The sequence below is a fragment of the Nocardia sp. NPDC049737 genome (assembly GCF_040674755.1).
GTDB lineage: Bacteria > Actinomycetota > Actinomycetes > Mycobacteriales > Mycobacteriaceae > Nocardia.
Window position 1 is genome coordinate 15,859 of record NZ_JBFANH010000028.1, and the last position, 57,671, is coordinate 73,529.

General features: G+C 65.0%; 45 protein-coding genes and 1 pseudogene (1 of these 46 running past the window's edge). 30 read left to right on the plus strand and 16 right to left on the minus strand.

The window, feature by feature from the left end; all coding sequences use genetic code 11:
• Positions 1-200: 200 nt before the first annotated feature.
• From AB0J47_RS31540 to AB0J47_RS31555, 4 genes are read right to left on the minus strand one after another with little or no spacing between them, the layout of a single operon-like run.
• On the minus strand, positions 201-1,250 hold the full coding sequence (locus AB0J47_RS31540; RefSeq protein ID WP_364354321.1) for an ABC transporter substrate-binding protein: 1,050 nt from the start codon (positions 1,248-1,250) through the stop codon (positions 201-203).
• Complete coding sequence (locus AB0J47_RS31545) at positions 1,251-2,006, minus strand: ATP-binding cassette domain-containing protein (RefSeq protein WP_364354324.1); 756 nt, start codon at positions 2,004-2,006, stop codon at positions 1,251-1,253.
• Positions 2,003-2,848: an ABC transporter permease gene (locus tag AB0J47_RS31550; RefSeq protein ID WP_364354327.1), complete on the minus strand. Its 846-nt coding sequence runs from the start codon at positions 2,846-2,848 to the stop codon at positions 2,003-2,005. Before AB0J47_RS31550 ends, AB0J47_RS31545 begins: the two co-directional genes overlap by 4 nt.
• Position 2,849: 1 nt before the next feature.
• Entirely contained in the window at positions 2,850-3,893 is a 1,044-nt protein-coding gene (locus AB0J47_RS31555) for an NrtA/SsuA/CpmA family ABC transporter substrate-binding protein (protein WP_364354329.1), read from the minus strand.
• A 284-nt stretch (positions 3,894-4,177) separates the two neighbouring features.
• On the opposite strand from AB0J47_RS31555, the gene AB0J47_RS31560 reads away from it, so the two are divergent.
• Both AB0J47_RS31560 and AB0J47_RS31565 read left to right on the plus strand, forming a co-directional pair.
• Positions 4,178-4,936 (plus strand): IclR family transcriptional regulator, encoded by a 759-nt coding sequence (locus tag AB0J47_RS31560; protein ID WP_364354331.1) that lies wholly within the window; start codon positions 4,178-4,180, stop codon positions 4,934-4,936.
• A 313-nt stretch (positions 4,937-5,249) separates the two neighbouring features.
• Positions 5,250-6,200, plus strand: coding sequence for a TIGR03564 family F420-dependent LLM class oxidoreductase (locus AB0J47_RS31565; protein ID WP_364354334.1), 951 nt, complete (start codon positions 5,250-5,252; stop codon positions 6,198-6,200).
• 100 nt (positions 6,201-6,300) lie between these two features.
• On the opposite strand, the gene AB0J47_RS31570 is transcribed toward AB0J47_RS31565, so the two are convergent.
• The gene (locus AB0J47_RS31570; protein ID WP_364354337.1) at positions 6,301-6,483 is read right to left on the minus strand and encodes a hypothetical protein; all 183 of its coding nucleotides are present in this window, start codon (positions 6,481-6,483) and stop codon (positions 6,301-6,303) included.
• A 397-nt stretch (positions 6,484-6,880) separates the two neighbouring features.
• Positions 6,881-7,819: a class I SAM-dependent methyltransferase gene (locus AB0J47_RS31575; RefSeq protein ID WP_364354340.1), complete on the minus strand. Its 939-nt coding sequence runs from the start codon at positions 7,817-7,819 to the stop codon at positions 6,881-6,883.
• A 153-nt stretch (positions 7,820-7,972) separates the two neighbouring features.
• Here AB0J47_RS31575 and AB0J47_RS31580 point away from each other — a divergent pair, with 153 nt between their 5' ends.
• Positions 7,973-9,736 (plus strand): helix-turn-helix domain-containing protein, encoded by a 1,764-nt coding sequence (locus AB0J47_RS31580; RefSeq protein ID WP_364354343.1) that lies wholly within the window; start codon positions 7,973-7,975, stop codon positions 9,734-9,736.
• A gap of 282 nt (positions 9,737-10,018) precedes the next feature.
• A complete protein-coding gene (locus AB0J47_RS31585) occupies positions 10,019-10,687 on the plus strand; it encodes an alpha/beta hydrolase family protein (RefSeq protein ID WP_364354346.1) in 669 nt (222 codons plus the stop codon).
• Positions 10,688-10,793: 106 nt separating this feature from the next.
• On the opposite strand, the gene AB0J47_RS31590 is transcribed toward AB0J47_RS31585, so the two are convergent.
• A complete protein-coding gene (locus tag AB0J47_RS31590) occupies positions 10,794-11,387 on the minus strand; it encodes a TetR-like C-terminal domain-containing protein (RefSeq protein WP_364354349.1) in 594 nt (197 codons plus the stop codon).
• Between the two features lie 713 nt (positions 11,388-12,100).
• On the opposite strand from AB0J47_RS31590, the gene AB0J47_RS31595 reads away from it, so the two are divergent.
• From AB0J47_RS31595 to AB0J47_RS31660, 14 genes are all read left to right on the plus strand, one after another.
• Positions 12,101-12,364, plus strand: a complete 264-nt coding sequence (locus AB0J47_RS31595; RefSeq protein WP_040699456.1) for a phosphopantetheine-binding protein — start codon at positions 12,101-12,103, stop codon at positions 12,362-12,364.
• 38 nt (positions 12,365-12,402) lie between these two features.
• A complete protein-coding gene (locus AB0J47_RS31600) occupies positions 12,403-13,539 on the plus strand; it encodes a 3-oxoacyl-ACP synthase (RefSeq protein WP_364354352.1) in 1,137 nt (378 codons plus the stop codon).
• Complete coding sequence (locus tag AB0J47_RS31605; RefSeq protein WP_364354355.1) at positions 13,536-14,549, plus strand: hypothetical protein; 1,014 nt, start codon at positions 13,536-13,538, stop codon at positions 14,547-14,549. The genes AB0J47_RS31600 and AB0J47_RS31605 overlap by 4 nt, the downstream gene beginning before the upstream one ends.
• Positions 14,546-16,234 (plus strand): FAD-dependent monooxygenase, encoded by a 1,689-nt coding sequence (locus tag AB0J47_RS31610; RefSeq protein WP_364354358.1) that lies wholly within the window; start codon positions 14,546-14,548, stop codon positions 16,232-16,234. Before AB0J47_RS31605 ends, AB0J47_RS31610 begins: the two co-directional genes overlap by 4 nt.
• Positions 16,231-16,725 carry an SCP2 sterol-binding domain-containing protein gene (locus AB0J47_RS31615; RefSeq protein ID WP_364354361.1) on the plus strand — a complete coding sequence of 165 codons (495 nt, stop codon included), beginning with the start codon at positions 16,231-16,233 and terminating at the stop codon, positions 16,723-16,725. The genes AB0J47_RS31610 and AB0J47_RS31615 overlap by 4 nt, the downstream gene beginning before the upstream one ends.
• Positions 16,722-17,999, plus strand: a complete 1,278-nt coding sequence (locus AB0J47_RS31620) for a beta-ketoacyl-ACP synthase II (protein WP_364354364.1) — start codon at positions 16,722-16,724, stop codon at positions 17,997-17,999. The genes AB0J47_RS31615 and AB0J47_RS31620 overlap by 4 nt, the downstream gene beginning before the upstream one ends.
• A gap of 3 nt (positions 18,000-18,002) precedes the next feature.
• The gene (locus AB0J47_RS31625; RefSeq protein WP_364354367.1) at positions 18,003-18,455 is read left to right on the plus strand and encodes a DUF3237 domain-containing protein; all 453 of its coding nucleotides are present in this window, start codon (positions 18,003-18,005) and stop codon (positions 18,453-18,455) included.
• A gap of 66 nt (positions 18,456-18,521) precedes the next feature.
• Positions 18,522-19,334, plus strand: a complete 813-nt coding sequence (locus tag AB0J47_RS31630; protein ID WP_364354370.1) for an ABC transporter ATP-binding protein — start codon at positions 18,522-18,524, stop codon at positions 19,332-19,334.
• An 8-nt stretch (positions 19,335-19,342) separates the two neighbouring features.
• On the plus strand, positions 19,343-20,068 hold the full coding sequence (locus AB0J47_RS31635; RefSeq protein WP_364354373.1) for an ABC transporter permease: 726 nt from the start codon (positions 19,343-19,345) through the stop codon (positions 20,066-20,068).
• A gap of 27 nt (positions 20,069-20,095) precedes the next feature.
• Positions 20,096-21,112, plus strand: coding sequence for a DUF1702 family protein (locus tag AB0J47_RS31640; RefSeq protein ID WP_364354376.1), 1,017 nt, complete (start codon positions 20,096-20,098; stop codon positions 21,110-21,112).
• Entirely contained in the window at positions 21,113-22,741 is a 1,629-nt protein-coding gene (locus AB0J47_RS31645; RefSeq protein ID WP_364354379.1) for a fatty acyl-AMP ligase, read from the plus strand. It begins immediately after the preceding gene.
• Between the two features lie 23 nt (positions 22,742-22,764).
• Complete coding sequence (locus AB0J47_RS31650) at positions 22,765-23,439, plus strand: LppX_LprAFG lipoprotein (protein WP_364354382.1); 675 nt, start codon at positions 22,765-22,767, stop codon at positions 23,437-23,439.
• Positions 23,440-23,514: 75 nt separating this feature from the next.
• The gene (locus AB0J47_RS31655; protein ID WP_364354385.1) at positions 23,515-23,955 is read left to right on the plus strand and encodes an SCP2 sterol-binding domain-containing protein; all 441 of its coding nucleotides are present in this window, start codon (positions 23,515-23,517) and stop codon (positions 23,953-23,955) included.
• A gap of 253 nt (positions 23,956-24,208) precedes the next feature.
• Entirely contained in the window at positions 24,209-27,229 is a 3,021-nt protein-coding gene (locus tag AB0J47_RS31660; protein ID WP_364354388.1) for an AAA family ATPase, read from the plus strand.
• Between the two features lie 47 nt (positions 27,230-27,276).
• On the opposite strand, the gene AB0J47_RS31665 is transcribed toward AB0J47_RS31660, so the two are convergent.
• Positions 27,277-28,509: an alpha/beta hydrolase fold domain-containing protein gene (locus AB0J47_RS31665; RefSeq protein WP_364354391.1), complete on the minus strand. Its 1,233-nt coding sequence runs from the start codon at positions 28,507-28,509 to the stop codon at positions 27,277-27,279.
• Positions 28,510-28,617: 108 nt separating this feature from the next.
• Between AB0J47_RS31665 and AB0J47_RS31670 the strand changes: the two genes are divergently transcribed.
• From AB0J47_RS31670 to AB0J47_RS31680, 3 genes are all read left to right on the plus strand, one after another.
• Positions 28,618-29,049: an alpha/beta hydrolase fold domain-containing protein gene (locus AB0J47_RS31670; RefSeq protein WP_364354394.1), complete on the plus strand. Its 432-nt coding sequence runs from the start codon at positions 28,618-28,620 to the stop codon at positions 29,047-29,049.
• Between the two features lie 18 nt (positions 29,050-29,067).
• Positions 29,068-30,291, plus strand: a complete 1,224-nt coding sequence (locus AB0J47_RS31675) for an FAD-dependent monooxygenase (protein WP_364354397.1) — start codon at positions 29,068-29,070, stop codon at positions 30,289-30,291.
• Between the two features lie 254 nt (positions 30,292-30,545).
• Complete coding sequence (locus tag AB0J47_RS31680; RefSeq protein WP_364354400.1) at positions 30,546-31,511, plus strand: alpha/beta hydrolase; 966 nt, start codon at positions 30,546-30,548, stop codon at positions 31,509-31,511.
• Between the two features lie 182 nt (positions 31,512-31,693).
• Here AB0J47_RS31680 and AB0J47_RS31685 read toward each other — a convergent pair whose 3' ends face one another.
• The gene (locus tag AB0J47_RS31685; RefSeq protein WP_364354403.1) at positions 31,694-32,584 is read right to left on the minus strand and encodes an alpha/beta hydrolase; all 891 of its coding nucleotides are present in this window, start codon (positions 32,582-32,584) and stop codon (positions 31,694-31,696) included.
• Positions 32,585-32,696: 112 nt separating this feature from the next.
• Here AB0J47_RS31685 and AB0J47_RS31690 point away from each other — a divergent pair, with 112 nt between their 5' ends.
• Both AB0J47_RS31690 and AB0J47_RS31695 read left to right on the plus strand, forming a co-directional pair.
• Entirely contained in the window at positions 32,697-33,794 is a 1,098-nt protein-coding gene (locus AB0J47_RS31690) for a glycosyltransferase family 4 protein (RefSeq protein ID WP_364354406.1), read from the plus strand.
• Positions 33,794-34,663: a hypothetical protein gene (locus AB0J47_RS31695; RefSeq protein WP_364354409.1), complete on the plus strand. Its 870-nt coding sequence runs from the start codon at positions 33,794-33,796 to the stop codon at positions 34,661-34,663. Before AB0J47_RS31690 ends, AB0J47_RS31695 begins: the two co-directional genes overlap by 1 nt.
• Here AB0J47_RS31695 and AB0J47_RS31700 read toward each other — a convergent pair.
• Genes AB0J47_RS31700 through AB0J47_RS31715 form a run of 4 tightly spaced genes read right to left on the minus strand, consistent with a single transcriptional unit; the run spans position 34,647 to position 38,005 of the window.
• A complete protein-coding gene (locus AB0J47_RS31700; RefSeq protein WP_364354412.1) occupies positions 34,647-36,146 on the minus strand; it encodes a CocE/NonD family hydrolase in 1,500 nt (499 codons plus the stop codon). The genes AB0J47_RS31695 and AB0J47_RS31700 overlap by 17 nt on opposite strands.
• On the minus strand, positions 36,139-36,888 hold the full coding sequence (locus tag AB0J47_RS31705) for a PIG-L family deacetylase (RefSeq protein WP_364354415.1): 750 nt from the start codon (positions 36,886-36,888) through the stop codon (positions 36,139-36,141). The genes AB0J47_RS31700 and AB0J47_RS31705 overlap by 8 nt, the downstream gene beginning before the upstream one ends.
• The gene (locus AB0J47_RS31710) at positions 36,885-37,625 is read right to left on the minus strand and encodes a lysophospholipid acyltransferase family protein (RefSeq protein ID WP_364354418.1); all 741 of its coding nucleotides are present in this window, start codon (positions 37,623-37,625) and stop codon (positions 36,885-36,887) included. Before AB0J47_RS31710 ends, AB0J47_RS31705 begins: the two co-directional genes overlap by 4 nt.
• A gap of 11 nt (positions 37,626-37,636) precedes the next feature.
• A complete protein-coding gene (locus AB0J47_RS31715; RefSeq protein WP_364354421.1) occupies positions 37,637-38,005 on the minus strand; it encodes a hypothetical protein in 369 nt (122 codons plus the stop codon).
• A 621-nt stretch (positions 38,006-38,626) separates the two neighbouring features.
• On the opposite strand from AB0J47_RS31715, the gene AB0J47_RS31720 reads away from it, so the two are divergent.
• The gene (locus AB0J47_RS31720; RefSeq protein WP_364354424.1) at positions 38,627-39,085 is read left to right on the plus strand and encodes a site-specific integrase; all 459 of its coding nucleotides are present in this window, start codon (positions 38,627-38,629) and stop codon (positions 39,083-39,085) included.
• Positions 39,086-39,231: 146 nt separating this feature from the next.
• On the opposite strand, the gene AB0J47_RS31725 is transcribed toward AB0J47_RS31720, so the two are convergent.
• Positions 39,232-40,356 carry an FAD-dependent monooxygenase gene (locus AB0J47_RS31725; RefSeq protein WP_364354427.1) on the minus strand — a complete coding sequence of 375 codons (1,125 nt, stop codon included), beginning with the start codon at positions 40,354-40,356 and terminating at the stop codon, positions 39,232-39,234.
• 95 nt (positions 40,357-40,451) lie between these two features.
• On the opposite strand from AB0J47_RS31725, the gene AB0J47_RS31730 reads away from it, so the two are divergent.
• From AB0J47_RS31730 to AB0J47_RS31745, 4 genes and pseudogenes are all read left to right on the plus strand, one after another.
• A complete protein-coding gene (locus AB0J47_RS31730; protein ID WP_364354430.1) occupies positions 40,452-41,177 on the plus strand; it encodes a TetR/AcrR family transcriptional regulator in 726 nt (241 codons plus the stop codon).
• A gap of 180 nt (positions 41,178-41,357) precedes the next feature.
• Positions 41,358-41,483, plus strand: a pseudogene (locus AB0J47_RS31735) (recombinase family protein); the annotation flags it as partial.
• 321 nt (positions 41,484-41,804) lie between these two features.
• On the plus strand, positions 41,805-41,951 hold the full coding sequence (locus AB0J47_RS31740) for a hypothetical protein (protein WP_364354433.1): 147 nt from the start codon (positions 41,805-41,807) through the stop codon (positions 41,949-41,951).
• 426 nt (positions 41,952-42,377) lie between these two features.
• On the plus strand, positions 42,378-42,632 hold the full coding sequence (locus AB0J47_RS31745; RefSeq protein ID WP_364354435.1) for an IPT/TIG domain-containing protein: 255 nt from the start codon (positions 42,378-42,380) through the stop codon (positions 42,630-42,632).
• 741 nt (positions 42,633-43,373) lie between these two features.
• Here the strand turns inward: AB0J47_RS31745 and AB0J47_RS31750 are convergent.
• Positions 43,374-44,213 (minus strand): dienelactone hydrolase family protein, encoded by an 840-nt coding sequence (locus AB0J47_RS31750; RefSeq protein WP_364354438.1) that lies wholly within the window; start codon positions 44,211-44,213, stop codon positions 43,374-43,376.
• 74 nt (positions 44,214-44,287) lie between these two features.
• On the opposite strand from AB0J47_RS31750, the gene AB0J47_RS31755 reads away from it, so the two are divergent.
• Both AB0J47_RS31755 and AB0J47_RS31760 read left to right on the plus strand, forming a co-directional pair.
• Complete coding sequence (locus AB0J47_RS31755) at positions 44,288-45,274, plus strand: helix-turn-helix domain-containing protein (protein ID WP_364354441.1); 987 nt, start codon at positions 44,288-44,290, stop codon at positions 45,272-45,274.
• Between the two features lie 493 nt (positions 45,275-45,767).
• The gene (locus AB0J47_RS31760) at positions 45,768-47,417 is read left to right on the plus strand and encodes an FAD-dependent oxidoreductase (protein ID WP_364354444.1); all 1,650 of its coding nucleotides are present in this window, start codon (positions 45,768-45,770) and stop codon (positions 47,415-47,417) included.
• 766 nt (positions 47,418-48,183) lie between these two features.
• Here AB0J47_RS31760 and AB0J47_RS31765 read toward each other — a convergent pair.
• Positions 48,184-57,671, minus strand: the final stretch of a protein-coding gene (locus AB0J47_RS31765; RefSeq protein WP_364354447.1) for a non-ribosomal peptide synthase/polyketide synthase. The gene runs 15,013 nt beyond the window's last position; the window shows 9,488 of its 24,501 coding nt (coding positions 15,014-24,501); the start codon falls outside the window, past its right edge; the stop codon is at positions 48,184-48,186.

Sequence of the window (57,671 nt, forward strand, 5' to 3'; positions counted from 1 at the left end):
AGCCCTCCGTGGTTACGCACGCTGCCTCCTCCGGGCCCTGACTCGGTCATGCGGTGTCCTTTCTGGCATGCCCGAGGAGCCCTCCGTGGTTACGCACGCTGCCTCCTCCGGGCCCTGACTCGGTCATGCGGTGTCCTTTCTGGCATGCCCGAGGAGCCCTCCGTGGTTACGCGCGCTGCCTCCTCCGGGCCCTGACTCGGTCATGCCGCGACCTTCCCGGTGGCGACCAGCTCCCGCGCCCGCGCCAGTGGCTCGTGGGCGACCCAGGAGTCGAGGTCGAAATCGGCGGCCAGGAAACCGTGGGTATAGAGGAACTGCTTCTGCACCCCGAGTAGTTCCACGCGTTCGGGATCCAGCGAAGGATGCAGACCACGATGGAACTCGGTGCCGTAGGCGGCCACGACTCCCTCAGGCCCGGACAGGGTTTCGCGTTGCAGCACCTCCCGCACACCGTCGAGATTGTCGGTCGCCCAGTCCGCGGCCCGCAGGCTTTGAGCCAAGAACCCGATCACCGCGTCCGGGTTGGTGTCGAGCAGATCCTGATGCACCGTAATCGGGCGCGGGGTGCCGTTGTTGACGCGCAGACGTTTGGTGTCGGTGGCGTCCAGGTCCACCGCCACCCGCAGCCCGTGCTGCGCGGCGACTTCCTGAGCGCGGGCACCTTTGACGTAGATGGCGTCCACCTCACCCCGCAGCAACTCCTCGGCGCCCCAGGTGATGGACCGGGCACGCTGCTGAACCTCGGTGCGCACCTGCGGATCCCGCTCCACACCCAGTTCTACGACCTGCACGTCGGCGAAGGTGAGCCCACCCAGTCGCAGGGCACTGTTGAACCCGTGCAGTGCCATCGCTCGCGGGAAGCTGCGCGCCTGATCCTGCGCCCAGGCCGGGATGCCGATCCGCAGCCCCGCCAGTTCGGCCGGTGAACGCACCGGCGACTGCGGGCCGGCCAGAATGGCCTGCGCTTCGTCGATCCAGGTCAGCCCGATCAGCCGGGTCGGTGAGCCCTGAGCGCGCGCGGCCAGCGCGGGCACGTTGCCGCCTTCACGCACCAAACCCTCGAGAGTGTGGTCGAAGTGGCGGGCGGCCAGCTCCGGGCCGGCGTCCTGCAGGACCCCGAAGTCCAGGCCGTGGGTACGGGCGATCTCGCCCAGCCAGCCCAGACTGTGAGCCAGCCCGCTGGCGGTCGGCACCGGGCAGCGGGTGTACCAGAGGGTGCCGGCGGGATCGGGCTGTGCTGTGTTGGTCATCTATGCTCCTGAGTTCTTCGAGGGCGCGGTGCCGACGCCGAGTTCGGCGAGGAAGGCCGCGCGATAGCGCAGCGCGGCAGGGTCGTTGCCGTCGCGCGGTTGGGCCAGGTCGATCTCGGTGTCCACCGCGAACCGGCCGTGATCGAGAATGAGCACCCGGTCGGCCAGGCGCACCGCCTCGTCCACGTCATGGGTCACCATGAGTACCGCCGGGTGATGGCGGGTCACCAACTCCCCCACCAGGTCCTGCATCTGCAACCGGGTCAGCGCGTCCAGCGCGGCGAACGGCTCGTCCAGCAACAGCAGTTCGGGTTCGCGCACCAGCGCCCGCGCCAGCGCCGCACGCTGGGCTTCACCACCGGACAGGGTCGACGGCCACTGCCGGGCCTTACCGTCCAGATGCACCTCGGCCAGCGCGCGCAGGCCCGCCTCCCGGGTCTGCTTCGAACGGCGTTGCCCCACCGTCACATTGGCCAGCACCCGCTTGGACGGGATCAGCCGCGGCTCCTGATAGACGGTGGTGCGCACCGTCGGCACCAGTACCTGCCCGGCGTCGGGGGTTTCCAGGCCGGTGAGCAGGCGTAGCAGGGTGGTCTTGCCGGTGCCGCTGGGGCCGAGCAGGACCACGAACTCGCCGCGGCGAATGGTCAGATCGACCCCGTCGAGGACGATCTTGTCACCGAAGGCCTTGCGCAGTCCGGTGATCCGCACGGCGACCGGCGCGGTGGCACGCGGTGACTGTTCGACGGCGGTCATCGGATTGCCAACTGCCGCCGCCAGGGCATCGCATACCGTTCGGCCAACCGCACCACGGCGTCGAAGATCAAGCCCAGCACCGCGTACAGCACCACGCACAGCACCATGTAGTCGGTGCGGTTGTACTCCTGCGCCAACGTGACCAGATAACCCACCCCCTCGGTGGTACCGACCTGTTCTGCGGCGATGAGGCCGGTGATGCTGATGGACAAGCACACCCGCAGCGCCATGAGGATCCCCGGCAGCGCCGAGGGCAGGATCACCTCCAGCACCAGCCGCGCCCCGCTCAAACCGAATCCGCGCGCAGCCTCGACCACTTTGCGGTCCACATTGCGCACTCCCAGATAGGTGTACGCGTACATGGGCGCGATTGTGGCCACAGCGATGAGTGCCACTTTGTACAGCTCGTCGATGCCGAACCAGGCGATGAACAAGGGCACCAGCGCCAGGAACGGCACCGCGCGCACGATCTGCATGGTCGAGTCCACCAATTCCTCACCGAGGCTGGACAATCCGGCGAGCAGGCCGAGCAGCAGCCCGACACCGACGCCCAGCCCGACACCGAACGCGGCCCGGGTGAACGAGGCCACCGCGAAGTCGAGCAGCTGGCCATTGCCCAGCAGTTCGGTGAACGCCGACCAGACCTTGGGCGGTCCGGCCAGCACCTGCGGCGAGAGCACACCGGTGGCCGAGCCGATCCACCAGGCGGCGACGATCAACGCGGGCAGCAGCACACGCAGCGGTACCGACAGCCAAGCCGGATGTGCTTTCTCGACCCGAGTCCGCGGCGGAGCCAACGCACCGAGGTCTTCCTCGGCGACGGGGACTGTGAGCACAGCCATGTCAGTGACCCGTCTCGAGTGCGGCCAGTTGCTCAGGAGTGAGCTTGGCCTTCAGGTCGTAGAAGATGTCGGAGGCACTGATCTTGCGGGTAATCACGCCGTTGTCGGCGAACAGATTTACTACATCGGCCAGATCGGTGGCATCGGAGTCGGCCGGCAGCCGCGGCACGGTCGCCTCCGCCCCGACCCGCAGAGCGTCGGCCAGGCGCGCACCACTGATCGCGCGCGGACCGGTCTGCTCGAAGACGTTCTCGAACCCGGCGGGATTGTCGTGCTGCTGAGCGGTCAGGCTCTGCAGCACTTCGAGGTACTTGGCCGCGACTTCGGGCCGCTTGTCGAGGATCTCGGTGCGGAACACCACCACCGAGTTGTCCTTGGAGCCGATGCTTTGTTCGGTGGCGATCTCCACGCCGCCGTTGGCCTTGGCCTCCTGATACGGCACCAGGAACGACGCCCACGCATCGACCTTGCCGGTCGCGAACGCCGAGGCGGCGTCCTTCTGCTGCAACGGAACTCGCGTCACCTTGTCAGCCGGGATACCGGCCTGCGCCAGTGCCTTGAGCAGGATGTATTCGCCCTTGGCAGCCGGGTTCACCGCGACCCGCTTGCCGACCAGATCCGCGACGGAGTGGATGCCGGAATCCTTGCCGGCGATGATGCCGCTCTGATCCTTGCCCGCCGGGTCCTGCACCGCGACGATACGCACGGCCACGTCCTTGGACAGCGCGCCGACCACCGGGCTGAACGCGGCACCGGAGACATCGAGTTCCTTGGTGTTGAACAGTTTCAGCATGGAGCTGAATCCCGGTGTGGTCGTGACCCATTCGACCTTCGCGCCCAGCGGTGCGAGCGCCTTGTCGAAGGTACCGTCGCGCTTGGCCACCGCCAGCGGACCGGAATTGCCGGGGTCGGCCACCTTCAGTACCAGCTCCGCCCGCGAGCCCGCCTCGGTGGCGGTTCCCGAGCTACACGCCGCCACCAGAGCAACGACGGGGGCGAGCGCGAGCGCGAGACGCCAACGGCTTGGCCTGCGCGTGCAGAACATCGTGGAATACCTCTTCCGAGTCAGGGATCGAAGCCGATCAATGAGCAGCGACAGTAGGGGCGCAGCCGCGGCGTTGCGAGGTAATGCTTTCCGAGGATCGGAAGGCTTGACACGTACACAATGGAAGCGTTATTGGACACCTATTTTCGGTCGACCGGGTGAAACACAATCTGCCGCCCCGCTTTTCGCTCGCCGTGAGCAGAACCCAGATAACGCCACAGTTTCCACATATCGGAAAGGACTGTCGCCCAGCGGCACCGCCGCGCCGTGTTACCGTCCCCGGCGTGGAAGCTTCCGGAGTGCAGACCGTCGCCCGTGCCCTGTCTGTGCTGGACTGCTTCCGCGGCGGCGAGGAACGCGGCGTATCAGAGATCGCCCGCCAGCAGGGCCTGGCGGTCAGCACCACCCACCGGCTACTGAGCGCCCTCGTGCAGGCCGGATTCCTCGACAAGAACGAAACCTCTAGCCGCTACCGCATGGGCGGCGCCCTAGCCGAATACGGCCAGATCGCCTACCGCCAGCACCGCATCTACCTCGCCGAACCCAGCCTCGAACAGCTCGCCACCACCACCGGCGCCAGCGCCTCGGTCGCCATCCGCCACAGCATCCACGCCGTACTGCTGGGCACCAGCCGCTGGCGCGACAGCGACGGCCACCGCCTCATGGGCGTTCGACTTCCCCTGCACGCCAGCGCCCTGGGCAAAGCTTTGCTCGCCTGGTCCGACACCCCCGACGACTTCCTGACCACCCTGCCCTACGACGAAGGCACCGCCCGCTCGGTCTCCACCCCCGCCGAACTGCGAGAAGAACTCACCCGCACCCGATCCCGCGGCTACGCCTACAACGACGAAGAACTCGACCCCGACTTCCGCACCATCGGCCTGCCGATCCTCACCCCAGCTGGCGACGCCCGCTTTGCCCTCGGCCTGCGCGGCCCCACCACACTCATGATCCCCGAGCGACTCCCGTTCCTCGTCGAGCTGGCTAAAGTGACCGCCACCGAGATCGCCACCCGCTTCGCCGCCGACCAGACCGGCGAATGACACCCGAACACATTGCCGTGCAAGGTATCCATGAGGTTCCCTGTCAGAGGTTGAACCGGTACCGAGCCGTCGACGACCGCTCCAGCAGGTCCGGACGCGCGTCGCGTGGCGGTCGGGCTGACGACAGCGAGTCCTCGACGCGAGAGGTCGACGGTCCGGTGGCAACGACCAGGTTGGCGCCATTACCACATCGGCGCGTCCCCTCCTCAGAAGATCGGCCCACAGTCTCCCAGACGACGAAAATCCTTGTGATCAAGCTGATTTCATCTCACCGTTCAGGAACAGGCGCGCACGCACGCGGGTTGCCCTTGGCATGACTCTCGGAATTGCGCTCGCTGCCTCGAATTCGGGCAACTACGTCGACCAGATCGTGGCGCAGGCCCGCTCGGTCGCCGAGCTGGGTATCGGGTCGGTGTGGTTCGGACAGCGGATGGACTACGACTCCCCCGCCCTCGCCGCCATCGTCGGCCGGGAGGTGCCGGGCCTACAGGTCGGCACCTCGGCCATCCCCGTGGTCGGCCGCCATCCGCTGCTGGTTTCCTCTCAGGCGCAGACCGCCCAAGCCGCGACGCACGGGCGCTATCACCTGGGTCTGGCCGTCGGTTCGGCGCTCGCCGCCAGCGCGTTCGGCACAGCCTTCGATCGGCCCATTACCCGCTTGCGCGAGTTCCTCATCGGGTTGCGGGAGTTGCTCGACACGGGCACCGCCGGCTTCCACGGCGAACTGCTGACGGTCACACCGCCGCTGCCGACCGCGGTTCCCGGGGCAGAACCGCGTGTACCGGTGTTGGTGGCCGCGATGGGGCCGCAAGCATTACGCGTCACCGGCGAACTCGCCGACGGCACCCTGCCGTATCTGGCGGGCCCGAAGACCTTGAGCGAGCACATCGTGCCGGTGATCACGCAGACGTCGGAAACCGCACCGCGCATCGTCGCCTTCGTCCCGGCAGTCGTCACCGCCGATGTCGAGGGCACCCGTGCGACGGCGGTGCAACAGCTGGCGTTCTACGAGCAGGTGCCGTCCTATCGCCGGGTCATCGAACTCGAAGGTGCCTCGCGGGCAGCGGAACTGGCACTCATCGGCGACGAGGAAACCATCGCCGCCGGAATCCAGCGCTACTACGACGCAGGCGCCACCGAGGTCGTGCTGACCACGACGGATCTGGCCGGCCCGGACGATCAGCATCGCACTTGGGCGCTGGCCGGGGCACTCGCGGCAGACCGGGCCGGCTCCTCGTCCGCTGCGGCCCTGCCCGGGTTGTAGGCATCGCGCCATCGGCGAACTCGGCCCGGGCGCACCCGCGCACGGCGTCGCCGACCAACCCGAAGAGTGGCGAGGCTGGCGAGCGCGCACAACGCGGTGGTTACCAGTCCATGCGGTTCCAGGCGCCGACGCTTGTCGATGTGGCCTGGTCGAAGGCTCGTTGGCAGATCTCGTCGATGATCGGGTTCTTGGCCAGGTTGTAGTCGGCAGGAGTGTCGGCTGTCAGACCTTGGAACGGGCCCAGTTCGATGTCGAACGGCACGGACGGCCGCGGCCGCGCCAAAGTTGATGATCATGGTGTAGCCGAACATGGCGGCCGCGCAGATCGCGATGAACTGGTCCCCACACGGCCCATGTCTGACGCTGAGCACGGCCGGCGCGTCATCGGATGCGATCGGCATGGACGCGCGGAGATTGCCTCCGGCCAGGTGGACGTTGCCCTCGTCGGCGACACGGAAGGCGGGCCTCGCCTGAGGTGTCGGTGACGACGGTTTCGTGCCGGCCAGCGCCTACGCACGCTACGGCTACTGGGCGCGCCGACGACGAATCCCCGGCTGGCTTGCCGCCCGGACTGCGGCAGCATGGTGATGGCGAAGGGGCAGGCATGTTCGTGCTCGAGAGCGCGGAACACGCCCGGTGCCGCGGCGCCCGGATCCACGCGTGGGCGCAGGGCTAGGCACCTACTGCGGTGTACCGGGTTTGGTGCAGACGAATTGCATGACGTCGATGCGGCCACAGCGAGCGTAGTCGGCGCATCCAGTCAAATACCGGATGCAGGCGTTGTAGGTATCGGGTCCGGCGAGTTCGATGGCGCGGTCGCGGTGCTTGTGCAATGCATCGGCCCAATGGTCGAGGGCGGTGGCGTAGTGCGGTCCCACCGACTGCATGTCGGTAACGGTGAATCCGGCGTCTTCGGCGTATGCGGTGACACCTTTGGGATCGCGTCCGCTTGGGGGCAGTAGCGGGCCGCCGCCGAAGATGGTTTCGGTGAGGAACCGCATGAACGCGTCATCGGTGCTAGTGTGTTGAATTCCGTGTCCACGCAGTTCGTCGCGATTGTCGCCGACGATGGCCTGCAGCAGCAGCACTCCATCGGCGGGCATTGTGCGGTAGGCGAATTCGAAGAACTCGCCGTAGCGATCTCGTTCGAAGTGTTCGAACGCGCCGATACACATGATCCGGTCTGCGCGGCGGTCGAATTCCTCCCAGCCTTGCAGCCGCACCCCACCATAGGGGCGCCCTCGGATCACCCGGTCGACCAGCAGATTCCGCACATACCGGTACTGGTCACGGCTGGGAGTCAGCCCGATCACATTCACCCCATAGGTGTCCATAGCGCGCAACATGGTCGAACCCCAGCCACAACCGACGTCCAACAAGGTCATCCCCGGCCGCAGATCGCACTGGGCCAGAGCGAGGTCGATCTTCGCCAACTGGGCTCGTTCCAAGGTGTCGTCTGGCTGGGGGCAGAACGCGCGACTAGGGGTAAGGGTCGGGTCGAGGAACAGTGCGAAGAACTCATCCGGCAGCTCGGCGCGGGATCGGACCTCTGCGAAGGTCGGCTCCCCCGATAGGTCGGTGATCTTTCGATGGGCCTTGCTGAGGCTCTGGGGGCTCAAACGTCTTCCTCCTGGTTTTGCTGGGCGAAGCACATCTCCTTGTGCCCATAACACAGCGGAAGCGATAGACTGACGGTCTCAATCTGAGACGCGCGTCATCCATTGAGATGGCCGCCACCATGGGTTGAGCAACAAGCACCGAGGTATGAGCAGATGCCGGATCCTCGAGCCGACGTCGCCGTGAGCCTAGAGAAGGCGCGCGAACAATTCCTCACCGTGGGTTCGCTCGATTTCCCGCCGGTGCGCGACACTGTGCTCGATTCGTGGTACCGATCGCGCGCGCTGCAGATCCATCCCGACCGTGTGGAGCTGCCTTATGTGCGGGACCCGAATCTCGACTCCCCGCTGGTGAGCGCCGCTGCGCCGGTACTGCGGCGGCTCGCGAGCGACCTGGCCGACCAGGCTGTCAGCGTCATCCTGACCTCGTCGGATGGGCTCTTGCTCGAGCGCTACGCCGCCGATGCCACAATCATGCGCACACTCGACGGTGTGCAACTCGCTCCCGGCTACAGCTATGCCGAGGACTTCGTCGGCACCAACGGAATCGGCACCACCCTGGAAACAGCCACCCCGACGTTCATTCGCGGCGGCGAACACTATCTCGGCACCCTCGGCGGGCTCGCGTGTGCAGGCTCGCCCATTCGCCACCCGCTGACGCGCTCGATGCTGGGCGTCATCGATCTCACCTGCTGGGCCAGCAGATCAGATCCGCTGCTGCTCGCCCTCGCCAACAGCGCGAGCAGCCAGATCCAGGACCGGCTCCGCGCGCTCGCCAGCGAAACCGAGACCGCGCTGCTGGAGACGTATCTGCGCCAATGCCGCCAGTATCCGCTCGGCGTGCTCGCGATCGGTGGCGACGTGGTGCTGATGAACCACTACCTGCGCCAGGCTCTCGACCCGCACGACCAAGGAGCGTTGCTGCAATATTCGACCGACCTGGTTCGTCCCGGGGCCGTCGGCGCCCTCCTGGCCCCGCTGCCGAGCGGGCAGACCGCGAAAGTGACAGCAGTCGAACGTATTTCGATACGTGGCAGCAGCTTCAACACAGTCCTGCACGTTCAGCTGCTCATCGACCGCGCCGTGGACCACCCGATCGCACACGGCACCCTCGCATTGCCCGGCATCGCCGGTAGGAGCAGCTCGTGGCGGCGTAGCTGCCAGCAGGTCGAACGCTGCTGCCGGAATCGCGAATGGGTGGTCATCGATGGCGAAAAGGGTTCCGGACGAACAAAACTCGCGAAATCTGTCGTCGCGCATGTCAGCCCCGGCAAGATGGCCCGGGTGCTGCGGACGGCCGACTTCGCCGACACCGAGGGACTGCTGTCCGCGCTGCGCACCGAAACCGGCAACAGCAATTTCAACGTTGTCATCAAAGATATGGACCGCCTGCCGACCGAGGCGATCGAGCCGATCGCGGACATACTCCAGACCTGTGCCGGTCGCGGATGGATCGCGGCAACAATGCATTCGGCCACGCCCGCTACGGCTCTCGATTCGCTGCTGCCACTGTTCAGCCAGACCGTCGGCGTGCCCGCACTCCGGCACCGCATCGAAGACCTCGAAGAGCTGGTCCCCTTCCTGCTGGGCGAGCTGACCAACGGCGCCGAAGTCCGGCTTGCCCCGGACGCCATGCGCCAGCTCAACAAGCTATCGTGGCCAGGCAACGTCGCCCAACTACGCCGGGTGCTAGCCGAAACCATTTCACAGCAACGATCCGGTCTGATCCACATCGACAGCCTGCCACCACAATGCCATTCGCTGACCCGGCGCAAACTGAGCCGGATCGAGGCACTGGAACGCGACGCGATCGTGCGCAGCCTGCAGGAGAACAGCGGCAGCAAGGCCGAAGCCGCCGCGGCACTAGGGATATCGCGGGCGACCATCTACCGCAGGATCAAGGACTTCGGCATCGAGTAGGCACAGTTGCCCGGATCGCGCCCGACAGACATCAATCAGTTGAACCAGTACCCGCACCGCGCCAACACCGCCCGCTTCATCGCCGGGCTGAACTGAGCCTCAACAGCGAGGTTGGCTGCGAACAGGTATCTGTTGGCATTCTATCGGTAGCAAGCCACACCCTGATCTGGTGACACTGTCTTCATGCGGAGTGGTCCTCGGTCACGCAGAGCACCCGACCGAACCGCATGTCATCGAGACAGCGTGCCTCGACGCCGCGGCTCGAGAGAGAAGGAGAAACGCATGGCGACGTTCGTCCTGGTGCCCGGCGGTTGGCACGGTTCCTGGTCGTTCGAGGCGGTGGTTCCGCTGTTGGAGCGTGCCGGTCATGCCGTTCACGCCCTGACCCTGACCGGTCTGCGGTCAGACGACGACGACGCGTCGGTTGCGACCGCCAACCTCGACACGCACGCCGACGACGTATTGCGGCTCCTCGATCGTGCCCACATCACCACCGCGACCCTGGTCGGTCACAGCTACGGCGGGATGGTGATCGCTGCCGCCGCCGACCGCGCCCGCGGCCGGGTCTCACGCCTGGTGCATCTCGACGCATACGTCCCGCGCGACGGCGAGTCGTGCTGGTCTTCAACGACCGAGCGCTACCGACAAGTGTTCGCCGCCGGCGCTGCGAGCACCGGCTACGCCGTCCGACCGCCGGACGGCGGCGATCCTCGCCGCCGTCCCCATCCCCTCGCCTCGTTCTTGCAAACGGTCCGGCTCACCGGCGCGCTCGCCCAAGTCCCTCGCAAGGAGTTCATCTATTGCTCGGGATGGGAAGACACGACGCCGTTCGCCGAACTCCGCACCCGACTCCAAGCCGATCCCGAGTGGCAGGTCCACGACCTCCCAACCGGCCACGACGCAATGCACGAGGCCCCGGATGCCGTCGCTGCACTACTGCTCAGCGAATGAATCGCGAATGCCTCGACCCACAACCGACCGGCCTGCCACTGACGGCAGGGTGATTGTTCGAGCCGCGGCTGGCGCGATAGCGCGCCTTGGGCATGGCGCCATGGCTCTAACTCCCGGACAGGACTCCGTCGACCACGACGCGGACCAACTTTTCGGGAAGATCCGGCGTTATCGGTCTGCCCGTCAAGATCACACGCAATTGGATCGAGGCGAATAATGGCTCGAGTACATCAACGGCGGCGATTCCGGGCCGGACCTCACCGCGGGTGATCGCGCGCTCGACGACAGGCGCCATCGCCCGAAGCCGGGTGTCGAAATACAATCGCCGCGCCTCGACCACAGCGGGGTTGTCCGTCGGGACAACACTCATTTGCAAAAGAGATCGCCCGACCGGACTGCCGAGATAATCACACGCCTGTTTCATGAGATCCGTCAGATCTTCGCGGAGCGAGCCGTGGTCGGGTACGACCAGCGACGCCTCGCTACGCGCCGTCAGCGCGTCGAGGATCATGCGTTCGCGGGTCTTCCAGCGACGATAGACCGATGTCTCGTGTACGCCGGCGAGCCGAGCGACCGCCGCGACAGACACAGCGTGTACCGGGGTGCCATTCATGATTTCCGACAGCACCGCGTCACGGACGGAAGTAACGATGTCTGTCGTGCTCTTGACCTGGGATGACACGCTCAACTCTTCAGGCATTCGCGCAGTATAACGACGCGAGAGCGCATTGCCCGGCAGTGGGATTTTATTGAGATTTTACCGAATGGGACTGGAGTTGAACGGCGCGTCGAGCCGGACGGGTCGGAAGAAATCTGGATCTCGAATTCGATTGTGGGCAAGTAGATCCGGACCGATTGGAGGAAGCGCTCGCCGATCTTGTCGTGGCGCATCGAATGCTCTGCACCAGGGTCCGCCGGATGACACTCAGCACCGGATGGCACCCGACAGATGATGACCGCATCGCTGTCGGCAGGTCGTCGCGATGCTCGTTCTGCCGCGTGCAGAGCCTCGAGGATCGCGCGCAGAACGCGGGTATGCGCGAGGCGCTACGCCCCCTCCCAGGTGGATCCGCTTCGCCACCACCAGGTTTCGACCCCAAACCGCAACCCCCTACTACATCTGACTATGGATGAGTTGAGTCACAGCAACTCGTGTTGCGCAGTTGGGCCGACCCGATTATGGTCATACGCAAGTCGACTTGCGCGATGTCAGGCGGGGCCGGATAGGGGAGATCCTCGAAGCACTTGTCGTGTTGTGCATACGGTGACTATGCGGTAAGGAAACGCCGCGCCTGGAAGAAAGTCGACTTGAACGCGACATTGCCGTCGCCGCGTTCGACAATGCTGTCGCTACGTTCATTGCAAATAATTGGCCCGCTAGAGCCGTATCTGCACAGTGAATCGGAGATCCTGATGAGCCTCGAAACGGACGTGTACGGCGACATCGCCGACTATCTGGAAAACCACTACAGCATCGAGATCGACAAGGTAGACCCTTCCGCGACATTCGAGGAACTGGGTCTGGATTCGCTCGGCCTGCTTGGCATTGCGGACATATTGGAGCGAAAGTACACGATTTCGCTGAATGACGAGCGAATCGCCAGTATCAAGACTTTCGGCGAACTCGTCGATACCGTGCGGTCACGCTCGGAGGAATCCAGCGCGAAGTCCCTATAGAGGACCGAGTGTCACATTCGACAGCATTGGAGAATTCGGTGACCGCATATATCACCAGTACTGGTCGCTTTCTTCCGGGCGAGCCGGTAACAAACGACGAAATCGAAGACTTTATTGGCAAAGCGGGAAACGCGAGCTCTGCTCTTCGGGACACGATTCTCGCCAATAGTGGTATCAAAACTCGCTATTACGCCCTGGATCGGGAACAGCGAACTGTGTTCTCGAATACGGAGTTGGCCGCTCGGGCGGTGGAGGATGCCGTCGAGCGATCGGAGATCGCTGCGGAAGATTTACAGTTACTTGCCGCCGCCACGACGCTACCGGACCTGATGGGACCGGGTCACGCGAGTATGGTCCATGGCCGCCTCGCATATCCGCCGTGCGAGATCGTCACCGCGCACGGCATCTGCAGCTCGGGAATGATGGCGCTGAAGAACGCCTACTTGCAGGTGGCAATCGGCGAGAAGGCAGCCGCTGTCGCGGTCGCCAGCGAGTTCGCTTCTCGTGGATTCAAGAGCAGTCGATACAAGTCGCTGGAGAGCCGGACCGAGGAAGGTTCGCTGCCCATGGAGACCGCGTTTCTGCGGTATATGCTCTCCGATGGCGCGGGAGCGGCGGTCGTCCAGGACAAGCCGAGATCGAACGGGGTGAGCCTGCGCATCGACTGGATTTCGCTGACCTCGTACGCCAATACCGAGAAAGCGTGCATGTATTTCGGCAGCGAGTCCAACGATGCCGAGAAGACCTGGATGGATTATCCGAACGCAACGGAAGCCGCTGACGCCGGTGCTCTGGTCGCACGACAGCGACTCTCGCTGCTACCACATCTGGTAAAGGTCGGTATCGACGAGTATGAGCGTTTGCTGAACGACGGGAAATTCGACCCGACTACTTTGAAATGGATTCCGGCGCACTATTCGAGCGAGCGGATGAAGTCGATGGTGCTCGGCGAATTGTCGCGGCGCGACGTTCCACGGCCGGGGCCCGAGGTGTGGTACAGCAATCTCACCCGGGTCGGGAATATCGGCAGCGCAAGTATTTTCGTGATCCTCGACGAAATGCTGCGCGACGAGCTCATCACGCCGGGCGACACGCTGCTGTGCATGGTCCCGGAATCCGGGCGTTTCGCGATTTCGTACATGCATCTCACGGCAGTGGGCGGCACGGGCTCATGAGTGCTGCGCCTCGGGATCTGCCCGTGCGGGACGTCGGCGCCGAACCGGCTGTGATCGCGGTGTATTGGTTTTCGCAGACCGGACAACTGCGTGAGTGTCTCGAACATTTTCTCGAGCCACTGGTAGAAGCCGGTTGCGACGTCCGGTGGATCGAAGTCACCACCTCCGGTGACTTTCCGTTTCCGTGGTCACTCGGTCGTTTCTTCGGGGTATTTCCGGAGGCCGCAGACGCCGAGGCGACCGTGGACATCTCCATCGAGGACGGCGGTCGACCAGCAGGCGATGATGTAGATCTCGTGCTCGTCGCGCACCAGGTGTGGTACCTCAACCCGTCGATTCCGATGCGAACGCTGGTGCGGCGCTACCCCGATCTGGTGACCGATCTGCCGGTCGTGCAGTTCATCGCATGCCGCAATATGTGGGCGTCCGCGGCGGTGAGTATGCGCACCATGCTCACCGCCGCGGGTGCTCGCCAAATCGGTGTTATCGCGGTTACGGATACCGCCAATCAACTTGTGTCACTGTTCACCACCCTGCGGTGGTTGTTGTTGGGCCGGCGGGAGGCGTCGTTCGGTCTGCGTGCCGCCGGTGTGCCCGATGCCGAGCATCAACGGCTGCGTCGGCTCGGTCGGCAACTGGTCGAGGCAGGCGCTGCCAGCGGCGAGCGGGTCACCGCTGTGATGCCCGAGGTGTTGGTGCGGGCCGAATCAGCACGCGAAAATGCCGCGGTGATCGGTCCGGACCTGCTGGCCGGCGCGGCATTTCGATTCGCGGCAGGACGGATCCGCCGCCACACCAGGCCCGGTGGGATCGGTGAGAAAGCAGCACTGGCCGTTTTCGTCAGCGCGCTGGGTTCGGCGATCGCAATCGGCCTGCCGGTAGCCACAGTGGCGCGCATCGCTTTTCGTCATCGAGTGGACGCCGCCATCACTAAGTATCTCGACCGCACGCTGTACGCGGTTGCCGACGACGGCGTGCCCGTGCGGCCTCGACACGGGGTGCCACTATGAGTGTCGACGACTGCGAGGTATTGATTGTCGGTGGTGGTCCGACCGGCCTGATCGCCGCACATCTATTGGGCCGCACGGGGATTCGCACCCACCTGGTGGAGAGCCGATCGAGTGCGTCCACACATCCGCGGGCCACGATGGTCAATGTTCGCACCGCGGAAATACTGCGGGACCTCGAACTGCTCGGCCCGGCACAGGAGGTCGGCACCAGTCTGGAGGCGTCCAGTCGGGTCAGTTTCCACACCACCCTGGTCGGTGCTGAACTCGGCGAGATCGACATGGTGGGAGATGCCGAGAAACTCATGCGGACGGTGTCGGCGAGTCCAGTGCTGCCGCTGATCTGTCCGCAGAACGAGTTGCAGACGCTCTTGCTGCGTGAGTTACCCAACTACCCCTGCGTCAGCGTCGAGTCGGGTGTGGAGATCACCGATCTGATCGTCGACGCCGATGGGGTCGGCGCGGTACGAGCGGACAATTCCGCGCTACGCGCTTCCTACGTGGTCCTCGCCGAGGGAATTCACGGTCGGTTGCGTGAGCGCGTCGGCATTACAGTCCAGGCCTGCGCACCGCTCGGAACGATGTTGGACATCCATTTCACCGCCGATCTCGGCTCGGCGGTCGCAGGCAAGCAGAGCGCCCTGTACTGGGTCATCAACGATGACATACAGGGGGTGCTCATCACCGTCTCGCCGCAGCGCGGTACCTGGCTGCTCGAGCTGACCGGCATCGACATCGACCCATCGGCGATGCCCGACAAAAGCGAATGTGAGCGCCTGGTCCGAATGGCGATCGGTGCGGCCCACATCGACATCACGATCGAGTCGGTCCGGACGTGGGCGATGGGTACGACGGCCGTCGACCGGTGGAGTGACGTCCACCAACGGGTATTCGTGGCAGGCGACGCGGCGCACAGCTTCCCGCCGACCGGTGGCTTCGGCATGAATACCGGCATCCAGGACGCGCACAACCTCGCGTGGAAGCTGCACGGTGTGCTGCGTGGCTGGTCGAGTCCGCGGCTGCTGAACACCTACGAACCCGAGCGCCGCCGCGTCGCGGACTTCAACGCCGCGCGCAGCGTGCACAACGCCGTTGCCATGGACGAGTTCTTCACATCGGCACGGTCGCTGATCGGATCCGGAAAGGGATCCGACCCCGAGATCAGCGAGGCCGCCGCACTGGCCGACGGCATCGAACGACAACGGCCGCATTTCGACTTCTACGGTCAGGCAAGGGGATTCGTCTACTCCACCGACGAAGACCACCCGCAACCGGTTGTCGCGGACGTGGTCGACTATCACCCCAGAGTGATAGTCGGTGCCGTCGCACCACATCTGTGGCTGGAAGAGGATGGCCGACGCACGGCCGTCGCCGATCTGACCGACGGGGCCTTCGCGCTGCTGACTTCCGTCGAAGCCGCGCCCGAATGGCGGGACTCGTTCGGCGCGTGGGCGTCGGTGCTCGGTGACATACCGCTGCGGGTATGGCCGGTGTCCCCGGTACCGCGTTCGGACGCCTTACACGATTTCCGCGACGACGCCATCGGGGTCTTCGGTTTGTCCGACGCGGCGGCAGTCGTCGTGCGTCCCGACGGCCACATCGGCGCGATATTGCCCGGTGCGGATCCGCACGGCGAATTGGCCCGATACCTCAACTCGATACTCGGCGAGAAAGCAGTGACCGCATGACCGACATTTCCCAGGACGAGACCTCCGGCGTCGATCCGCAGCTCGCCGCGGATCTGCTCAGCAATGACCGGGGTCGGGTCAAGCGCGCGATCGAGAGCATCTCCGCACAGCGGCTCGCGGACCATCTCGAGACCGACACCGGCACAGCGGGTTTGGTCGCGGCATTCGATTTGATGCCGACGTTCTATCGCGGCGGTCTGCCCGAGCGTGCGGTGATTCGCTGGGCCGTGACCCGGCGCTCGCAAGGCAAACTCGAACGCGACGTCGAGCTGACCCCCGACAGCTGCACAATCGGCGAAAAGGGCGCCTTCTCCGCGCAACCGGCGGCGACACTTACCGCACCCGCATCGGCGTTCGTCGCGCTGGCCTGCGGTGCGACGCGCGGTGTCGAACTGATGTCGCGGGGTGATCTGCGGGTGGCGGGCAACGTGCAGCTCGCGATGAAGATGGAGCGCCTGTTCGATCTCGAGCCGAATGCGACATCGTCATGAGCGCGCCGAGCCTGCCGCGCGCGGTGACCGCGCGGCGCAGGGTCGCCATCACCGGGATCGGTGTGGTGTCGCCGGTGGGAAACTATCCCGGCGTGCTGTGGGACAACCTGCTCGAAGGTCGTTCGGGCGTCAGCCCCATCACCACGTTCGACGTTGCGAACAAACGGGTCCGGATCGCCGCGACGGTCGACGATTTCACGGCGACGGACTGGATGGAACGCAGGGACGCCATCCGGTTCGATCGTTTCTGTCAGCTCGCGATGGCAGCCTCCGACCTGGCACTCAAAGACGCCGGTGAGCTCAGCGCCGATCCGTCGGACGTTGCGGTGATCATCGCCAGCGCACTCGGCGGGGCCGACACGATTCGCACCACAGTCGGCAACGACCCGGACGGTGAACGGATCCCACCGACCTTCATCCCCGTATCAATGTCCAATGTCGCCGCCTCGGTGGTGGCCCAACGCCACGAATTCGGAGGGCCGAGCTACTCGCCGAGCAGCGCGTGCGCGTCCTCGGCCGACGCCGTCGGCCAGGGCATGCGGATGATCAGAGACGGATACGCCGACGCATGCGTCGTCGGTGGATCCGAAGCCTGCGTCAATCCCGTTATGCTGGCGGGCTTCGCCAGTATGCGGGCACTGTCGCGGCGCAACGACAGTCCCGAGCAGGCCGCGCGCCCCTTCGACGCCGACCGCGACGGATTCGTGTTGGGCGAAGGCGCAGCGGTGCTGGTGCTCGAGGACATGGATCACGCTCTCGCGCGGGGGGCGACCGTATACGCCGAAATCGCGGGCTACGGTCAAACGAACGACAGCCACCATCTGACCGCACCGCGGGCCGATGGTTCCAGCGCCGCTCGGTCGATTCGCAGCGCGCTGCGCGACGCGGGCATCTCGGCAACCGATGTGGACTACGTCAACGCCCACGGCACGGGCACAGTCCTCAATGACCGCGCGGAAATGGCCGCATTGCGTGCTGTTTTCGGTGCCGATCTCGCGAAAACCGTTGTGGGTTCTACCAAGTCGATGACCGGTCACCTCCTCGGCGCGGGAGGCGCGTTGGAGGCCGCCATTGCCGCGCTGGCCGTCAAGACATCGATGATCCCGCCGTCGGTCAATCTCGACCAGGTGGCCGAGGACTGTGCGGGCGCAGCGTTCATCTCGGCGCCGACCGACTCCGATGTCGCTGCCGTGCTGACGAATTCCTTCGCATTCGGCGGACACAACTCGTCATTGGTCCTGCGTCGCAACGACTGTTACCGCACAGAGGAGTAGCTCGTGGAACTGAAGCTCGAAGGTGAAGTCACCGCCTCATTGCATCCTCCTCGCATGGTGGGCAATACCCCGCACGGAATTCGTATGTTCATCGAAGTCGGTGAGGGAAAACTGGAGGGTGAGCGCATCAACGGGCGCGTGCTGCCCGGCGGTGGTGACTGGGTGCTGATCGGCACCGATCAGTGGGCGCGCGCCGATGTACGCGTGCAATTCGAGACCGACGACGGTGCGATCATCTACGCCCAATTCGATGGGCTGATCGAGATGACCGACGCCGTGCAGACAGCGTTCGCGGACGGGGTGCCCACCGCATTCGAGGACCAATACTTCCGGGTGCTGCCGCACCTGGAGACCGGTGATCCCGACTACGAATGGGTCAACCAGACGCTTTTCGTCGGTGAGGGCCGATTTACCGAAGGCTTCGGTCTGCAATACCGCTTCTACCGGATCACCTGATCCGAACTGACCGGCCTCGCACAGTGTCACATCCTTCCTCTGTCTGAAAGTGAGGTGATCGGCCTGATGAATTCATCGGATGCCAACTCGTCGTCGAGTGCGATCGACGTCCGATCGGTGACTGTGCGCCGGAAGCGGAAAACGATCCTCGACGACATCTCGTTCACCGTCGGCCAGGGCTCGGTGACGGGTTTGCTCGGGCCAAGTGGATGCGGAAAGACAACACTGATGCGCACCGTCGTCGGCGTGCAGAAGTTCTCGTCAGGCACGATCACCGTGCTCGGTCAGCCGGCCGGGCATCGGCGGCTGCGCCGTGACGTCGGCTACGTGACCCAGTCGCCGTCGATCTACGACGATCTGACCGTTCGGCAGAATGTCCGCTACTTCGGGGTGATGTACGGGACGAAGGCCGAGTCGGTGGATCGGGCCATCGAGGATGTCGGGCTGCTCACCTACCGAGACACGCTGACCGCCAAGCTTTCCGGCGGACAGCGTGCACGGGTGTCGCTGGCGTGCGCGCTGATCGCCCGGCCCAAGCTGCTGGTGCTCGACGAGCCGACGGTCGGCCTCGACCCGGTGCTGCGTCGTGACCTGTGGGCCTCCTTTCACAGCCTGGCCGATGACGGCACGACGTTATTGGTGTCGAGCCACGTGATGGACGAGGCCGAACGCTGTGATCGGCTCCTGCTCATGCGGGAGGGCAGCGTGCTCGCCGATTCCGACCCCGCGGGCTTGCTGGGGCGAACCGGAGCCGACACTTTGGAGGGCGCTTTCCTTCGGCTGATCGAGTCCAGTGACGGAGCACGATCGTCCACCACCGTGAAACACCTCTCGACTCACCAGGTTTCCGAAGAGATCCGGCCGGAGGTTTCGTTGTGAATGCCCACATGCTGTTGCACACGACCGCGCGTGTGCTCACCCAGATTCGCCACGACCGCCGCACGGTGGGGCTACTGCTCGTGGTGCCGAGCGTGCTGCTGACCTTGCTGCGCTTCGTCTTCAACGGTCGCCCCGACATCTTCGACCAATTGGGATTGATGCTGCTCGGCATCTTTCCGTACGTGTCGATGTTCATGGTCACCAGCGTCGCCATGCTGCGTGAACGCACCACCGGCACGTTGGAACGACTCATGAGCACGCCACTGTCGAAGATGGATCTACTGCTCGGCTACGGACTGGCCTTCGCCATGGTCGCCGTGGTGCAGGCCGCGGTGGCCGCCACGGTCGCCTACCAGTTCCTGGGGCTCGAATCGCAGGGGTCCATCGCCGCAGTGCTGCTGATCGTCATCGCGACGGCTGTGCTCGGCTCATCGACCGGTCTGCTGACCAGTGCGTTCGCGCAATCGGAGTTCCAGGCCATGCAGTTCATGCCCGCGTTGGTGATCCCGCAGCTGCTGCTCTGCGGTCTCGTTTGGCCGCGGGAGGATATGTCCGGATTCTTGCAAGGGCTGAGCAACGTCGTGCCGCTGCGCTACGCCGCGCAGGGGCTCACCGAGATAGGCACGTATCCACACCCGACCACCACGATGTGGATCGACCTGGTGGTCGTGGCAGCGTTCGCTGCGGCTTCCTTGCTCACCGGTGCGGTAACGCTACGCCGACGCAGTTCGTAACCATCCGATCGCAGCAGGAGCTTCCACGTGACAGCACTTCGCGTTCTTCGCCGAATACTGCCGGTACCCACTCAGGCCGACGCTTTGTTCGCACGCCGTGGGTTCCCGACATCGGCACCGATCACCAGCACACTCGAACAGGTTGGCGTGCAGGTGATCCGGGGTTTCGAGATGGGCGCAGACATTGCCGACATCGATGACCTCGCAGCGGCTCTCGACCATATCGACCCGTTCTATCGCAGCCTGGCCTACGAAGGGGCGGTGACCGCGCTCGTCACCCGCGACCTCATCGACCTTCGGCGGCGTCACCTGGCCCGGCAATTCGTCGAGGGTCCGGGTGCCCCACACGCCTATATGGCTTACGTCGGCTATGGGCTACTGATGCCGCGACTGCCCCGGTTCCTTTGGCGACGGTGCACGCCGAACCTCGGCGACGATGCGGTGTTGTCGCATCTGACCTGGCTGGCGGCCGACGGATTCGGTTTCGACGGCGCGTTTTTCCAGACGCAGCGATGGATCGACAGGCAGTGGCGGCCCAAACCGTACTCGTGGGAAGGTGACAGTTCCTACTTCCTGCGCGCCGTCGATCAGGGCGTCGGGCGAGCGTTGTACTTCGTCAACGACGCGGATCTCGAGGCGATCGCCCACCGGATCGAGCGTATGGATAAAGCCCGTCGGGCCGACATGTGGAGCGGCATCGGTGCCGCCATCGCCTATCTCGGTGGAGTCGCGGAGAGCGACATACGCACAGCGCAGCGTCGTGCCGGGCCCGCGGTCGCGGATATGGCACAGGGCGCCGCGTTCGCGATAAAGGCGCGAGCTCATGCCGGGTACCTACCGGATTGCTCGGTTTCGGCAGCACGAGTGCTCTGTAATTCCGATGTCGATGCGGTCGTCGCGGTCGTCGACGAGGCCAGCACACAACCGTTCGGCACGGGCGAGCCCGGTTACGAGCAATGGCGCCGCCGGTTACGCGAGCGGCTCACGCCACCAACGTTGTTGGGCGTGGACCGACAACCGGCCGATCAACCACGAGGAGCTTAGATGTCGCGCTTTATCGATGACGTACTGGCCAGCAGTGCCTCCGAGCGGGGTTTCTCCTACGGCGATCCCGATGCGCTGCGCAGGAAGACCTGGGCAGAGCTGCTGCGGCACAGTCGATGTGCTGCGCAGTCGCTGGCCGATCAGGGTGTGACCATGGGTTCGCGAGTCGCCATTCTTGCCGGTGAACCCGAGGACGTCGTGGTAGCGGTACTGGCCTGCTGGTTGCTCGGCGCCTCGGCCACCATGCTGCATCAACCGACGCATCGAACCGATCTGACTGTCTGGGCGCGTGACACCATCAGATCCCTCGATGTCATCGACGCCAAACTGGTGTTGATCGGACCCCCCTTCGACAGCGCGGCGACCATCCTCGCCGAGCACGATGTGCTCAGTGTGTCGATCGCCCGGCTGGATTCGTCGACACCGTTGGAGCCCACCGATGTTCCGGATGACACCTTGGCGCTACTGCAGCTGACGTCGGGATCCACCGGCAGCCCGAAAGCTGTTGCCATCACGCATGCCAACCTGTACGCGAGCGGTCACGCCATCGCGCGGGCATCCGATATGGATCCGGCCAGAGATGTCGGGGTGAGCTGGTTACCGCTGTTCCACGATATGGGCATGGTGGGGTTCGTGGCGACGCCGTTGCAGTTCGGGGTCGAGGTGGTGTGTGTGAGTCCGACGCATTTCCTACGTTCACCGCTGGTATGGATGGAACTCATCACTCGACATCACGGCACGATGACCGCCGCGCCGAACTTCGCCTACGAGATCGTGGCACGGCGAATGGAGTCGGCTCCGGATGGGGCATTCGACTTGTCCAGTATGCGGTTCGCGTTGAACGGTGCCGAACCTATTGATGCGACCGCCGTCGCCCAATTCATCAGGGCCGGAGCGCGTTTCGGTTTGTCCGCAGGTGCAGTGGTGCCCGCTTACGGCATGGCGGAGGCCACGCTCGCGGTGTCGTTCAGTCCGATCGGTAAGGGCGTGCAAACCGATGCGGTGCGGCCCGACGCCATCGAGACGACCGGTTGCGCGACGCCGGCCGAGGGTGCGGACGCCCGGCTGCTGGTGACGCTAGGGGCGCCGGTTCCCGGTGTCGAGGCACGAGTGCTGGACGACACCGGAGTATCTGCACAGCCCCGAACGGTCGGTGAGATCCTGATCTCCGGTGCCACGGTTACCGATGGTTACTTCACCGAAAACGGTTACAGCTCAGCGCGAAACGAGGGCGGGTGGTTGGCGACCGGTGATCTCGGCTACCTGACCGAATCGGGTGAGATCGTCGTCTGTGGGCGCAAGAAGGACACCATCATCGTCGCGGGCCGCAATATTTTCCCGACCGACATCGAACGCGCCGCCGCGACGGTGGCGGGTGTCCGACGGGGCAACACCGTCGCAGTGCGACTCGAGCCGGGGGAAATCCGCGAGAGTTTCGCGGTCGCCGTCGAGTCCGCCGATTGGAACGATGACCAGCACATCGTACGTATCCAACGGGAGGTCACCCGCGCCGTCCGCGACAGCGTGGGGGCAACACCGCGCTCGGTCGCCGTTGTCGCACCGGGTTCGATACCGAAGACACCGTCGGGCAAGGTGCGCCGAACAAACTCCGCCCACCTGGTCCGATGATCGGCCGACGCGCTGGTATCGCCGTGACCGTCCTCCTGTTGTCGATCGGCGGCACCGCCTGCACCGCCGATGGTGGTTTGCCACGTTCTGCCCAGTTGCTCCGCAACGCGGCGGCGGCGGCGCGTGCAACGACAAGCGCGCACATCACCTTGCAGCTCAGCGGCGCGCCCCTGAGCGGAGTGAGTGTGCGGGCCATGTCGGCCGACGTGGTCCGTGACGGTGACGCGCGAGCGAAAGGACAGCTGGTGGTGCCGTCGGTACTCGGTGACGCCCACGTTGATTTCGTCGAGATCGACTCGACCATCTATACCCAGGACGCCGCCGGCCGATTCGCGCCGGCGCCACCACAACAGAACGGGTCGGCTAATCCGTTACCCACTGCGTTGATAGACCCGCACCGAGGAGTCGCGAACCTCCTGACATCGATGTCTTCGGCACGGACCGAGGCAAAGGAGACCATCGCCGACGTCGAAGCGTTCCGCGTCACCGGACTCGTTGCGGCCCACGACATTGCACAGGTGGTGCCGAGCGTGACCACGGACGGGAGGTTGACCGTGTGGTTCAAAGTGGGTGGCCGACACGAGCCGGTTGCGACCCGGCTGGTGATCGGTCAGGGGGATCCCGCATCGCAATCCGTGCTCGACCTGACGGTCAGCGCCGTCAACCGTCCCGTACATGTCGCCGATCCCCGCCAATAGCTTGCGGTCGGCAAGCTACGAACACCATGCCGACGAACGGGCAACAACCATTCGGCGGCCGATGAAGGGAATCCGATGTACGACATCACCGAGATCGACCCCGAGCAAGTCTCACCGGGTGAGTTCAAGAACCTCATCGCCAACACGTCCGATGAAAAATTGCGCGCCGCGCTGGCTGATCCGAACATACGAAACACCATGCTCGACACCGTTTTCGCGCGCATGCCGGACCGGTTGAGTGTTGACGAAGCACGCGGTGTCGATGCAACCGTGCTATGGCGAGTGGGACAGACTCCCGACGAGTGGCTGGTGACGATTCGCGACGGTGCGTGCACCGTGACGAAGGCGACGGCAGGTGTCAAACCGACGGTGTCCCTGACGCTGGGAGATGTCCTGTTCCTCCGATTGTTGTCCGGGCAGGCGTCGGGGACGAAATCGATGCTTTCCGGCAAGTTGCGTGTCAAGGGTGATGTCCTCTTCGCCAGGCGAGTGGAGAAGCTGTTCAGCACGGATTGACGCCGGCTAGCGACTCGATTCCGCACCGCCCGCACATCTGGACGATTCAGCTCACCTATAGGTCGACAACAGTCGATCACCTTTCTCGGTTCGGTTGCCGACGTATACCAGTGGACAACGTTTCCGAGACGGGGATCGTAGCGGGATCGGGCTCCGCAATCGACAAGACACCGGTGCTGAAGCTGGCTACGATGCAGCCCGGAGATTTCGCGAATGCCCCGCGAAACCCGGCTGTCAGTGCCTGGAAGGTGATATGTCAGGGGTCTCGGCGGGTGGAGCGGCCCGGCCGCTGGTAGGGCGGGTCGAGGAGATGCGCGAGCTGACCCGAGTCCTCACTGCCGCGCGGAAAGGACGAACATCCGCGATCGCGGTGACCGGGGAGCCGGGTATCGGCAAGACCCGCCTCCTCCAGGAGATCCGCCGAGAAGCACTCGCCCAGGGTTTCCAGGTGCTGGAGGGCCGAGGCACCGAACTGGAGCGAGAATTTCCCTACGCCGTCGTGATCGATGCATTCGACGAACCGCTCGGCTCACTGTCCCGAACGAGCCTGAAGGCGCTCGGCGAGGAATGTCTGTCGGAACTGAGTCGAATTCTCCCATCCCTGCACCGATGGAGCGGGTCACCGACAGGATCCACCCAAATAGACCGGCACCGCTGTCACCGCAGTGTGCGGATGGCGCTGCAACGGCTGGCGGCCCAGCGCCCACTGTTGTTGGTTCTCGACGACATCCACTGGGTCGACCACGCCTCGCTCGAGGTGATCGCACACCTGCTGCGAAACCCCGTGCCGCGATGTGCGTTGATACTGGCACACCGCTCCCGGCAACTCCCCACTGCACACGCGACAGCGCTGGCTCGAGCCGTGTACGACGACACCATTTCATCACTCGAACTCGGGCCATTGTCGATTGCCGAAGCCGCCGAACTACTGTCGGACAATGTCGACACGGCCGACCTGTCCGACTTTTATCGCGAATGTGGTGGAAATCCATTCTATTTACAGGAAGTTTCGCGTGCGCGAATTCGCCTCGACGGCCTTCTCGGCGGGCATCGGACCGGCATCGGTGATTCGTACGGTATTCCCACGATCGTTCATGATGTTCTGGAACAGGAAATACATGCCCTGTCCCCGCATGCACGCAACCTGCTGCAGGCCGCTGCGGTAGCAGGCGAGCCATTCGATCTTGAGCTGGCGAGCGATATTGCCGAACTGGTCGAAACCGAAATGTTCCAGACAACGGACGAGCTGGTCGCGAGTGGGTTGATCTACGAAACGGAAACTCCCGGGCGATTGGCCTTCCGCCACCCCTTGATTCGACGTGCGGTCTACGAACGAAGCGGATATGGCTGGCGCAGAAATGCGCACAAGCGGGCAGCGAAGGCGCTCGCGAACCGCAGCACCACCCTGTCGATCCGAGCGCACCACCTCGAACACTGCGGCGAGGCAGGAGACGAAGAGGCCATCACGGTACTCGTCGACGCTGGGAAAGCTGCCTCGCAGCGAGCTCCCGTCGCTGCGGCCCGGTGGTTTCGGGCAGCCTTGCATCTGCTGCCGAACGAGGAATCCGTCGATCGCCGACTCGCCCTGTCGATGTCGCTGGCCGAGGTGTTGAATGCCTGCGGTCGGCTTCGGGAGAGTCGAGAAGTGCTGAGCCGGACTCTGGAACTGACCGCGCCCGTCGACCCCGGTGAACGCGCCCGCATGATGGCCATGCTCGCCGTGATCGAACAGGGGCTCGGCAACGCCGTCGAGGGTCGGCATCTGTTGACGACAGCGCTCACCCTCGTCCCACCCGACAGTGTGGCGGCAGCCGCGCTCGAACTGGAACTCGCCAAAACCGACCTGGTGATGCGGGACTGGGCCGAGGCTGTGGCCGTCTCGGCGAAGGTGCGCCAATCAGCGCGCAAGCGAGGCGACCGACACCTGGACTTCCTGGGTACTGCGGCAAGCGCGTTCCTGAAGACGACGCAGCTCGGCGACATCCTGCGGGAAGCGGGCTCCGACCTCGACGAAGCCGTGCGCACCCTCGACACCCTCACCGACGCCGAAATACCACTCGCGTTGATCGACGGACTGGCCGATGTGGTGATCGCCGCGATTTCCCTGGAGCGGTTCACGATGACCGTCGAGTACACGACTCGGGGAATCCGGCTCTGCCGCCGAACCGGACATGGCAGACGTCTGGTCGACTTCCTGCATTTGCAGGGATTGGCTCTGCTGATGCAGGGGCAGCTCGAGCGCGGGCTCACGGTAGCCGACGAGGCCGTTGAGGTAGCGCTGATGCTGGATAACCCGCCGATGGTGGCGATGGCCGAATCGACACGCTGCTGGATCTTGGCCCTGCAGGGCCACACGGATCAAGCGTTCACTGCCGGTGCGGGCGCGGTCCGTATCACCGAACAACTGCCCAGAGGCCGCTACTCCTACTACCCACCGCTGATATACGGCATGGTCCTGATCCAGGCCGGTCGGTATCGACGTGGCCGTCGGCTGGTCCTGGGCGCCGGGGGCCAATTCGAGATCTACCCGTCATTGATCCCGCAATTCCATCCGTATCTCGTCGAGGCCGAACTGGCACTCGGACGGATCGACGCCGCGGAGCACGCGACTCGTCAGATCGAGCGCATCGCCGATGCATCGCCGTTTCTGCCTATGCGAATCGGCCACACCCGCAGTACCCGCGCCCGCGTACTGCTCGCGCGAGGCGAGTTCCGTGCTGCCGCAGCCCATGCCGAGCAAGCGGTCGCCGAGTACCAACGCAGCGGATGCTCGCTCGAAGTCGCCCGGGCGCGTCTGTTGCTCGGTCATGCCCTCGCCGAACTGGGCGGGAAGCAGGCCGCCAGACGCGAATTCGACAGCGCGCTCATGATCTTCGAGAGCCAGAACGCCGCACGTTTGGCCGAACAGGCGCGGCTGGCGCTGCGCCGAGTGGGCGAGCGACACGTGTCCGGCCGCCGAAGCCGATCCCGTGCGACCAACGTCGGATTCGGCGATCTCACCGAGCGACAGACCGAGATCGTCAACCGCATCGTCCTGGGCAGAACCAACCGCCAGATCTCCGAAGACCTCTACGTCAGCGAGAAAACCATCGAAGCCCACCTCACCCGCCTGTTCGCCAAGCTGGGCGTCTCCTCCCGAGCCGAACTCGCCGCCCTGGTCGCAGCTCAGCAAGACCACCACCAACCCCGACCGGCCCGTGGGCGAGACAGCGTATCTCACCGGTCGAATGACTCGACGGCATCGACGCCACGCCGCGGCGACGATGCGATGTGATCACTCGTCGCCTCCGTGCCGGGAGGTGTGGAACGCGGACACTCAGCCTAAGCGCTCGGCCGAACACGAGGGTGGGCGTGAATATCGACAGTGTGGTCTTGGATGAAGCGGCCCGCGGCGCGGAGCGCGTCGGCGGCTTCGGGCAGAAAGGGCCAGAAGATGTGGAAGTTGTGGGTATCCACGGGGTAGAGCTCCAAACTGATGGCCACATCGTGGGCACGGGCGTGATCTGTGAGCCGGTGCGCGTCGGTCAGATGGTTATCGCCAGTACTGGCCTGGATGAGCATGGGCGGTAGGCCCGTCAAGTCGGCGAGCAGTGGGGCCACGAAGGGGTTGTCGTCGGAATGCCCGGCCAGATAGTCGCCGATGATGCGCTGATGGAATCGGGCCTGCGCAGGTTCGGGTGCAGGCTCGGACTCTGAGGGCTCGGGACAATGCAGATCGATACCGGGGCAGAGCAGTACCGCCGCGGCGGGCATCGGAAGCTGCTCTTCCCTGATCCGGAGCAAGGTGCACAGGATCAGGTGCGCGCCGATCGAATCGCCGGTCAGGGTGATCCGGCCGGGATCGGTGCCGGTTTCCAGCAGCCAGCGGTAGCCGCGCAGGGCATCCTCGACCGCAGCCGGGTAGGGGTGCTCGGGTGCGAGTCGGTAGTCCAGCACGAGGGTGGTGGTGTTGGCGGCAGCTGTCAGCGCACCCGCGAGCGCGCGGTAGCCGAAGGCCGATCCGGCGATGTAGCCGCCACCGTGCAGATAGAGCACGGTCCCGGCATCGGGGCGAGCGGGTGTCAGCAGCAGACTCGATACCCCGCCGGCGGTGATCGGCCGGATCGAAATCTCCGGCGGTGCCGGGAATTGCGCGTGTAGATCCTCGTATGCCGTACGCATCGCGTGCAGTTCGGCGTCGGCCGCACCTAAGAGCTCCCAGTAGCGGGTGATGTGAGCCAGCAGTTCTCCACCGACCGCTCGCGTCGCCACCACCGCCTCGTCGACCCCCTCGAGGATGCGGCGGGCTCGGTCCAGCAGCGCCTCGCCCGCCAGCGTGAGTTCCACCTGATGGGTGGTGCGGCGCAGTAGGTCACAGCCGATGAGTCGTTCCAGCGCGCGAATCTGCCTACTCAAGGCCGGCTGCGAAACGTAGAGCCGGGCGGCGGCCCGGCCGAAGTTGAGCTCCTCGGCCACCGTGACGAACGCCCGGAGGTGGCGCAGTTCGATCGCGTCCGGCGTGGTCGGCAGCGTGGTCGGCGCAACGGACAAACTCTCATCCGACTGGGAACTCATCTCAGCAGTATTGCCGATTCACCGCCGCCGCGGTCATGCCGTACTCGCAAGACTGCCATGCGCATTCGGACCTTCCCTGCCGTACTCCCGGGGTGCCAACGTTGGCCTATGCCTTCCGCACCAGCACCGTGCCGGGTCGCCGAGTTGCACCTGCGCACCACCGTCGAAGACCGGAGCGCCAAGGTCTATTGGCCCGGTCCCACCGGCCCGCCGCCGCGGCCGCTACTGCTGCAATTCGAGATCGGCGGCCAGGAACCAGCAGACGATTTCGACGCATTGTGCCGAAGACTCTGCCGCAGCCACGGTTTCGTCGTGCTGTCGGTGCGCTACGGGCCGCGTTCCGGACAGGATCCGGCGATCGTCTCCGATGCGATGCACACCCTGGAGTGGGCCGCCGACCACGCATCCGCACTCGACGCCGACCCGGCCCGGTTGCTCGTCGAAGGCCGCGGCTCGGGCGGTGCTCTCGCCGAATCGGTGCGCCGCCGCACTCAGGAGTTCGGCTGGCCACCCCTACTACCTCCACTGCCCTTTCCTTGACTTCAGGAGATTCACAACATGATTCATCGCAGCATTCTGATCTCCGGCGCGAGCATCGCCGGGCTGACGTTCGCCCACTGGCTGGGCCGGTACGGATTCCAGGTGACCGTCGTGGAACGAGCGCCCGCTCCTCGTCCCGGCGGCCAGGCCGTCGATCTGCGCGGCGTGGCCAAGGAGGTCGCCGAGCGGATGGGTGTACTGCCTGCCATCGAACGAGCGCGCGTGCACGAGCGCGGACTGGCCTATGTCGATGCCGACGGTAAATGGAAGGCGAGCATGCCTGCGGAACTGTTCGACGGTGCGGGCGCGGTCGCCGAGATCGAGATCCTGCGTGGCGATCTCACCGATATCCTGTACGCGTCCAGTCGCAACGGCGTCGAGTACCTGTTCGGTGATTCCATCACCGAACTGCGGGAAACACCCGACGGCGTCGTGGTCGACTTCCAGCGCCACGCATCACGCGCCTTCGACCTGGTCGTGGGTGCTGACGGCCTGCACTCGAACGTGCGCAAGCTGGCTTTCGGACCTGAGTCCGAATTCGTCCACCACCTGGGTGCGTACCTGGCGTACTTCACCGTGCAGGTCGAGGGGCTGCAGCTCGAAGACTGGTTTGTCATGCACAACGCCCCCGGCGGCCTACTCGCCGCGATCCGGCCCGAGGGGCCCAACAGCGCCAAGGCCATGTTCGGCTTCACCGCGACCGATCTGGTCTACGACCGCCACGACCGGGTGGGCCAGCAGCGGATTCTGCGCGAGCGGTTCGCTGCAATGGGTTGGCACACACCGCAATTGCTGAGTTCGATGGGTCAGGCGCCGGATTTCTTCTTCGACAGCATCAGTCAGACCCGCATCGATCGATGGTCACGCGGACGCGTCGCGCTGATCGGGGACGCTGGGTATTGCGGCTCACCGCTGTCCGGCAATGGCACGGCAATGGCGATGGTCGGAGCGTATGTCCTGGCCGGGGAGCTGGCTCGAAGCCGCGACGACTATTCAACCGCGTTCACCCGTTATCAGGAAGTACTCCGCCCCTACGTCACCGAATGCCAAAAGCTGCCGCCCGGCGGTGTCAACGGCTTCCTGCCCGCCAGTCGCGCTGCCATCGCCATGCGTAACCTGTCGGTCCGGGCGATGACCTCCGCACCGTTGCGCGCACTGATGGCCAAGTCGCTTCAGAAGGCCGACGCCATCAGCTTGACGGACTATCGCGAATTCGAATCGGTCGCCGCCGGACATCATTGAACGGCCGAATGCGTTCTCGGGCGCTGAGCATGCCGGGGGCGGCTCAGAATATCGAACGGTCGCGGCACACCGAACGGTCGCGGTCGCCGCGCCCTGCTCCGCCGTCGACAACGAGCTCGGCAATCGCCGCGCGGCTCGTCGGTGGGTAGCCCCCGGCCCGAATTACCTACAGACGACAGATTCCCCGCCGCCCGGGCGTACCTACTGTCGAAATCCATTGTCACCGCATAACACTGAGCCGACACGGAGTAGCCATGCCTTACTTCACCGCCGCCGACGGAACCGAACTCGCCTACGAGGACTACGGCACCGGCACGCCGCTGGTGTTCCTGGCGAGCTGGGCGCTCAACGCCGACATGTGGGAATACCAGGTCCCCTATTTCCTCGAGCAGGGGTACCGGTGCGTACTGCTCGATCGGCGCGGGCACGGCCGTTCCGATCGACCGTCGAGCGGATACGATGCCGACACTCGGGCCGGCGACGTGGCCGCTTTGATCGATCACCTCGACCTGCGTGACATCATGCTGGTCGCGCACTCGGCAGGCGGCGGCGAAGCCGTCCGCTACCTGGCCCGGCACGGCCACGACCGGGTCGCCGGAATGGTGCTGCTCGCCACCACCCTGCCGTATCTCGAACTGACCGAAGACAATCCCGAGGGTGTGCCCGCCGCGCTGTGCGATGCCACCGTCGCCGAGCTGCGCCGCGACCGCCCCAACTGGTTCGCCCGCCGCGCCCAAACCTATTTCGCCACCCAGTTCAACGCTGTGTCTCCGGCGGTGGTCGACAACGAGGTCCGCCGCTGCCTGTCTGCGGCCCCGTTTGCCTTGACCGCGGTGTGGCAGGCCACCTTCGCCACCGACTTCCGTCCCGACCTGCGCGAGCTGAGCGTGCCCACGCTCATCGTGCACGGCGGTGTCGACCAGTCGGCGCCGGTCGATCGCACCAGTCGGCGGGTCGCGAAACTGTTGCCCCACGCCGACTTCCGTGAATACCCGACCGCCGGGCACGGCCTCTACATCACCCACGCCGAGCAGCTGAACAACGATATCCACGAATTCCTTGTCGACCATGCGACGGTCGCACCACCAAGCTGTGTGACAGACGAGGTAGCGCCGCCTGGCCCGATCATCGATAGTCACGAAAGTTCATCCGAGGCAACAAATACCGGAGCACAGCCTAGGTGTTCTGCCATGGACGTTGGTAACGGCGTGGCGAGCTGACCTGGCGAAGACCTCCGGGTGAAGTGGGAGCTGCCAAGCAAACGCATTCACCGATCCGGAGGTCTTCGTGTCCCCCCGTAATGCGCCGCTGCCGCCGTCCCCGAAGCAGCCCGCAGCCACGAACGCCCGCGCCAACATGCGCGTCCCGCTGCTCTCCGGACCCAGGACGAGATAGGCGGTCTTCATGCCCGGCGCTCTGCGAGATCCAGACTCGTGATGAAAGCACGCAGGTGCCGGTCGACCTCTTCGGGTTTCTTGATCGAACTCAGATGTCCTGCGTCGGGAATGATTACGAGCTGTGCACCCGAAATACTCGCGGCGGCATCGGTTTTGTACCGAAGCGGGATGAACCGATCACCATCTCCCGCAACCACCAACACGGGAGTGGTCCCGAGTGTGGCCAACCCTGCGCTGTGGTCGCACAGGGCGGTGTCGGCGATCAATGCCAGCAGACTCATGGTTCGCACTGACGTGACGAGCCGGCGCGCACGGTCGATGTGCGCGAGCCGCATACGCGGACCGGTACGCGCCTGGCTGCTCGAGTCGTATGTCGGGTGTCGTCGCTCGCTGGTATCGGTGAGCAGCCGGCGCAGCGGAGGTACCACCCGCCAGAGCGCTCGGACCAACACGCGGGTCACGAAACCGGGCAGCCGCAGCGCGATTTCACCCCATCGTGATGGGACGGTGTCCAACAATGCGACGCCCACGATGCGGGTGCCGAAGAGCTCCGGCCGATGCGCAGCCAAGGCGCATACGGCCATACCTCCCAACGAATGCGCGATCAAGACTACCGGTCGATCGGGCACGACGGAGTCGATGATCGCGGCGATGTCGAGGCCAAGTTGGCCGACAGTAGCGCTGTCGACCGGGGATTCGTCGGAGCGGCCGTGACCGCGATGGTCGAATAGGACGATCGTGCCCAGATCCGCGAGTGTCTTGCGCTGCCGGCTCCAGTAGACAAGTGCAGTGTTGATCCCGCTGACGAAGATGATGACTCGCTTGGCGTCGCGATCGCCATCGAGCTCGACATGCAGTCCGGTGCCATCGTCGGCGAGCACCCGAGTTTCGTTCACGCCGCCACCTTTGCCTCAGTGCCGCAAGAACACTGATCATTATAATTTACCTTCGCTATGATTCATGATCAGCGCACAGTGGGTGCGTTGGATCCAGTCGAGGGGTTGACGCGTGATCGTGCACCTTACTGATGTCTTCACTCCCCGCGTCGGTGGCATCGAGGTTCAGATCGAGCGGCTGGCGCGCGCCCAAACAGCTGCGGGCGAGGAAGTCCATGTGATCACTGTGACCAGCGGGACCGACGGCGATATGGCAATGCCGTACAGGGTGCATCGCATCACCCGGGCTGGGCACCTGCGTTCGTTGCTGCTGCGCCTACGACCACAGGTGGCGCATGTGCATCTGAGCGTCTATTCACCGTTCGCGTTGCGCTCCGCGAGACAGCTAGGGCTGCTCCGGATTCCGACCGTGATGACAGTGCACAGTATGTGGGACGCGCCCGTGCGAGCGTGCTATCGCCTGATCGGAAGGGCCGGTGACTGGCGACGTCGGTTCGTGCTGACCGCGGTGAGCACAGTGGTCGCCGACCAGGTCGCCCGCGCGTTGCCCGGGACCGCGACCGTTGTTGTTCCCAATGGCATTTCACCGGCATTGCAGCAGAACACCTCTCGCCTATCGGGAGAACTACATGTCGTCTCCGTCGGCCGGTTGGTGACCCGTCGGCAACCGTTGATCCTGCTGAAAGTTCTTCGGATGGCGCAGCAACGGCTCGATGGTGAGGTCGCGGTGCAAGCCACCGTTGTCGGCGCCGGTCCACGGACGGACGCGATGCGGCGGTACCTGTATCGGCATGGCATGACCGAGTGGGTGCAGTTGGTCGGGGTACAGGATCAGCACACCATCCGTGACCTCTTGGCCACCGCGGATGTCTACCTGAACGTGACCAGTCGCGAGGCGTTCGGGCTGGCCACATTGGAAGCGCGCACCGCGGGGCTGCCGGTGGTCGCCCGATCCGGTACGGGAGTGGCCGATTTCGTCGAGCACGGGCGTGAGGGGTTATTGGGCGACACGGCAGCCGAGCTGGTGACGGCGTTGGTGCAGCTCGGGCGCGATATGCAGCTGCACCACCGGATGACCTCGCACAACCGCACGGTGGCACCGTCGGAACACAGTTGGCCGGTCGTGCTGGATCGGCTTCGCCATTGCTATGACGAGGCGGAACGTCGGGCGTGCATGTCCCGCGCTACGACGGCGGGGAAGGCCGCCTGATGATTTCGCCTGTGCATGTTGCCCGGATCTCTTGGAGCAACGTTGATCATCTGCGCAAACGGTTCGGTAACGCCACCCTTGCCAGCCTGACTCGCGACGTGACCCGGGCGGCCCGATTACTGCGGAACGACCCGGCTCCGCGGATGGTGCCTGCGCGTGCCGAACGCGTCGTCGTGACACTGTCGACCGTGCCGCGACGACGCAGGCACCTGCGCCCGGTCCTGCGCAGCCTTCTGGACCAGACCGTCCCCGCCGATCGGCTGCTGCTGGCCTGGCCGCGGCATTCGCTCCGGTTGGGGGTTGCCTACCCCGACCCGCCGTCGCTGCCCACCGGGGTGGACATTGTGCGGTGCGAGGACGAAGGTCCGGCGACGAAGTTGCTGCCCGCGCTGCGGGCGGAGCCGAACGCGGTGCTGGTGGTCGTCGACGACGACGCGATCTACCCTGAGACCTTCCTCGAGGACCTGCTCGCCGCCCATCGCCAGGATTCGACCGCAGCGCTGGGATTGCGCGGCCAGCATGTCCGATTCGGTTGTGACCCAAGGTATCTCGAGCATGTTTGCGGGACGGCGGTACTCGAGCACGTCCCGGTCGACGTGTTGATGGGCATGTGGGGATATCTGATTCCGCCCGGATCGCTGGACGAGGCTGTGCATGATTTCGAAGGTTGGCCCGGCGAGGTGCGGTGGCAGGATGATGTGTGGATCTCGGCGCATCTGGCCCGGCGGCGAATATCGCGGCTCGTGGTACCCGTGAGCGGCACGCCACTCGAATCCACTGGTGCGTTCGTGGGAGCGTTGCATCACACGGTGAATCGCTCCGGCCACAACGAGGCGGTAGCGTTCGAGACGTTCAAGACGTGGTGGTGACGATCGGCAGCACCACCGCGCTCGGTCTTTGCGGGTCGTGGAAAACCTTCTGCTCCACGACCTCGCGGTGGCGGGCAAAGCGCGGCACCGCGGCACCACAAACATGCACTCGGAGTCGATGACCTGCCGCGAATTGGTGGGCTATCGGCCACAATTCGACCTCGACCTTGCCCGTTGTCTCGTGGCCGACCCGACGCACGCCCTCACAGATGTTGTATGAGCGACCGTCGGGATGCACATCGCACAGCCGCACCACGAAGTCTGCGCCCGTTGGCGGACTGCTGTGGAAATACAGCCGCGCCGCCGCAGTGCCGATTACCTCAACCGCAGCACTCAGCGGTTCGCTGGTGTAGGTCAGCAGGTCTGCGCGGGTCTCGATCCTCCGGCAGTCCTCGGGTTGAGATTGGCCAACGATCACCGGCCCGCGCGGTGCCGGGGTTGGGTCGGCGGGGTCATAGCGGTAACGGTCACCACCAGACTCGTCAGGGCCATTTCGGGCCAATCCCCCGCCCGTGCGCAAGAACCATGGGACGGGGCGGGTTCCGGGCAGGGGCCAGTCGGCGTAGTCGCGCCATTGCCGTGCCCCAGTGACGAACAGCCGGACAGGAAGCTCCCGCAAACCCGCGCGGTCACCGCACAGATGCGCCCGGAACCATTGCCGTGCTTCGCGGTTCGCGGTGAGAAACAGCTGGGGGTGATAGTGCCCCCACGGCCCGACCGTCAGGTGTGGTGCGGCGCCCGCCGCCCGCAGCGCGAGAAAGTCGCGAATCAGGCCGGGCAGGAAGATGTCATACCATCCGCCGACCAGATGCACCGATGCCATGACGCCGGATCGGGGCGCATGGCTGTGATCCAATCTTGCTCGCAGCGGGCTGCCTGGCCCTCCGTCAGCGATGACGGCTTGGTAGAACGGTACCGCTCTGCCTCCGGTCGCCACGTCGAGTTCGGCCGCGGGCCGACCGGACGCAATGGCGCGGCGCGCCCGCCTGGGTGCCAGCAGTGCGGTGGTGAAGCTGTGGTTGGAGCACCAAATGAGCACCGACTCCAGTGCGGTCGACCCGCCGGTAAAGATCGTGTCAGCGATCGACGACGACGCCACATGCACCGACATCGCGCGTAATTCGGTCACGTCGGCCGCAATAGCCCAGTGTGCGAACCCCATCGCGCTCATGCCGTGCAACGCGAGGGGCCCGCGAAACCAGGGTTGTCCGCGCAGCCACGCCACTGTGGCAAGGCCATCCTCGCGCTCGGTGCTCAAAGGCAACACCTCGTCGCAGGATCTTCCGTCCTGCACGACGACCTGGAAGCCGTGTCGAGCGAAGTAGCAGCCGTAGAGGATGCCCATCGGGCGGCGGCCCATCGGCGACCGAACCAGGATTGTCGCCTGTGCCGGGCTGTTGGCAGGCAGGTAGAGATCGGCGAGCAAGAGCGTGCCGTCAGCCATCGGGATGGACAGATCGCGTTCGATGCGGAGATCAAACATTGCGCCGCACAAACCATTCCGTGCCGAGTACCCATCGGAACAGCGGCTGCGGCAACCGCAGCAGAGCGGCCAACGTGCGCACTCCGTCACCGCCAGCCGCCTGGCTGGCATGCGCGGCCATGCTCGCCCGCTTGCCTGCTGCGTAGCCGCGTACGTTCACCCGGTGAGTGATCGCGCTGCCGGGCGAGTAGCTGCTGGCGAGCCGGTCCGGCGTCAGCCCGGTCGGTGTCAGGCGAAACAGGGCGGCGATCTGGATCGCCCGCAGCAACATGTCGCGGTCGACGGTGGCTTCCAGCAGTACTGGGGTGCCCGCGATCCGCGCCGCGAGCGAACCCACGTGGTGCAGATGAACGTGGTCGGGATGCCCATAGCCCCCCGCCGGGTCGTAGGACGTGACCAGCTCGGCGCGCTCCTCGACCAGGAGTGCGGCGATCCGCTCCGCAGCCTGCTCGACTGGCGTGGCGGAGAACGAGTTCGGTGCGGCACCATCCGATCCGGAATCGCCGTAGCCGAGGAACTCCACCCGCGCGCAGCCGAGGGCGGCAGCCGAGTCCATCGTTTCCCGCCGCCGTCGCGCGCCGAGTTCGGTCCCAGCAGGCGAATCCGTGAGTCCCGCTTCACCGTCTGTGGCGACCACCAGGACGACCCGATGGCCCTCAGCGGCCAGGCGCGCCATCGTGCCCGCGGTCAACAGGGACTCGTCGTCTGGATGGGCGTGCAGGAACACGCAGGTCGAGCTCACGAGACCTGCCCACGGCGCTTAGCGTTCTCATCGGCGTCCCGCGCCGCGGCCTCCTCAGGGCCGGGTGCGGTGCCGCCGAGATGCTCAGGCTGCCACCACTTCTCGGTACCAGAGCACGGGTACTCGCGTTGTGCGCAGTCCAGTAGTGCCTGCATAGCTACGCGCAGTTGCTCGGTGACCTCCTCGGGATCGTCCTGGGATGTCGGGCGCAATGGTTCGCCGATGAGGACGGTGATCGGCAGCAGTGGCTGGATCAGCTCACGCCGGGCCTTGGTCCACAACCGGTGCGTTCCCCACACCGCAACAGGGATCAGCGGCACACCCGCCGCGCCTGCCAGTCGGGCTGCGCCGGTCCGCAGCCGCTGGACGGTAAACGACCGGGCAATAGTGGCCTCGGCGAACACGCCGACCACCTCGCCGGACTTCAGTGCGTCCGTGGCTGCGTCATATGCCGCGCCTCCGCTCATGGGCCGGATCGGAATCTGTCGCAGGCCGCGCATCATCGGCCCGTACACCCGGTGGTCGAACAACTCCTGCAACGCCAGGAACCGCACACAGCGCCCGGCTGCACCCAAAGCGACTGCGAACGGGTCCAGGTAGGACACATGATTGGCGACGATCACCGCGCCGCCCGTTGCGGGGATGTTCACGTCGCCACGGATTCGGATCCGCAGCCCCAGCGCGCGAGACGCCACCCTGACAGCGAGAACTACTGCGGGATAGATGACATCACCCATACCGTGACAATCTAGTGTCCTGCGCCTGAAATGCGTTGAAGATATTTAGCGAGTGATTCGAGGATTTCCTCTGCGGTTTTGCGCCAGAAGCGTTGGGAGTTGGGACGCTTGGCAGGTGGCAAATCACGACGATCCTGTGCCGCCAGGCAGTTCGGACGATGACGTGGCCCCTTCCGCCGAGAAGGAGACTGCTGTAAGGCGGAGGCGTACAGCACCTGGTCGACAGCGAGGCCGACCGATGAACGAACCTCGAACAGCGTGATCCTGCGGGCAATCATCGAGGACTCGCGGCCTCCCGATCCGGTGTTCGACGGGCTGACACCCGCCCAAGCCAGTCCGGTGCAAGCCATGCTCGCGCGAATCGAGTCTGAAATAGACACCGAGCCAAATGAACACGAGAAAACTGGTCAGCGTCTATACGACTCGCTCGACGACGGCCACGGACCGGCCCCGGCGATATCCGAGCCATCATCGGCGCCTGGCCGAACATCACGCGGGCGCTCGACAATGTTGATGACGCGGTCACTCGTCGGATCTCATTGGGCCAGATCGACACCGTTGTGCACTTGCTGCACACCGTCATCACATTCCTTCTCGATCGCCACGACCGCGCACGCACCTGCCGAGCGCCTCGCGGAATTGGTTCGCGGACATAACGTCGCTGTGGAGTGGTTCCTCCAGACCACAGTTGTCGAGGCGGCATCGGCCGAGGCCGACAGCGTCGTGCTACTGGTTAGCCCGGAGTTGGCCGACATTCTCAGCACCATCGTCCAGCGCTTGCGCAATTCGGACGGCTCGATCCCGCTGGTCGTCTCCTACGACGTCAGGGAGAGAATCTGGAACCCGCCCGCGCCGGTGCTGTTCCAGCGCGGAACCGGCAACGAACGCCGGGCTTATACCCCGACCGCGATCCGCAAGCTGCTAATCAACGCCCTCGCCGCGACCCAGCTCACCGACCCCAACGGCGACCCACTGATTTTCAGGCCCACGACTTCCGCCACATGTTCACCACCGAGGCCGTCGGATCCGGGCTGCCGCTGCACATCGCCGCGGCCCTACTCGGCCACCTCGATCTCGACACCACCCGCGGCTGGACCGCCGTCTTCGCCGAGGATGTCATCAGGCATCACCAGCAATTCATCACACACCGCCGCGCCCTCGCGACAGCGACGAATACCGCCACGTCACACCCGAGGAATGGACCGAGTTCGAAAAGCACTTCCTGCTGCGCCGGGGTCGAACTCGGCGACTGCTTCCGCCCCTACGGGACACCCTGCATCCACGAACACGCTTGCGTGCGTTGCCCATTCCTGCGACTAGACCCCACCCAACGCCCCCGACTCGAACAAATGCAACACAATGCCCGCGCCTGCCTCGACGAGGCCCGTCATCGCCAGTGGCTCGGCGAGGTCAGCGCCCTGCAGGAAACCCTGCGCCATATCGACGCGAAACTCGCCTGACGGGCCCGCGCCGCTGTCCGAGGTGGCTACATCGGTGAATCCTGACGCAGTTGACCGGCGAATCCTGAGGGCACCCCAGCCAGTCGAGATGAGTCCTTCGATGCGAGGAAAGACCGCAGTGCTGTTCTGCGAGGTGAAATTTCGGCTCAGGACAGTTTCGCTTCGGGGGCGAAGGCGGGCAGCTTCTCGAGACTGCCCCGCACGGCCTCGGCGCCGTAGTCGAACATCTGCCGCTCGTAGTCGTCGACCGCGCTGTGCAGGTCCTGGCGGTCGTCGATGGCCTCGATCAGGCAGCGGCGCAGCAGGTCGGCATCGCGCAGCGCGGTGTTCGCGCCATTGCCGCCGGTCGGGGAGGTGGCGTGGATCGCGTCGCCGAGCAGCGTGACTGGGCCGGGCGCCCAGCGCTGGCCGGGCTCGACCACCCGGATGGACAGCAGCGTGCTGTTGTCCGGGTCGGCCTGTTCGATCAGCGCGCGCAGCCGCGGGTGCCAACCTTGCATCCTGGACAGGACGGCGTCCTGCGCGCTCAGGTCCTCGAGCGAGCCGTTGGGCGGCAGGATCATGGCCCAGCGCACGTAGTCCCCGATGTCGGGCAGTGAGACTTCGGGGGCCAGTTGTTCGGCGGCCTGCTTGGGCGGGGTGGGGAAACGCATCGCGCCCAGCAGCAGGCTGACGCCGTCACCGGTGATCTTCGATCCGTAGGCCTTGGACAGGCCGGCGAACTCGTCGGTCAGTGGGGTGCGGCCGATGACGAACCGGACGCCGGTGTCGGTCGGGGTGGTCTGTGGCGACAGCACCCCGCGGACCGCGGAGGTGATGCCGTCCGCGCCGACGAGCAGGTCGGCGGTGGCCGGGTCGCGGCGGGCGAACTGGGCTCGGACTTTGCCACCGGCCAGGACGTCGTAGCCGGTGAGCGCGGCGTCGGTGTGCACGGTGAGGCCGGTCAGCAGTAGGTGTCGTAGCACTTGGCGGTCGACGACGATGCCAGTCCGGCTCGCGCCGAGCCTGCCGATCTCGTTCAATTGCGGGTCCAGGATCAGCTGCTCGGCGGAGGCGTCCATGACGATCTCATTCAGCAGCGGGTGCCAGCGCGTCGGCAGGCAGTCGCGCAGCGCCTGAAAACCGATTGGGTTCAGCACGAGCCGATAGCCCTGGAACCGCGCGACAATCCCCGGGTCGCGTTCGAACACCTCGGCCTCGATCCCGGCACCACGAAGGCCCTGCGCGAGCGCCAGACCTCCCAGACCGGCTCCGACAACGGCAACTCGCATCGCACACCTCCGCGAACATCGATACGAACTAAGTTCGTTATTGCGATCAAAGTTCTACCTAACGAACTTAGATCGTGTCAAGGTAGAGTTCCGGCATGCCCGCCGCTCCCCGCCAACGCCGCGCCGCTCGCCACGCCCAGCCCGCAGCGGGGTCCGTCGCGGAAGCACCACGCAAGCAGCCGATCACCGTCGAACGGATCACTGACGCCGCCTTGGAAGTCGTCGCCACCGAGGGGTATGACGCCCTGACCGTCCGCCGGGTCGCCGCCGTGCTCGGTACCGGTCCGTCGTCGCTGTATGCGCACATCGTCAACAAGGACGACATCGCCGATCTGCTGATCGGCAGGCTCTACGCAGAGGTTGCGCTCCCCGAACCGGACCCGACTGCCTGGCGCGAGCAGCTACTAGGGGTGTACACGCAGATCCGCGACCAGTACCTGAAATACCCCGGCGTCTCGCGTGCCGCGCTGGCCACGGTGCCGACCAATCTCGAGACACTGCGCGTCGGCGAAGGAATCCTGGCGATCCTGCTCGCGGGTGGCATCGAGCCGAGGACGGCCGGATGGGCCCGCGACGCGCTCTCCCTCTACGTCAGCGCCTATGCGCTCGAACAGTCGCTGGTTCAGCAACGGCGCCGACGCCAGGATCAGGAATGGGTGCTCAGCCACGAGGAGTTGTTGGACCGCTTCACCGCCCTGCCCGCCGAGAAATTCCCGCTGACTCGACGTCATGCCGCCGAGCTGATCTCCGGCACCGGACCCGACCGGTTCGAGTTCACCCTTGGCCTACTCATGAACAATCTGCGGCCCGCATTCGATTAACCCACGGCGCGCGGTGGCCACAAGGATCGACTACCGGAACGACAGCTCGATCCAGCCGACCGCGATCGAGATCCTGTCCGGAGTGGACCGTGGCCACCATGAGCCACCACCACGACCGCTGCGGCCTCGCCGGCAACCCAACATCACGCGCGATGGCGCTTGCTGCGACGGTCCAGCGATGTGGACCGGCTCGCCCGCAACCTCGACGATCTGCACCACCTGGTGCGGTTGCTGACCGGCAAGGGTCTGCGGGACGAATTCATCAAGGAGGCATTGACTTTCGCTGGGGAGGACTCGGCGATGGCGCTACATGGCGGTGAATATCGCGCGGCTCATGGAAGGGGTACCCGCGCGGGGTTCAGCGAGCCGAAAAGTGTCGGTAAGCGGAAGGGGCATCTGCCGAGTCTGCGGGTTGGCCCTCGAGCACTTGAATCTGGTCGTGCGGGTTGGGCTCGTCTATTGTTCGTTAATTGTGACGGCGGTTGCTCACGAATCTCGACGGGCGTGTTGAGGAGTCGAGATTTTACGGATTCAGGCATCACCGTTGATTAATGATGTAACTGTAAAGAGTATAAGAGTGCGTAGACAAGGAGCGTGCCGACGTCTGAGATGTCGAAAGTCGAGCCTGTGTGCGACGACCCCCCACTGATCGGCCCGAGCTGCGACTCACTGCCGATGTTCATCGAGCCTGCTCAGCTGCAATTGCTCGACAACTGGGGCTCGCCGGTCGACCTCTTCCGCATCCATCGAGCAGCCCAGAAGCACAGCGACTGAACATATGTCCAGAATCCGGGACCTGTACCCCTCCGGCGGCGCTCATCGAAATAACTCGATCTGGACACGCGATCAAGCTTCTCGAGAAAACGCTTCTGGGATTCGTGAGTAAACATCGTCAAAATTCAAGAAATAAATTCCGGCGTTAATAGGGGACTTGATGATGTAGCCCAAAGAAGGCTGTTGTGCTGAGATCTTCGGCAACGTATCTTTGTGGATGGGTCTATATTTGATCCCATTTATGCGAGGGGGAAATGTAGGCGACGCGAAATTACTGGTGTGAACATGCGTGCCGATACTGCCGGTAACACCCCGAATGCTTGGTCGGCCCCAATACCTGATGATCCGGAGCTCCGGGCCTACAGGTCATCTGCGACACCGTTGCAGTACAACCCTTTTTCACCTTCTCCGTTTGGATTGATACCAATGGCACCTGTTCTCACCTCCCTGACACCCTCTTCCGGCCCTGCGACGGTTTTCAGCTCTGTGGTGATCACCGGCTCCGGGTTCAGTAATGTCGGTCCTTTGACCGTGCGGTTCGGTAGCCAGGCAACCACATTCACCATCGACTCCGACACTCAGATCACGGCCATCTCCCCGACGGGGACAGGCACGGTGAACGTCACCGTCACCGTGGAGCTGGACGGCACCAGCAACTCACTGCCCTACACCTACGTCTGACGGCTGGTGCGGCTGGGCCGTCGGCCGGATTGTCCTTGATCTGCACCGCGGCCCGGATCGCCTGCTCAGCCACCTCCCGAACCCGCACCATCCCTACTTCCAGCCGCCGCGAATTATCTGCGGTAGTGTGCCGCCCATCGCCCGGCCATTGATAGCGAAACCGCTCAACGAGACTTTTCGATGATTTGGACCCGCAGAGCAGTAGTGTGGTCGGTGCCCCAATTGAGTTGGGTGCGTATACATTCGAACCTCGGCCCCGGTCCCTGCAACTTGGGTTCACACGATCGTCGCAACACTCTCGATTCGAGAGGTTGCGGCGATCGTGTCGTTTTCGGAGGATGTGGTTCGGTTCGGTGATCAGCTGGCGCGGCTGGTCGATGCCGGGGTTGCGGTGAGGGATGCAGCTGGGTTGCTGGGGATCGGGCGGGGCGTTGCTATGCGATCTTGCGTGCGAAGGGTCGTCCAGCGATTCACTCGCGGCGGCCCGAAACACCCCACCTATCAAGCCCTCGAAGAGTTGGGACGGGCGGTGCGCACGATCTAATCCGCAATTCCACGACCTGATCGGCGACAACGAACGCCGGGCGATGTCGCCGTTGTCCTGGTCGAATATCAACCCTTATGGCCGATTCCGGCTCGACATGGACACACGCCTGGACCTGAGCCGAGAACGTGTTGCGGGCTGGAGAATTCCTGTACGTCGGAAGTGGCCGCGAAGCTGGACCAGCAGTGGACGCGATGTCACTGCAACGGGACGTCCGCAGTCAGCCGGTCCACGAGAAAGGCGAGGATCTCGTCGCGGGCCGCGGCGGTCGGCTCCCCCGCCGTATCGACCAGATGCGCGGTGACCACACTGTGCGGGCAGCCGACGATCTGCGAGAAGAACGGCGGCGGAGAGGGGTTCGCCGCGTCGGCGGGCAGCACTCTCGGCTCGAAACGCGGACCCAGCGCTGCGGCGTAGGCGGCGAAACGCTGCGCGGTGCAGAAGCGGTCGCCCTCGAAGCGATAGGCGCGCACCACGAGATCATCGCGATCGAGTCGCTCCCGCACGGCCGCGAGCTCACCGGGCGAAATCTCTAGTCCGCCAGGCTCATCCAGTGGCAGTGACGGCTGGCACAGCACCGGCGCCAGCATCGCGGGCTCGAGCATCATGGTGAGCGCGAAATTCCCGGTGAAGCACATACCCAGCGCGCCGACGCCGAGACCGCCGCATTCGCGATGGGCCAGGGCTGCCAGCGCACGCAGCCACACCGCGACCGGGCTGGACTTGCCCGCGCCGAAGGCCCGGAATTCCGCGCTGACACAGGCTCGTTTGAAGACTTCCACGCCGGCCTCTGCCTCCGGATAGGCACCGTCGCGGCCGAACAGTGACGGCAGGTAGACGGTGAGCCCGGCGTCGCGCACCCAGCGGGCGAAGCGAGCCACATCGGGACTGATGCCGGGCATTTCCGCCATGACGATGACCGCCGGTCCGTTGCCGCTGACGTACACCGTGTGGGCTACTCCGTCGAGCGTGATCGACCGGGGTGCGAAATCGGCGAGGTCGTCGTCGAGAGAATCCTGTGGGAGAGGTTGCTGCACACCCCAAACCCTGCCGCAGCAGGTCAGCACACCGCCATTGGCAAGATCGCCACTCTTCGGTCTAATCTCGCCAAATGATTACCCACCTCGCGCTGGACGGTGTGCTCGAAGGTGCGCTCGGCCTCGGTATCGACATCGTCGACACGGCAGCCGGGATCGCCGGTGACACGACGAGCGGGCGGCTGCGGCAGCGCGTCGCATCACTCGATGGGCTGCCGGTCCGATCCAGCGGTGGGCGGCTGATCAGCGTCGATACCGAAACCCCGCTCGGCGCGGCGGAGTTCGAACCCGGCGATATTCTGGTGCTGCCCGGGCCGTCCGCGTCCAGCGAAGCGCCTGTCGAGGAACTGCTGACCCGACCCCAGACCATGCAGGCCGTCGAAATCATCCGGCGTGCGGCAGATTCCGGCGCTACGGTAGCTGCCTCCTGCTCGGCTGTCTTCGTGCTCGCGGCCTCGGGGCTGCTGTCGGGCCGGGCCGCCACCACTACTTGGTGGCTGGCGCCGCTGTTGGCCCGCCGCTTCCCCGATGTCACCGTGCACTCCGATCGCATGGTGGTCGACAGCGGCGCAATACTCACCGCCGGTGCGGCTTTCGCCCACACAGATCTGCTGCTGGCGCTGGTCGCCCGCCTCGGCGGCGGTGCACTGGCCGAGCAGGTGGCTCACTACCTGGTGCTCGATGCCCGCATGTCGCAGTCGCGCTACATGGTGCTCGAGCATCTACGGGCCACCGACCCGGTGCTGCGCGCCGTGCAACAGCACGTGCACGCCAATCTGCACCGGCAACTATCGCTGGACGAATTGGCCAGTGTCGCAGCGGTTTCTCCGCGCACTCTGACCCGCCGCATCCGCGACCGCGTCGGCGTCTCACCCACCCAGTACGTCCATCGCCTCCGGGTCGGGCAGGCGGCCACCCTACTCACAACCACGCGCGAACCCGTCGACGTGATCGCGGGCGCGGTGGGTTACGCCGATCCGGCGGCCTTCCGGCGCATCTACCGCAGGCACACTGGCGAGACACCGACCGCCACCCGCACCCGCGCGGCCGAATCGACCTAATAGGCCTATGCGGGCCGATCACCCGCGCAAACGCTCGTGTCCGCTCGCGCGACTCGGGGTTGACCGTCGACATGGCACAACCGGTGGACACGAGAACAAGACCGGACGCACCGTGGCCACATACGATGGCGAAAGCTGAACGCCCCAGCACTTCTCGCAATATTCGAGCAGTTCATCGCCAATAATCGCGCAGGTGGCCGGCGTCAGCTGAAACGCGAAAGTTGAACTCCCGCACCGGACATCGGTGCGGGAGCATCCGGTCAATATCCGATTGTGAAGCGGCGCTGGATTAACCGCGGCAGTTTGGTGACTGGGCATCGCCAAGCCCAGCGACACCTGTTCAACAAGTTCCTCGACCAACTGCACCACTGACTGCAAACCGGCCAACCCTACAACGAAAATCGAGCCTTCCCACCGCCTTCCGAGGCCGTCGAAGTTTGACTCTTAGCTACATGAGATGTCTTTCTGTTGGAGCTTCGTTGGGACGGGACGTGTGCTGACTGCCGCTGAGCAGAACTGGATCGTGATCGCTCCCGTGACCTACAGCCGCCCTGCCAGCGGGTTTCCAGCACGGGGTGAATACGCGGCAACAAGAAACTTACGGTTTCAACGTTCGTTGACATCCGCGTTCGGTGGTGGTTGCATCAGCGGTAGCAGGGGGTTTGCCATGAAATGGTCCGACATGAAGCCGGTGCGGACACAGACATGCGATGTGTGCGTTATAGGGGCCGGGATAGCAGGGCTGAATGCCCTATTCGTCGCGAGCCGTTATCTGAGCCGCGACCAGAAAGTCATCCTTGTGGACCGGCACACGCGGGCTGGCGGGATGTGGGTCGACACGTATCCGTACGTCAGGCTGCATCAGCCCCATCCGCTGTTCACCGCGGGCAACATCAAGTGGACGATCCGGAAGGATCGTTCCTACCTCGCGACGAAGAGCGAGGTCCTGGAGCATTTGGAGCACTGCCTGCAGGTCATCGAACAACGCGTCCAGGTCGAGGAGCACTTCGGCTGGGATTACCAGTCGCACGAGGAAACCGGTGGCGGCGTGCGCGTCACCTGCACCGGCCCCGACGGCGCCACGCTCGTGATCACGGCAACCAGGCTGATCAAAGCGTTCGGCACCAACGTCGTGCCGAAGGAACCGCTACATGTGTCGAGCAACCGAGTGCGGTCGGTGTCACCCAACTACTGCGACGTGCGGGGCGGCGAGATAGCCCGCAGTGACACACCGGTGTGGATTATCGGCGGCGGTAAAACCGCGATGGACACTGCTTTAGCGCTGATCACGACCTGCCCGGGCCGGGAAGTGAACCTCGTTGCCGGGCCCGGGACCATCTTTGTCAATCGCGAGCAGATCATGCCGCCCGGCGTACGCCGCTGGTGGGCCGGTGTCATGCCGAACCGCCTGTTCACCGACATCACGCGCCATTTCGACGGAACCAACGAGTCCGAGGTCCAGGATTGGCTGCTGGCCACCGCCGGACTGTCCGTGACCCCGGAAGCGGGTAACTTCTTCGCCGGCCTGCTGTCGCAGACAGAGCAGCAGATCATTCAGCAGGGCCTGAACACGGTCGTCATGGATCACTTCCAGGATGCGGTCGCCCGCGACGGCGCCGTCGAGTTGCTGTTCCGTAGCGGCGATACCGCGGCGACCAGGGCTGGCAGCTGGATCGTGAACTGTACCGGGTACCTGCTGCAGGCCAGCACACCCTATGAGCCCTACGTGTCCCCCAGCGGCTCGGTGCTGTCGATTCAGACACGCTCGGGGACATTCGGGTTCCTCTCGTTCGGCGGTTATTTCCTCACCCACCTGATGTTCCGGGACAAGCTCCGGGAGCTGCCGTTGTACGCCCTCGACGCAGAAGAGATGCGGACAAAGACAGCGACGGCAGCCGCACTCGCATACACCGCTCTGACGCTGCACCTACACAATCTGAGCATCATTTACGACGCGCTCGGGCCGTCGGTGTTCCTGCAGTGCGGACTCGATTTCGACCGGTGGTATCCGATACACCGGCGCCTGGGCAACACCGCGCATTTCATGCGGACACATCGGCGCGACCGGGAACACAACCGCCAGACCCTCGACACCATCCGGGAACGATTCAACGTCCGCTGCGGCCCGATCGTCGGCGTCTGAGGACGTCAGTCCCGCACCGACCGCACGCGCCGGGTGGTGATCTCGGCAAGTTCAGCTGGTTTCTGGTCGGAAATCCGTGGGGACCAGCCGCCGACGAAGTCAGCGAACACGACGCCCGCACCGTCCTCACCGACGCCGCCGTGGCCCACATCGCCGTCGAGGGATTCACCGCCGAACCCGTACCCGATCGGACCCGCTGCACACCGGCTTCTCTGAGCGCGCGGAGCAGATCCAACTGGCTGTACGTATCGATGACTCGCTGCGCATCGCCGGGGTCCGTCAGATACCAGGGGGCCTGTCTGAAGTGATCGGCCAACGCGATCAGCAGCGGCCAGTGGCCGATGCCAGCACGTGGCGAATGGCGGTAGACCGGTAGTGCCGTCGAAACTGATACCCGCCACATGAACGGACGGGGCATCAGCCGACCTATTGCCGCCCAGGTACGGCCTTGGCGTTTCGAACAGAAACCGCCTGCGGAGTCAGCGTCTGGGCAACGCCAGAGCCACCGGCTCCTGGAACTATGCCAGGAAAATCCGCGACGACCACCACCACGTCACCAACCAGGTCAACGGTGGCCGGCCCCCGCTGACCGTCTTCGCCGACCTACTCGACCGACGAGACATCAGAGACATCAGCGGATCCTTTGGAAGAATGCCCAAACCGAACAGTGATCCAACTGCAGGGCGAACCCAGCCAGTCGTAGCGATGGCGTCCTTCGGCGATCACTACAACCGTCGGCGTTGAGTCGGAGCCAGTTGGGCGGTGATCAGCATTCGTTCATGAACCTTTCCAGGATCGGGCCTATGACGGCCATAGCATGCGGGTGGCTGAGCTCGAGGTGGCGTGCGTCGACGACCTTGTTGTGAAGGTTGCCTGTCACGTACGGGTGCCATGCCTGCACGAGAGCGTCGTGGTCCATGCGGTCTTTGCCCGCGGTGAAGAAGAGCAAGTCTCCTTCGAAAACTTCTGGCCGGTGATCGGCCGCGATTTTGCCCGCTGTCTCGAAACTCTCCATCACTCGGTCCGTCTGTTCGGCGGTGAACAGCCCAGTGCCGACCACCTGGTCACGGATGACTGCCCACGCTTGGTCATGGGTGTCCACCTTCACCGCGTCACCAAGGTCGAACAGCTCCCGCCAACCGCCGAGCAGGTCCGCCATTAGCTGTCCCGGAGCGGGCTCGTCCACGGTGGTGATCGTCGAGGCGGCCGACAGATCCGCTGGGTCGACGGAGGTATCCAGCATGGCCAGCGTTCCGACGAGTTCACCACCGCGTTGGAGCTTTACCGCCATCGCATGCGCGATCTGCCCGCCCAACGACCAGCCGAGCAGGTGGTACGGTCCGCTCGGCTGTACTCGGCGAATCTCGGCTACATACCGCTCGGCCAATTCATTCACAGAGTCCGCGCGTGGTTCGCCCGCCACGACGTGCGGATCCTGCAAGCCGTATACCGGTCGATCCTTGTCCAAATGTTCGACCGCGCCGCCGTAGAACCACGCCAATCCCCCGGCGGGGTGCACACCGAATACGGCAGGCTTCGAGCCGCTGGCACGCAGCGGAAGCAGTACCTCCAGACCGGAGCCGCCCTCGGCCTCATCGACCTTGCGCGCCAGGGCCTTCGGTGTCGCATCATCGAACATCCATGGCAACGCGATCGTCACACCGCGAGCACGCAGTTCGGTGACCACCATCGTGGCCAGCAGCGAATTGCCGCCCAGGTCGAAGAAGCCATCCGATATCCCGACCCACTGGACGCTCAAGACCTGCGCGTAAACGTCGCTGATCACTTTCTCGGTGTGGCTCCGCGGGGCGACGAACTCGTCCACCGATACATCGAAATCGGGAGCGGGCAATGCGTTTCGATCGAGTTTGCCGTTGACGGTCAACGGCAGATCGGGCAACACCATCACTGTCGAGGGCACCATGTAGCTCGTCAGTATCTGGGCAGCGACCTCCCGGACCTGGCCCGGATCGATCGGTTGGCCGTAGATGCCCACGACGTAACCGATCAACTGATCGACACCCGAGGCGTGGCGGTGCACCGCCACGGCGGCCCGCGTCACGTGCGGGTGCTGCAGCAGCGCCGACTCCACCTCGCCCAACTCGATGCGGTAACCACGCAACTGCACCTGTGCGTCGGCCCGGCCAACGTAGTTCAACTCGAGCCCGGTGGCGGTCTTCTTCCACCGGCCGACATCGCCGGTCCGATACAACCGGCCACCCTGCGGATCGAAAGGATTGGCCACGAATCGTCCCGCCGTCAAAGCCGGGGCCCCCAGGTAGCCTCGCGATAATTGCTCACCGGCCACATAGATCTCCCCGGCGACGCCGATCGGCACCGGGCGCAGCCTGTCGTCGAGCACGTATACGCGCAACCCCGGCAGCGGCGATCCGATCCCGGCCACGTCTTTCCCACCGATCTCGGTGAACGTGACATGTACCGTCGTCTCGGTAATCCCGTACATGTTGATCAGTCGCGGCGATCCCGGCTCGTGCGCTGCAAACCATCCGGTCAAGCGGGACGCATCCAGTGCCTCGCCGCCGAATACGACGTAGCGCAAAGCGAGTTTGCCAGCGCTACAAGCGGATTCGCGATACTCGCGCTCTGCCGCAGCGAACCCGTAGAACGCCGACGGGGTCTGACTCAACACTGTCACGCCCTCTCGGGCCACAAGATCCACGAACGCCTCCGGCGATCTGGATGTGGGGTAGTCGACAACGACCAGCCTGCCACCGGACAGCAGCGCTCCCCACATTTCCCACACCGCGAAATCGAAGGCGTACGAATGGAACATCGTCCACACGTCATCCGGGCCGAAATCGAAGCGTTCGGCCGTGTTGGCGAACAACGTGACCACTTCGCGATGGCTGACCGTCACTCCCTTGGGGCGGCCGGTCGATCCTGAGGTGTAGATCACATAGGCCACGTTGTCCAGTCGCAGGTTCGGCGGCACCGGATCGCAGCCGTCCGCTGTCGCGTCCGCACTATCCTCGATGAGCACCACCGGCGCGGCGTACTGCGGCACCGCCGATGCCATCTCGACCGATGTCAACACCGCGGCCGGACGTGCGTCGTCGAGCATGAACCGCAATCGGTCCGGCGGATACGCAACATCCAGTGGCAGATACCCAGCGCCCGCTCGCACCACCGCGATCAGGCCCACGACCAACTCGATCGAGCGCGGCAACGCCACGGCCACCAGTGATTCCGGCCCGACTCCCTGCTCGATCAGCCGAGCCGCGACGTGGGTGGCCTGCCGATCCAGCTCCGCATAGGTCAACTGTGACGCACCGTCGGATACCGCGACCGCATCCGGCTGGGCCAGGACTCGGGCAGCGAACAGATCCACGAGCGTCGCGTCGGCGACCACGACGCCGTCTTCCCCTGCCGAGTCGAGCAATTCGCGGCGCTGCTTCGCATCGACGATCTCGATATCGCCGACCGCACCCGCCGGATTCGCGGTCACCTCCTCCAGAATTTGTATGTATGCGTGTGCGACCCGAGTCATCGTCTCTTCGACGAACAGATCGGTAGCGAAGGTGAGCCGACCTACCACGCCATCCGGACGGCCTCGATCATCGAGCTGCTCGACCAGCTTCATGCTCAGATCCGCCTGTGCCTGCTCGAAGCCGTTTTCCAGCGGCTCGATGCGCAGGCCCGGCAGCTCCAACGCGGCCTTGCTCAGGTTCTGGACGTCGAGGGTCACCTGATACAGCGGAAGATGCGCAGTCGACCGGGGCGGATTCATCGCTTCCACGACTTGTTCGAAGGGAACTTCCGCATGCGCGAACGCGGCCAGGTCCGTGTCACGGGTCGCGGCGAGCAATTCGGCGAACGGCTGGCTGGTCCGCACCCGTGACCGCAATACCAGCGTGTTGACGAACATACCGATCAGATCATCGAGCTCACGCTCGCCACGGCCGGCCACCGGGGTGCCGATCGCGACGTCGTCGACGCCGGCCAGCTTGGACAGCAGGACGGTCAGCGCGGCGTGCAGGACCATGAAGACTGTGGCGTTCGCGGCGCGCGCGACAGCAATGATCCGTTCGTGCAGTTGCGTGGGAAGCTCGAAATCGACGGCGCGGCCGCGCATGGACGCTACCGGTGGCCGGGGCAGGTCGGTCGGCAGTTCCAGCACCTCGGGCAACCCGTTGAGGGTGTCTTTCCAGAATCGCAACTGCCGGGACATGACCGAGTCCGGGTCGTCCGCCGAGCCGAGCACCTCCCGCTGCCACAGCGCGTAATCGGCGTACTGGACCGGAAGGGCCGGCCACATCGGTTCTGTCCCTTGCCTACTCGCCTCGTACGCCAGTGCTACATCCCGCGCGAGCGGCATCATCGACTGGCCGTCGGCGCAGATGTGGTGCACGCAGATGACCAGAACATGGTCCCGGTCATCGACCGAGAACAATTCGATACGCAACGGGGGTGCCTGGCGCACATCGAAGCCCGTCGAGACTACGGCGATCACTCGTTCCAGCAAATGCTTTTCGTCCACCCGGACGGGAGTCGGTACGGATGCGATCTCATCCGCGGCGACCGCAACCTGATACGGCTGTCCGTTGGTCATCGGGAACTTGGTCCGCAGCGACTCGTGGCGGTCGATGACCAGTTCGCACGCGCGCCGCAGCGCATCGGTGTCGAGTTCGCCCCGCAGCCGGATCACCAGCGGGATGTTGTACGCGCCGACCGTGGTGTCGAACTGATTGAGGAACCACATCCGCTGCTGCGCCGGTGACAGCGGTACGAGCGGGGGCCGCAGTCGCGGCGTCAGTGGCATTCGGGTGTTGTGGTCGAAAGTCTGCAGGCGGGAGGCGAGTTCGGCGACCACAGGTGCCTCGAACAGGTCTCGGACCCCGATACGCACTCCGAGTGCCGTGCTCAACTGGGCAGTCACCCGTGTCGCCGACAGCGAATCGCCACCGAGGTCGAAGAAACTGTCCGTCGCCCCTACGCTGTCGACGCCCAATACGCTTGCGAACACGTGGGCGATGCGCCGCTCTGCGGCAGTGCGTGGCGCGACCCAATTCCGACCGGCCGCGAATTCCGGGCTGGGAAGCGCCGAGCGGTCGAGCTTGCCGGACGTTGTGAGTGGAATCTCGGCGAGCACCATGAACACGTCGGGCACCATGTGCGCGGGCAGTCGCAACCGCGCGGTGGCCCGAACCTCGTCCGGATCCACATCCTCGCCGACGACAAGGTAACCGGCGAGACGATCTATGCCGCGCTGGTCCTTCCGCAACAGCACGACCGCGTGTTCGACCCCGGGATGTTCGGCCAGAACAGCTTCGATCTCACCGAGTTCGATGCGCTGACCGCGGATCTTCACTTGGAAATCGCGCCGTCCGAGGTATTCCAGCGTGTGCTCCGGTGTCCAGCGGACCAGGTCGCCGGTGCGGTACATGCGCGAACCGGCCGCACCGAATGGATTCGCCACGAATGCACCGGCTGTAGCAGGGGCCCGGTTCACATATCCGCGCGCCAGCTGCACACCCGCGAGGTACAACTCTCCTACGACCCCGACCGGCACCGGCCGCAACCACGCATCCAACACGACAGCCTCGACACCACGGATCGGTCCGCCGATGGTCACCGCACCACCCGGGAGCAGCGCAGCACTGATACCCGCCAGAATCGTGGCTTCGGTCGGACCGTACCCGTTCAACAGGGTCCGGCCCGGCGCCCACGTCGCGACTGTTTCCGGTGTCACCGCCTCTCCACCGGCCATCAGTACCCGCAGCGAATCCATACCGGTCGGCGACATCGTCGCCAGCACGCTCGGTGTAATGAAAGTATGCGAAATCCGCTGTGCGCGAATCAGTTCGGCCAGCTCGTCGCCCCCGAATACCGTTGGCGGCGGCACCACGAGCATGGCACCGGCGGTGTGGGCGAGCAGCATATCGAGGACCATCGCATCGAAGCCCGGAGCAGCGGTCTGCAGCACTCGCGAACCAGTGTCCACACCGAACCGGTCCCGCTGCACGGCTGCGAAATTCGCCAGCCCCTCGTGGGTGACGGCGACGCCCTTCGGCGTTCCGGTCGAGCCGGAGGTGTAGATCACGTATGCCACATCTCGGACGTGCGGCGTACGCATGCGCTCACCGTCGGTCACGGCGGCCGCCGATCTCAGGGCGATCGACTTCGCGGTGTCCGCGTCATCGAGGACGAGCGGGCGCACCGTGTCCGGCAGCAGCTCCCGCAACGCCTCGACTGTGACCGCCACCTGCACCTCGGCATCCGCCACCGTGTGCGCGACGCGCTCGAATGGATTCCGGGAATCGACGGGCACGAACGCCGCGCCCGCTTTCGTCACTGCCCACAGGCCGACCACGAATTCCACCGACCGCGGCATCATCAGCGCGACCTGAGCTCCCGGGCCGACGCCCCACGCGATCAACTGCCGCGCCACTTGGTTGGACCAGGCATCCAATTCCGCGTAGGACACGGTACGCCCGCCGAAAACAACGGCCGCCGCATCGGGACCGACCGCCACGCCCGCGGACAGCAGCTCCGCCATTACGCACGGTGCCACTGCGCTGCCACCGGAACCAGGCGCAAGCTCCCGCCGCTCGTCCGCGGACAACAGATCGATCGCACCGAGTCGCCTGGTCGGATCGGTCGTCACCGCACGCAGCACAGTTTCGAGACGGTCCGCGAGACCAGCCGCTGTCACCTCGTCGACGCGGGCCCGCTGGTAGCGGACTCGGACGTGCAACTCGTCGGTGTTGTGTGCTTGCACGGTGATCGGGTAGTGCGCTGCGTCGCGGCCATCCGCCGCGACCACCCGCATACCGTCGATGTCGGCATCGCCCAGGCCACTGCTGTCGACCGGATACGACTCGAACACGACCAGAGTGTCGAACAGTTGACTGCTGCCTGCGGCCACCATGATCTGTGAAAGTTCGAGGTAGTGGTGGTCGAGCAGGCGGGTGTTATTCGCTTGCAGTAGGCGCAGCGCGTCCTCGATCGGGAGATCCCGCCGCACATCGGCGGCGACCGGAATCGTATTGATGAACAGACCGATCGTCGACTCGACGCCCGGCAGTTCGGCCGGGCGGCCGGATACCGTGCCGCCGAAGGCCACCCGTTCGACACCGAGCAGATTGCCCAGCACCACGGCCCAGGCGAACTGCACGATCGTCGCCATCGTCACCGCTCGTTCTCGCGCGAATTTCACCAACTCTGCCGTCGCGGCACGATCGAGAACGATCGGCAGATCGATCGGGGTGTCCGCGGTCGTCGCCGTGTGTGGATCCGCAATCAATGTGGGCTCGCTGAAGTCCCGCAGCGCGTCCCGCCACACCTCGATGCTGCTGGCGCGATCGCGCAGGCTCAGCCATTCCAAGTAATCGCGGTACGAGGTCGCCGGGGGAAGCAGCTCCGACTGTGCGGCCACGGCATACAAACTGATCAATTCACGCCACAGCAGCGGCAAGGACCAGCCGTCGAGCAGAAGATGGTGCGCGGTCAACACCAGCCGGAACTCGTGCGGCCCGACGGCAACAAGCAGGAACCGCAGCAGCGGCGGGTCGGCGGGATCGAACACGACCGCCCGCTCGGCTTCGATCAGCTCATCCAACTCCCTTTTGTTGCCACAGTGATCGACGTTGAGCCAGCGCACCGTGGCGGTAGCCGGAATAACCTGCACGGGTACACCATCGGCGGTTCGTGTGAATGCGGCCCGCAGGTTGGGATGCCGCCCAAGCAAGGCTTTCGCGGCACGCTCGAGCCGATTCTCGTCGACCGCACCGGTAAGAGTGAGTACCGATTGCGCCGTGTAGACATCGAGTTGGCCCGCCGCGAATTCGGCGTGGAACAGCAAACCTTCCTGCAGCGGCGCCAGCGACCATACCTCGCTCAGCCGACCGTACCGGTCGGCGAACATATCCAGATCGCGCTGCGTGAGGTCGACCAGCGCAACATCTGCGCGCGACAGTCCCCATTCGTCGTCTGCACGAGCGATGCTGGCGATCTCGGTCACGGCGGCGACCCATCCGTCGACGAGTTCGGCCACGTCGTCGTGTTCGAGTAGCCGCGAGGCGTAGCCGACATGTGCCGACAGCTCAGGTCCCGCCGCGGTGTCCACGATGTTCACATCGATCGTGATCACCGCTGCGGCAGGCATATCCGGATCGAAGGCGGCCCGCCGATCGAACTGCTCGTCGGTCGGAACCCACGCGAGGTCCGACATCGATGTGAGGTCGACGCCGGCCCGGCCCAGATTGTTGAAACTGATCTGCGGCTGGGACGCCGACGCGAGCCGGTCGGCCGTGTCGGTGTTCATATAGCGCAGCAGGCCGTAACCGATGCCCTTGTCGGGGATTTCGCGCAGCTGGTCTTTGACGGACTTCACTGCCGCGCGCAGGTCCGCACAGTCGATTCCACTGAGGTCGAGCGCGACTGGGTATGCATTGGTGAACCAGCCCACGGTGCGTGAGATATCCGCGCCTGCGGCGATCTGCTCTTGGCGGCCGTGTCCTTCCAAGAGGACTTTCATACCCGGGTGCGTGATGCCGCGGTGGCGGCGCCAACCGGCCAGCGCCACGGCCAGAGCGGCCAGCAGCGCATCATCGACGCTGCCGCGCACGGCTCGCGGCACCGTGTCCAGCAACGCCGAGGTCACTGCGGTCGGGATGGACACCGTCAGATGCCGCACCGTCGCCTGGGTGTCCACGGCGGGATCCAATTCCGCACTCCCGATTAGCGGATCGGCCGCCGCACTCATCCGCTGCCACAGCTCGAACTCACCGCCGCGGGCAGCCGCGGCGGCGCTCAACGCGTGTGCCCACCGCCGCATAGATGTGCCCTGTGTCGGCAACTCGACTGCGCGTCCCTGGCTGATCTGCTGCCAGGCGGTGACAAAGTCGGGCAACAGAATCCGCCACGACACCCCGTCGACAGCCAGGTGATGAATCACGATAAGGGCGCGGGCATCGGCTTCGACGCCCGATTCGGGAAGCAGGCATACGACCTGCAGCATCCGGCCCTCGGCGGGATCGAGTCGGTCGGACGCCTCGGCCAGCGCCGCTTCCACCACAGCGGTGAAGCCGTCGCTGCCCGGCACCTCATGCGCCCGGAAGGTTCGGACGAACACCGAGCCTGCGGCATCGGCGGCGCCCACGGGAAGCACCTCCATGCATCGTTCGCGCAGCCGCGAGCGCAGCATGTCGTGCTGGTCGAGCACCGCCTGCACGGTCGCGGTAACGTCACCGACTCGTGCGTCCCTCGGCAAGCGCACCAGCATGGACTGCGCGAACCGATCGGCTGGCCCGAGCCGCTCGACAAACCACGACACGATCGGCGTGAAGGGGATCTCGCCCACGCCACCGCCAGGCAGTTCCGCCAGAGTCACCCGTTCCGCAGCCGCGGCGACCTGTGCGAGCCCCCGAACGGACTTGCGCTCGAAAATATCGCGAGCCGTCACGATGACACCCGCTGTCTTCAGCCGCGATGCCAACTGGATCGACATGATGGAATCACCGCCGAGCGCGAAGAACGAGGTCGTCGCGCCCACCGACGCGATGCCGAGCACGTCCGCGAAGGCGGCGGCAATAGTGCGTTCCAGTTCGGTCGCCGCGGCGACGGCATCGTCGTCATCGATCTCGAAAACGGGGTCCGGCAGCGCTTTTCGGTCCACCTTGCCAGTCGAGGCGAGCGGCATGTGGTCGAGCACGGTAATCGTCGACGGCACCATGTACGCAGGCAATACCGCGGCGAGGTGTTCGAGCACGGCGCTCGGCTCGACGACGGACGCGGGTTCGGCCACGACGTATGCGACGAGCATCGGTTGCCCACCGGATCCCTTATGGCTCACCGTGACAGCAGCAGCCACCTTCGGATGCGAAAGCAGTGCGGCGTCGATCTCGCCGAGTTCGATGCGCTGGCCACGGATCTTGACCTGGAAGTCGATGCGGCCGATGTATTCCAGCGCACCCTTCGCCGTCCAGCGCACGATGTCGCCGGTGCGATACATCCGTGATCCCAGCTCGCCGTAGGGATTGGCCACGAACGCACCCGCTGTCGCGGCAGGGCGACTCAGATAGCCCTGCGCCAATGCGGCACCGGAAAGGTACAGCTCCCCGGTCACCCCAACCGGCACCGGACGCAGCAGCGAGTCCAACACCACAGCCTCGACACCACGGATCGGACCACCAATGGTGATCACCTCGGACTGCTGCACCGGATCGCTGATCGTGGTCACGATCGTCGTCTCCGTCGGGCCGTAGATGTTGTGCAATTGCCGCCCCGGCCCCC

Coding starts and splice junctions, on each gene's coding strand:
- AB0J47_RS31565 (WP_364354334.1), top strand. CDS start 5,250: ATGACTCTCGGAATTGCGCTCGCTGCCTCGAATTCGGGCAACTACGTC.
- AB0J47_RS31675 (WP_364354397.1), top strand. CDS start 29,068: ATGATTCATCGCAGCATTCTGATCTCCGGCGCGAGCATCGCCGGGCTG.
- AB0J47_RS31665 (WP_364354391.1), bottom strand. CDS start 28,509: ATGAGTTCCCAGTCGGATGAGAGTTTGTCCGTTGCGCCGACCACGCTG.
- AB0J47_RS31620 (WP_364354364.1), top strand. CDS start 16,722: ATGAGCGCGCCGAGCCTGCCGCGCGCGGTGACCGCGCGGCGCAGGGTC.
- AB0J47_RS31730 (WP_364354430.1), top strand. CDS start 40,452: ATGCCCGCCGCTCCCCGCCAACGCCGCGCCGCTCGCCACGCCCAGCCC.
- AB0J47_RS31700 (WP_364354412.1), bottom strand. CDS start 36,146: ATGTTTGATCTCCGCATCGAACGCGATCTGTCCATCCCGATGGCTGAC.
- AB0J47_RS31745 (WP_364354435.1), top strand. CDS start 42,378: ATGGCACCTGTTCTCACCTCCCTGACACCCTCTTCCGGCCCTGCGACG.
- AB0J47_RS31555 (WP_364354329.1), bottom strand. CDS start 3,893: ATGTTCTGCACGCGCAGGCCAAGCCGTTGGCGTCTCGCGCTCGCGCTC.
- AB0J47_RS31725 (WP_364354427.1), bottom strand. CDS start 40,356: ATGCGAGTTGCCGTTGTCGGAGCCGGTCTGGGAGGTCTGGCGCTCGCG.
- AB0J47_RS31585 (WP_364354346.1), top strand. CDS start 10,019: ATGGCGACGTTCGTCCTGGTGCCCGGCGGTTGGCACGGTTCCTGGTCG.
- AB0J47_RS31645 (WP_364354379.1), top strand. CDS start 21,113: ATGTCGCGCTTTATCGATGACGTACTGGCCAGCAGTGCCTCCGAGCGG.
- AB0J47_RS31545 (WP_364354324.1), bottom strand. CDS start 2,006: ATGACCGCCGTCGAACAGTCACCGCGTGCCACCGCGCCGGTCGCCGTG.
- AB0J47_RS31605 (WP_364354355.1), top strand. CDS start 13,536: ATGAGTGCTGCGCCTCGGGATCTGCCCGTGCGGGACGTCGGCGCCGAA.
- AB0J47_RS31680 (WP_364354400.1), top strand. CDS start 30,546: ATGCCTTACTTCACCGCCGCCGACGGAACCGAACTCGCCTACGAGGAC.
- AB0J47_RS31590 (WP_364354349.1), bottom strand. CDS start 11,387: ATGCCTGAAGAGTTGAGCGTGTCATCCCAGGTCAAGAGCACGACAGAC.
- AB0J47_RS31630 (WP_364354370.1), top strand. CDS start 18,522: ATGAATTCATCGGATGCCAACTCGTCGTCGAGTGCGATCGACGTCCGA.
- AB0J47_RS31660 (WP_364354388.1), top strand. CDS start 24,209: ATGTCAGGGGTCTCGGCGGGTGGAGCGGCCCGGCCGCTGGTAGGGCGG.
- AB0J47_RS31720 (WP_364354424.1), top strand. CDS start 38,627: ATGTTCACCACCGAGGCCGTCGGATCCGGGCTGCCGCTGCACATCGCC.
- AB0J47_RS31615 (WP_364354361.1), top strand. CDS start 16,231: ATGACCGACATTTCCCAGGACGAGACCTCCGGCGTCGATCCGCAGCTC.
- AB0J47_RS31580 (WP_364354343.1), top strand. CDS start 7,973: ATGCCGGATCCTCGAGCCGACGTCGCCGTGAGCCTAGAGAAGGCGCGC.
- AB0J47_RS31540 (WP_364354321.1), bottom strand. CDS start 1,250: ATGACCAACACAGCACAGCCCGATCCCGCCGGCACCCTCTGGTACACC.
- AB0J47_RS31610 (WP_364354358.1), top strand. CDS start 14,546: ATGAGTGTCGACGACTGCGAGGTATTGATTGTCGGTGGTGGTCCGACC.
- AB0J47_RS31635 (WP_364354373.1), top strand. CDS start 19,343: ATGCTGTTGCACACGACCGCGCGTGTGCTCACCCAGATTCGCCACGAC.
- AB0J47_RS31670 (WP_364354394.1), top strand. CDS start 28,618: ATGCCTTCCGCACCAGCACCGTGCCGGGTCGCCGAGTTGCACCTGCGC.
- AB0J47_RS31755 (WP_364354441.1), top strand. CDS start 44,288: ATGATTACCCACCTCGCGCTGGACGGTGTGCTCGAAGGTGCGCTCGGC.
- AB0J47_RS31595 (WP_040699456.1), top strand. CDS start 12,101: ATGAGCCTCGAAACGGACGTGTACGGCGACATCGCCGACTATCTGGAA.
- AB0J47_RS31710 (WP_364354418.1), bottom strand. CDS start 37,625: ATGGGTGATGTCATCTATCCCGCAGTAGTTCTCGCTGTCAGGGTGGCG.
- AB0J47_RS31695 (WP_364354409.1), top strand. CDS start 33,794: ATGATTTCGCCTGTGCATGTTGCCCGGATCTCTTGGAGCAACGTTGAT.
- AB0J47_RS31550 (WP_364354327.1), bottom strand. CDS start 2,848: ATGGCTGTGCTCACAGTCCCCGTCGCCGAGGAAGACCTCGGTGCGTTG.
- AB0J47_RS31655 (WP_364354385.1), top strand. CDS start 23,515: ATGTACGACATCACCGAGATCGACCCCGAGCAAGTCTCACCGGGTGAG.